The 44,423-nt window shown below is 64.0% G+C and carries 29 protein-coding genes and 1 tRNA gene; 20 read left to right on the top strand and 10 right to left on the bottom strand.

All coding sequences use genetic code 11. The features are described from left to right. The 3 genes from VCB98_RS09910 to rpoH form a co-directional block, all read left to right on the top strand. On the top strand, nucleotides 1-3,705 hold a 3,705-nt coding region (locus tag VCB98_RS09910), incomplete at its 5' end, for a S8 family serine peptidase (protein WP_346052168.1). A 320-nt stretch (nucleotides 3,706-4,025) separates the two neighbouring features. Next, complete coding sequence (locus VCB98_RS09905; protein WP_346052166.1) at nucleotides 4,026-8,192, top strand: S8 family serine peptidase; 4,167 nt, start codon at nucleotides 4,026-4,028, stop codon at nucleotides 8,190-8,192. 170 nt (nucleotides 8,193-8,362) lie between these two features. After that, a complete protein-coding gene (gene rpoH, locus VCB98_RS09900; protein ID WP_346052164.1) occupies nucleotides 8,363-9,244 on the top strand; it encodes an RNA polymerase sigma factor RpoH in 882 nt (293 codons plus the stop codon). 252 nt (nucleotides 9,245-9,496) lie between these two features. Here rpoH and ftsX read toward each other — a convergent pair whose 3' ends face one another. The 4 genes from ftsX to VCB98_RS09880 all read right to left on the bottom strand — a co-directional run bounded on the left by ftsX (nucleotide 9,497) and on the right by VCB98_RS09880 (nucleotide 14,523). Continuing rightward, nucleotides 9,497-10,510: a permease-like cell division protein FtsX gene (ftsX, locus tag VCB98_RS09895; protein WP_346052162.1), complete on the bottom strand. Its 1,014-nt coding sequence runs from the start codon at nucleotides 10,508-10,510 to the stop codon at nucleotides 9,497-9,499. Next, a complete protein-coding gene (gene ftsE, locus VCB98_RS09890; RefSeq protein WP_346052160.1) occupies nucleotides 10,510-11,178 on the bottom strand; it encodes a cell division ATP-binding protein FtsE in 669 nt (222 codons plus the stop codon). Before ftsE ends, ftsX begins: the two co-directional genes overlap by 1 nt. Before the next feature lie 45 nt (nucleotides 11,179-11,223). Further along, nucleotides 11,224-12,162 carry a signal recognition particle-docking protein FtsY gene (gene ftsY, locus VCB98_RS09885; protein ID WP_346052158.1) on the bottom strand — a complete coding sequence of 313 codons (939 nt, stop codon included), beginning with the start codon at nucleotides 12,160-12,162 and terminating at the stop codon, nucleotides 11,224-11,226. 228 nt (nucleotides 12,163-12,390) lie between these two features. After that, on the bottom strand, nucleotides 12,391-14,523 hold the full coding sequence (locus VCB98_RS09880; RefSeq protein ID WP_346052156.1) for a hypothetical protein: 2,133 nt from the start codon (nucleotides 14,521-14,523) through the stop codon (nucleotides 12,391-12,393). Nucleotides 14,524-14,777: 254 nt separating this feature from the next. Between VCB98_RS09880 and rsmD the strand changes: the two genes are divergently transcribed. Continuing rightward, the gene (rsmD, locus tag VCB98_RS09875; RefSeq protein WP_346052154.1) at nucleotides 14,778-15,374 is read left to right on the top strand and encodes a 16S rRNA (guanine(966)-N(2))-methyltransferase RsmD; all 597 of its coding nucleotides are present in this window, start codon (nucleotides 14,778-14,780) and stop codon (nucleotides 15,372-15,374) included. A gap of 46 nt (nucleotides 15,375-15,420) precedes the next feature. Here rsmD and coaD read toward each other — a convergent pair whose 3' ends face one another. Continuing rightward, nucleotides 15,421-15,906, bottom strand: coding sequence for a pantetheine-phosphate adenylyltransferase (gene coaD / locus VCB98_RS09870; protein WP_346052152.1), 486 nt, complete (start codon nucleotides 15,904-15,906; stop codon nucleotides 15,421-15,423). A gap of 208 nt (nucleotides 15,907-16,114) precedes the next feature. Here coaD and ggt point away from each other — a divergent pair, with 208 nt between their 5' ends. Both ggt and VCB98_RS09860 read left to right on the top strand, forming a co-directional pair. Then, the gene (gene ggt, locus VCB98_RS09865) at nucleotides 16,115-17,815 is read left to right on the top strand and encodes a gamma-glutamyltransferase (protein WP_346052150.1); all 1,701 of its coding nucleotides are present in this window, start codon (nucleotides 16,115-16,117) and stop codon (nucleotides 17,813-17,815) included. A gap of 88 nt (nucleotides 17,816-17,903) precedes the next feature. After that, nucleotides 17,904-20,981, top strand: a complete 3,078-nt coding sequence (locus VCB98_RS09860) for a S8 family serine peptidase (RefSeq protein WP_346052148.1) — start codon at nucleotides 17,904-17,906, stop codon at nucleotides 20,979-20,981. A 95-nt stretch (nucleotides 20,982-21,076) separates the two neighbouring features. On the opposite strand, the gene trmB is transcribed toward VCB98_RS09860, so the two are convergent. The 3 genes from trmB to thiS form a co-directional block, all read right to left on the bottom strand. Then, nucleotides 21,077-21,784: a tRNA (guanosine(46)-N7)-methyltransferase TrmB gene (gene trmB, locus VCB98_RS09855; RefSeq protein ID WP_346052146.1), complete on the bottom strand. Its 708-nt coding sequence runs from the start codon at nucleotides 21,782-21,784 to the stop codon at nucleotides 21,077-21,079. A gap of 111 nt (nucleotides 21,785-21,895) precedes the next feature. Next, entirely contained in the window at nucleotides 21,896-22,699 is an 804-nt protein-coding gene (locus VCB98_RS09850) for a thiazole synthase (protein ID WP_346052144.1), read from the bottom strand. A 154-nt stretch (nucleotides 22,700-22,853) separates the two neighbouring features. After that, nucleotides 22,854-23,054: a sulfur carrier protein ThiS gene (gene thiS, locus VCB98_RS09845; protein ID WP_346052170.1), complete on the bottom strand. Its 201-nt coding sequence runs from the start codon at nucleotides 23,052-23,054 to the stop codon at nucleotides 22,854-22,856. 116 nt (nucleotides 23,055-23,170) lie between these two features. On the opposite strand from thiS, the gene VCB98_RS09840 reads away from it, so the two are divergent. From VCB98_RS09840 to traF, 5 genes are all read left to right on the top strand, one after another. Next, nucleotides 23,171-23,244: transfer RNA gene (locus tag VCB98_RS09840), tRNA-Gly, on the top strand. Between the two features lie 78 nt (nucleotides 23,245-23,322). After that, a complete protein-coding gene (locus VCB98_RS09835) occupies nucleotides 23,323-25,638 on the top strand; it encodes an AsmA family protein (protein WP_346052142.1) in 2,316 nt (771 codons plus the stop codon). Beyond that, the gene (mutY, locus tag VCB98_RS09830) at nucleotides 25,635-26,705 is read left to right on the top strand and encodes an A/G-specific adenine glycosylase (RefSeq protein ID WP_346052140.1); all 1,071 of its coding nucleotides are present in this window, start codon (nucleotides 25,635-25,637) and stop codon (nucleotides 26,703-26,705) included. Before VCB98_RS09835 ends, mutY begins: the two co-directional genes overlap by 4 nt. 154 nt (nucleotides 26,706-26,859) lie before the next feature. Further along, nucleotides 26,860-27,132, top strand: a complete 273-nt coding sequence (locus tag VCB98_RS09825) for an oxidative damage protection protein (protein WP_346052138.1) — start codon at nucleotides 26,860-26,862, stop codon at nucleotides 27,130-27,132. Nucleotides 27,133-27,313: 181 nt separating this feature from the next. After that, nucleotides 27,314-28,576, top strand: a complete 1,263-nt coding sequence (gene traF, locus VCB98_RS09820; RefSeq protein WP_346052136.1) for a conjugal transfer protein TraF — start codon at nucleotides 27,314-27,316, stop codon at nucleotides 28,574-28,576. Between the two features lie 231 nt (nucleotides 28,577-28,807). On the opposite strand, the gene VCB98_RS09815 is transcribed toward traF, so the two are convergent. Continuing rightward, the gene (locus VCB98_RS09815; RefSeq protein ID WP_346052134.1) at nucleotides 28,808-29,251 is read right to left on the bottom strand and encodes a MarR family winged helix-turn-helix transcriptional regulator; all 444 of its coding nucleotides are present in this window, start codon (nucleotides 29,249-29,251) and stop codon (nucleotides 28,808-28,810) included. A gap of 263 nt (nucleotides 29,252-29,514) precedes the next feature. Between VCB98_RS09815 and VCB98_RS09810 the strand changes: the two genes are divergently transcribed. Together VCB98_RS09810 and VCB98_RS09805 are read left to right on the top strand one after the other, a co-directional pair. Further along, a complete protein-coding gene (locus tag VCB98_RS09810) occupies nucleotides 29,515-30,354 on the top strand; it encodes an ATP-grasp fold amidoligase family protein (protein ID WP_346052132.1) in 840 nt (279 codons plus the stop codon). A 94-nt stretch (nucleotides 30,355-30,448) separates the two neighbouring features. Then, nucleotides 30,449-31,369: an ATP-grasp fold amidoligase family protein gene (locus VCB98_RS09805; RefSeq protein WP_346052130.1), complete on the top strand. Its 921-nt coding sequence runs from the start codon at nucleotides 30,449-30,451 to the stop codon at nucleotides 31,367-31,369. A gap of 15 nt (nucleotides 31,370-31,384) precedes the next feature. On the opposite strand, the gene VCB98_RS09800 is transcribed toward VCB98_RS09805, so the two are convergent. Next, complete coding sequence (locus VCB98_RS09800) at nucleotides 31,385-32,131, bottom strand: YdcF family protein (RefSeq protein WP_346052128.1); 747 nt, start codon at nucleotides 32,129-32,131, stop codon at nucleotides 31,385-31,387. Nucleotides 32,132-32,411: 280 nt separating this feature from the next. Between VCB98_RS09800 and miaB the strand changes: the two genes are divergently transcribed. From miaB to VCB98_RS09765, 7 genes are all read left to right on the top strand, one after another. After that, complete coding sequence (gene miaB / locus VCB98_RS09795) at nucleotides 32,412-33,758, top strand: tRNA (N6-isopentenyl adenosine(37)-C2)-methylthiotransferase MiaB (protein WP_346052126.1); 1,347 nt, start codon at nucleotides 32,412-32,414, stop codon at nucleotides 33,756-33,758. A 108-nt stretch (nucleotides 33,759-33,866) separates the two neighbouring features. Beyond that, nucleotides 33,867-35,606, top strand: a complete 1,740-nt coding sequence (locus tag VCB98_RS09790; protein ID WP_346052124.1) for an O-antigen ligase family protein — start codon at nucleotides 33,867-33,869, stop codon at nucleotides 35,604-35,606. A gap of 354 nt (nucleotides 35,607-35,960) precedes the next feature. After that, a complete protein-coding gene (locus tag VCB98_RS09785; RefSeq protein WP_346052122.1) occupies nucleotides 35,961-37,169 on the top strand; it encodes an MFS transporter in 1,209 nt (402 codons plus the stop codon). Between the two features lie 676 nt (nucleotides 37,170-37,845). Beyond that, nucleotides 37,846-39,183, top strand: coding sequence for a UDP-glucose dehydrogenase family protein (locus tag VCB98_RS09780; RefSeq protein WP_346052120.1), 1,338 nt, complete (start codon nucleotides 37,846-37,848; stop codon nucleotides 39,181-39,183). 843 nt (nucleotides 39,184-40,026) lie between these two features. Next, a complete protein-coding gene (gene ssb / locus VCB98_RS09775; protein ID WP_346052117.1) occupies nucleotides 40,027-40,488 on the top strand; it encodes a single-stranded DNA-binding protein in 462 nt (153 codons plus the stop codon). Nucleotides 40,489-40,994: 506 nt separating this feature from the next. After that, nucleotides 40,995-42,947, top strand: coding sequence for a polysaccharide biosynthesis protein (locus VCB98_RS09770; RefSeq protein ID WP_346052115.1), 1,953 nt, complete (start codon nucleotides 40,995-40,997; stop codon nucleotides 42,945-42,947). A gap of 216 nt (nucleotides 42,948-43,163) precedes the next feature. Then, complete coding sequence (locus VCB98_RS09765; RefSeq protein WP_346052113.1) at nucleotides 43,164-44,225, top strand: GSU2403 family nucleotidyltransferase fold protein; 1,062 nt, start codon at nucleotides 43,164-43,166, stop codon at nucleotides 44,223-44,225. Nucleotides 44,226-44,423: the final 198 nt, after the last annotated feature.

The raw sequence follows: 44,423 nt of genomic DNA, 5'->3' as shown, positions 1-44,423 counted from the left end.
GAGACCGATCCCACGGCGGTCATTGGTGCGGATACCATCGTTGCCTCCTTCGATGGCGACGTTCTCGCCAATTCCAGCTCCCGTGGACCGGGTGAGGGCGCCTACTCCACTTTCCATGGCCCGGACGTCTCTGCCCCCGGTGACGGCGTTTTGGCCGCCTGGATTGGCGGTGAGTCCGAGTACAACACCATCGGCGGCACCTCCATGGCCTCGCCCCACGCGGCGGGCGCCATCCTTCTGATGCGGGATCTCTATCCTGACTGGACGCCCCAGGAGATCCTGTCTGCCCTGATGATCTCGGCCGATTTCCACACAGTCAGCGACACCGGAGGGCAGGACCCCGCTACACCCCATGGAACCGGCAATGGCCGTGTCGATCTGGATGCCGCGGCCCGGGCCGGCCTGGTTCTGGACGAGACGCGCCAGAATTTCGAGGATGCCGACCCCAATGGCGGCAGCCTTGAACTCCACGAACTGAACATTGCTTTCCTGAGCCAGGCCGATTGCAGCGAGCAGTGCACCTGGACCCGGACATTCACGGCCGTCCGTGACGGCAGTTGGGACGCCGCTCTCAGCGGTGATATCGATGGCAGTGTCAGTCCGTCGAGCTTCAGCCTCAGCAGCGGCGAGGAAATCGAGCTTGAGATTACCGTGACGGGCCCGCGCCAGCAGAGTGACTGGGCATTCGGTGCCTTGAAGTTGACGACAACCAGCGGTGACAGCAGTGACGCCCGTCTTCCCATCTCGGTGCGAGATATCCAGGGACCGGTCGAGCTGGATGCCGTGCTCAGCAGCGATACTGGCCTCACTGAACCGGTTGGTATTGCCCAGGCCCGGGAAGCCGGTGAGGGTATCTGGATTGCCGCCGGCAGCAGCCTGCACGAGTTCGATGACAGCCTCACTGCGACCGGCGAAACCATTGCCGCTGACTGGCTTGGCGGCGATGATCCGGGCGGTCTGGTCTTTACCCATGCCTTTGACAGCTACTGGCAGTTGGACCTGGGTGGCGACAACTGCCTCCATGAATGGCGGCCCGGCGTTGGTGACCTGTCCAATAGCCTCTGCCCCGACTGGGATGCCGCTGTTCAGACTGTTGCCTACAATCGTGCCGACTCTACCCTGTGGGCCGCGGGTGCCGATGGCATCCTCCATCAGGTGGATGCCGCTGGTGACGTGATCGATACACATGATCTGGAGGTTGCGGTTACCGGCCTGGCGGTTGCCGAAGGCAGTGGCCTGCTCTATGTCCTGCGCGACACGGCTGACGCTACTCAGCTTCAGGCCCTTGATCTTGAAACACTGGAGGCGGCGGTCGCCTACAGCCTTTCCGATGCCGACGGCAACCCGGCCCTTGGCCAGGGTGACCGGGGCGATCTCAGCCTGGATTGCGATGGACGCCTTTGGGCGACCGAGCCGGGTACAGGCTATGTGCACGCCTTCGAGGTGCCTGCCGCGGGCGTCTGTCCCTCCCGCGAACTCCCACTGGAGGGGTTGAATGTCCCCGGTGGTGTGGAGCTTCTGGCCGAATATGAATTCCAGGTGCCCGCTGGGCAGGTGGAGGACCTGAGCTGGGACCTCACTTACCAAACCGACGGTGGTGCCTGGACCGACGAATTCCGCATGGAAATCGAAAGCCCCGATGGCAGCACTGTCCTCGTCGGCGGTGACGAAGATGCCTTCGGTGCGCCGGATGACGAGTCCCTCGACTACGCGCTGGGATGGCCCAGTGATCCGGGGATCCAGTCCGACAGCCGCAGCATTGATGATTTTGCCGGTCTGGAAGGTGGTGGCACCTGGGTTGTTCGCCTGTGGGGTACCTGGGACGGTCAGGATCCCGCCGGGAGCCTCCAGAGCGGCAGCCTGATCGAGATCGAAAGCTCTGCCATGGAGCTGGCGTTCACCCCGGACGGTGGCAGCTTCATCGCCGGCGAGCCGGTGGACGTGACCATCAGCAGCGACGACTCGGATGCCACCATTTACTACACCCTCGACGGCAGCGACCCGGACAGCGGCTCCGATTCCATTGACAGTGGCGAAACGGTCACCGTCAGTGGTGGTGTCGATGATGTCGTGCTCCTGCAGGCCTTCGCCGAGACCAATGAGGGCGATACCCCGGTTCAGGGCCGTGAGTACGCCTTCTTCAGCGAAGTCGGCATCGTCGACGGAGATGGCCAGGCCATTACCGATCAGCGAGTGGATGCAGGCCAGGGCGTGGCCTTCAGCCCGGATGGTGGCTCCGGCGACTACGCGGTCAGCGCCGCCGCCAACAGCTTCCCCGACTCCGACGTTGAAGGGGAGCTCAGTGAGGAAAACGGTGAATGGACCTTCACGGTGACACCGGAAGGGGCCTTTGCGGGCAGTTATGAGGTCACCGTCACCGACGCTGAAACCGGTAGCAGCAGCAGTTTCCTGGTGAATGTGGACTTGCTGGTGGAGGCCGACTTCGACCTCCTGCTGGAAGCGGACGAGCCCCGTGAGCTGCGGGTGCTGGGCGCCGTGCCGGATTATGCTCTCAGCCTCTCCGTGCAGGACACTGACGGCAATGACAGCACGGTGGCCGAGCTTGATCCCGCCGATGTCACCAGCGTGGACGACGCCGAGGCCGGCAACCCGGCCACCACACTGGCCAGTTCCACGGTGAGCAGCAGCGAGGACTTCCAGGTTGAAGTCCACGACAGTGGCGGCAGCTACGAAACCGTCACCGCCGATGGCTTCAGCACCGCCCCGAGCCGGCATTACGCGGGCTGGGTGTCTTCCGAGTTCGGTGATGACCTGGTCGGTGCCCGCGTGAAGACCGCCGACGAGGTCGGTCCCGAGGGACAGGAGCGGCGTTACCGCACTGAGACCGACGACGACGGTGTCTTCCACCTCATCACGCCGGTGCCGGACGACGGTGAGCATGACCTGGCCGTGGTGACCGATGGCTTTGCCATGGCCAATGTGGCCGGTGCCGATTGCGTGGGGAGTGAGCCTCAGTGTGATGTGGTGCTTTCCGCCGCCGGCGAGATTCGCGGCGAGATCAGCGGTCTGCTGGAAGACGAGACCGTTGCGCTCTACCTCGAGGACAGCGCCAGTGGGGACCAGTTTGGACCCATGGAAGTCACCGCCGATGGCAGCGGCAGCGATGCCTTCGCCCTGCCGGCCGACACCACCCGGGCCTACACCATTCTGCTCAGCGGAACCGGTTACGAGCCCCTGGAAGTGGATGACGGTGGCAGCGACTTCGTCTTCAGCGGTGACCAGGAGGTCATCGAGGGCGTGACCCTCGAGCCTCAGCCCACTACCCCGGAGGTTCTGTCCGTGAGTGTGGTGGACAGCGAGCGCGAGGTGCTGGTGGTGGCGGTGGAGCTGTCACCCGCCGACCGTGCCGGCTCGGTCAGTCTCGACTGGGGCGAGGAGGACGAGGCCCTGGAAGAAACCACTGACGCGGTCAGCTATGACGCCGGTGCCGAGCCGGTCACGGTGGAAGTGGAAATCAGCGGCCTGGATTGCAACAGCAGCTACGATTTCCGCGCCACCGCCGTCAACGACCAGGGCATGAGCCACGCAGGCGAGCTCGGTCAGGGCGAAACCGCCGGCTGTCCCTCCTCGGGCTCCTCCGGCTGCAGCCTCGCCTCGAGCGATGACGGCAAGCCGGACCCCCTGCTGCCGCTGATCGGTTTGCTGGCCCTGCTGGGGATGGTGGTCGTCCGCCGCCGGGTCTAAGACCCGCTCACCCAAAAAGCCGGCCCCCTTGGGGGGCCGGCTTTTTGTTGTCTGCGCGCAACGGGCGGAGGTTTCTCCGGGCAAAAACCGGCCAAAACCGTTTGCAATTGTCTCCGATATAGACTTAAATGCTACGTGCGCAAGAAGTTAGACAGCGGATCCTTCCAGCCCGCTGTCGCATCGGCGCATCACTCTTGCCGAGTTGGGGGGCCGGTGTATTGCCTGGAACGCAACGACACAGTCAGGGGGCGGTGTCCCTAAGGGGGCCTCTGCCGAGCCTGGCAGTGTTGGTGATTAGGACACTATCTAGGGAGTGTGTTATGAAGTTCAAAACGACTCGGTCGGCAGCCGCCGGCCTCGGGGTGGTTTTGGGCGCGGCAATGGGTGCCACCATTGCTTCTCCGCCCACGACCATCCCGGTTTCCGACTTTGAAATCCAACAACATACCGTTGGGCCTGATGGGCACCTGATGCCTCAGTTTGGCGAGCGGGATACTGCTCCCAAGCTTGAAGAGCTGAAAAAGGAGCGGCCGCACGAGACCATGCGGTTCATTGTGGCTCTGAATGAGCTGCCTTCCTCACTTTACACGGGCGGCATCGACGGCTTCGAACCCACCAGCCCCATGGTGACCGGCCAGGACCGTCTCCAGACCGGTGTGGACGCGGTTCAGGCTTACGAGTCGTTTCTTCGCAGCCAGCAACAAGGTTTCCTGCAGGAAGCTGCCTCGGTTCTGAATCGAAAGCTGGACCCTGTTCACAACTTCGTGCGCACAATCAATGGTCTGGTCGTTGAGGCCACTCCCAGTGAAGCGGCCCGGCTGAATAACGTCCCCGGTGTTCGTTATGTCACCCCGGACCGTGAACTGACCATTGATACTGATACCGGTCCAGGTCGCATTGGCGCCCCGGACGTCTGGAACAATGACGACCCGATGGTCGCCAACCGTGGTGAAGGTGTGGTCGTTGGTGTCGTTGATACCGGCATCATTGCAGATCATGTCGCCTTCGCTGCCGAAGTGGAAGCCAATGAAGACTTCGGCATCGAAGCCTATACCCACACCAATCCGCTGGGTGAGGGCGTCTATCTGGGTGTCTGTGACCAAGAGCATGACGACTATGACCCTGATTTCCCCTGCAACGCCAAGCTGATTGGTGCTTATGATTACAGCGGAACCAGCGCCGACGACGATAACGGTCACGGCTCCCACGTTGCGGGCACAGCCGCGGGTAACCCGGTGGTAATGAATCTGTTCCCCTGGTACGACCCGGAAGAGATGCTGGTGGCCGCCGAAGATGAAGATGCGCCTTTTGAGGCCTTTGTCAGCGGTGTGGCACAGCGTGCCAACGTTATTTCTTATCGTGTCTGTGCACCGGGCTGCCCGGTTTCCGACTCGGTAGCCGCTTTTGAACAGGCCATTGAGGACGGAGTTGATGTGCTCAACTTCTCGGTCAGTGGCGCCAATGATCCTTACGGCAATGATCCGGTCAGTGAAGCCTGGCTGAGTGCCACCCACGCGGGCATGTTCGTTGCTGCCTCCGCTGGCAATGATGGCCCCGGGGCTGGCACGGTCAGCAAGCTTGCGCCCTGGGTCTCCTCTGTTGGCTCCAATACCCACGGCCGGACTATCCGTGGCGTGGCCGATCTCACTGTAGAAGGTGGTGAGATGGAAATTGGACCCTTCCAGGGTGGTGGTCTGACAGGCAGCTACACTGGAGAAGTTGTTCTGGGCGAGGATTTTGGTACCCAGGATCAGGTAGCCCGCCAGTGTGCGGATACCGATGAAGGCTTCTTTGGTCCGGTGCTGGTCAACCCCTTCGGTCCGGGCGAGTTTGACGGCGAGATTGTCGTCTGCGAACTGGCTGTCGATGACATCTTGGGCATCGTTCTGCTGCCCTTCGCCATTCAGAATGTTGCAGCTTCTGGTGGCGGCGGCGTGATCGTTCATAACGCTGAAGATCTGTTCTTTGTTGATGCAGAGGGCAATGAGACATTCTCTGCAGGTTTCCGCGGTGATGCGCCGGCTGTCAGCGTGACTTACGAAACCGGTGCCGCAATTCGTGAGTGGCTGGCGTCCGGTGAGGATCACATTGCCTCAATTAGCGCCGCTGCGGTGGAGTTCATCCATGACGAAGCTGCCGCTGGTCAGATGTCCAGCTTCAGCTCACGTGGCCCCTCCTCGTTTGCGCCGGAGTACGCCGATCTCCTGAAGCCGGATATTACTGCCCCGGGCCAGAACATCATGGCTCCGTATTGGGCGGATATCGGTGCAGCGAATGCCGAGAACTACCACGCCATCAGCGGTACTTCCATGTCCAGCCCGCATGTGGCTGGTGCGGCCGCCTTGGTGCGCGGTGCCCACTCGAGCTGGACCCCCATGCAGGTCAAGTCGGCGCTGATGCTCACTGCTGAGGCCCTGCCTGGCTTTACCTGGTACGACCAGGGCGCCGGTGAAGCTCGCGTGGCGGCTGCCGTGGAAGCCGGTCTTGTCATGGACGAGTCCATCGGCAACATGATCGGTGCCGATCCCTTCGCCTTCGGCAACCTGCGGACCCTGAACCTGGCCAGCATGGCCAATCGTTCCTGCCTGGCCAGCTGTAGCTGGGAGCGGACGGTGACCGCGACAAGTGGTGGTAGCTTCACCTTTGAAGGGCAGACGATTCAGGGCGACGTGGACGTAAGCGTTTCCCCGTCCAGCGTGACCCTCGAAGCCGGCCAGTCCGCCATCGTCCAAGTGACCATGAGCGGTCCGGGCCTGATACCTGTTGCTGACGGTTCTACTCCCACCGCCTTTGGCCGTGTGTTGATCACCGATGAGAGTGGTGGTCCGGATATGGCCATGCCGATTGCCGCTGAACCGGACGATTCCCTCACTCGTGCGGAAGTCCAGTTTGGCAGCGGTCTGGATGACCTCTACGGTCTGGCTCATACCCTGAGCGAAGGCACAGTCTGGGCTGGTAGCCGTGAACTGGTCGGCGGTGACGACCAACTTCATGAATACACCTTTGCCGGTCAGCCCACGGGCAATGCCCTGAGCACCAAGGACTACGCCGACGCTGACGATGAAGAGTGGGGCGCTGGTGTTGCTTGGAACCGCGACACCGGTACGCTCTGGCAGGTGAACATTGGTGGCGATGGCTGTATCCACGAGGTGGACCCGGAAGAAGGTGCCACCGGTGTGTCCATTTGCCCCGAGGAGATGGCTGCCTCCGGGGACAACGGCGACGATCCTGATCCCGCACCGCGTGCGGTTGCTTACGACGCAGTGAATCAACTGCTGTTCGTCGGCGAGGACCAGGGTAATATCCACGTCGTTGACCTGGATGGCCAAATCCTCCAGACCGTCGCCACCGGCTATGCCATCACCGGTCTTGCCTACAATCCGGCTAACGGCATGCTCTTCGTGGCGGATGTGGCCGATGCTTCGGCAGACATCTTTGTTCACGATGTCAATGCCGGCTTCGCCTTCGTCACCGATTACGCCATCGCTGATGATCAGGGCAACCGGGTATTTGAAGGCGGCTATCTTGCCGATGTGACCTTCGATTGTGACGGTGTCTTCTGGATGGCCCATTCCGGCAACCAGGCCATTTACGGGATCGACTTGCCTGCTGCTGGAAACGCCTGCCCCGGCAGCATGATCGACCTGTCTGGTCAGGAAGCCACTGGCAGTGAAGGTGATACCGCCGATCTGGGCTACTTCATCGTCGATGGTGTCATTGACGGTACGGTGATCGACATTACCTACACCACCACCGGTGCAGACTGGCTGGATGAGTTCGTGATGGATATCACTTCGCCAGCTGGTACCACCGTACGAGTAGCAGGTGGCGACAGTCCATTTGGCGGTCCAGCCGACGACATCGATTATCTCCTGGATTGGCCTGCCAGTTCTGGCACCGAATCGGCCATTCTGGACATCGATGACTTTGATGGTGAAGACGCCGGTGGCCTTTGGGTGGTGAACATGTTCTCCACCTGGGGTGCCAGCGACGTGGCCGGCTTCATGGAGTCCGGCTCTGGTGTTGAATTTGGTGGCGTAGAGGAAGTCGCCGAATTCATTTCCTTCGATCCCGACCTTGGTGTACCGCGGGGGCACTTTGATGCCACGGTCAACACCAAGGGCAGCGCAGGTGAGTTCTTCATGCGCTGGGGTCACAGTGAGGAGATGAATAACGCCACTGCTCCAATGCAGTTGACGGATAGTGTCTATCCGCAGAGCTTGACTGCCGATATCGGTCCCATCCGCTGCAGCGCGACCGTTTACGCCCAAGGCGTGATGGTTGTCGGCGGCGAGGAGATCGAAACCGAGGTCGTTTCAGCGGATACCGCTGATTGCCCCGTCGGCGAGCCTGCTACTGACACATCCTCTGGCACCGACGTGGGCGCCTGCTCCATGGGCGATGGCCGCCAGGCCTTCGATCCCATGCTGCCCATGCTGGCGTTCCTGGCTCTGTTCGGACTGGTGGTGGTTCGCCGCCGGGTCTGATCAGTCAGCCTGAAAGAAACGGTTTCACCGTTTGCCGCCCCCGGGTCTCTGACTCGGGGGCGGTTTTTTTTTGCCCGGCAATCCCGGAACTCCCCCGGCCATTAGCACTCAAACCCCACGAGTGCTAAGATAAAGGCATCGAAAAAGACGACGATAGGGGAGATGGAGACATGGCCGAGACACAGGCATTGACGGTCCGTAACAGCACGGATTTCGCGCTTGCAGGCCCCTCCGGGAGCCTGGACGCCTATCTCAATGCCGTGGGCAGCATCCCCGTGCTCTCCGAGGCGGAAGAGCACCGCCTGGCTGTGCGCTACCACGACGATGGCGATCTGGACGCCGCACGCCAGCTGGTCATCTCCAACCTCCGCTTCGTCGTCCATGTCGCCCGGGGCTACCAGGGTTACGGCCTGCCCTTCGCCGATCTCATTCAGGAAGGCAATGTGGGCCTGATGAAGGCGGTCAAGCGCTTTGATCCCAATGTGGGCGTCCGCCTGATTTCCTTCGCCGTGCACTGGATTCGGGCCGAAATCCACGAATACGTCATTCGCAACTGGCGCATCGTCAAGGTCGCGACCACCAAGGCTCAGCGCAAGCTCTTTTTCAACCTCCGCAAGGCCAAGAAGCGTCTGGGCTGGTTCAGTCAGGAAGAAGTGGACAACGTCGCCCAGGACCTTGGGGTCAGTAGCAAGGAAGTGCTGGAGATGGAGAATCGTCTGGCCAACCACGACATGGCCTTCGATCCCCTGCCGGGGGCCGGTGACGACGAGGAGGGCAGTTACGCCCCCGCCCAGTACCTGCCCGACAGCGACAGTGACCCGGCCAACGTGGTCGAGGCCAGTGACTGGAGCGAGACCGGCAGTCGGCGTCTGGACCAGGCCCTGTCCCGCCTGGATGAGCGCGCCCGGCACATCCTCAGTGCCCGCTGGATGGATGAAGACAACAAGGTCACCCTTCAGGAACTGGCTCAGCAATACGGCGTCTCCGCCGAACGCATCCGCCAGATCGAAAACGGCGCCATCAAGAAACTCCGCGGCTACATGGCCGCCTGACGGCGGTTGCTAGCAAGCAGCAAGAAAGGCACCTCAAACCTACTGTAGGAGCGGCTTTAGCCGCGATAGGGGCTTATCGAAGGCACATTCGCGGCTAAAGCCGCTCCCACAGCAGATGTGTCGCTGTACCCTCCCGCATGCTCCTTGCTCCTTGCTCCTTGCTCCTTGCTCCTTGCTCCTTGCTCCTTGCTCCGTGCTCCGTGCTCCGTGCTCCGTGCTCCGTGCTCCGTGCTCCTGACCGCCGTCCGGCGCCTACCCCGGCTCAATCTCCTTCAAGTGCCGGGCCACCGCCAGCCAGCTGCCGGCCCAGCCCAGCAGCGCGCCCACGGTCATCACCTGCAGGCTCTGCAGCGGCCCCAGACCACTGAGGCTGAAGCCGCTGCCGTAGAGGCCGGCCAGCGAGCGCACCGGCTCGTGCAGCACCCACACGGCCCCCGAGACCAGCAGGATGGCAATCAGGCCACCGATAATGCCGTACCAGAGTCCGGTATAGAGGAAGGGCCGGCGGATGAAGGCATCGGTTGCCCCCACCAGTTTGGTGACCTCGATTTCCTCGCGCCGATTCTGAATCTCCAGGCGGATGGTATTGCCGACCACGATCAGCACCGCAAAGGCCAGCAACAGTGCCACCACCACAATCCCGCGCTCGGCGATCTCCAGCATGGCGTGAAAGCGTTCGATCCATTGGGTGTCCACCTGCACCAGGTCCACGCCGCCGAGCCCCTCCAGCGCCGCCACAAGCTCCCGCAGGGCCGCCGGACTGGCCTCGGCCTCCGTGGGATGAACCACCAGCACCGGCGGCAGGGGGTTGTCCTCAAGAACCGCCAGGGCGTCACCAAAGCCCGAGCGCTCGACGAACTCCTCCATGGCTGCCTCGGCGGTAATATGCTCGACGCGGTCCACACCGTCCCGCGCCTCCAGTTCTTCCCGCAGTCGCGCCGCCTCACTCTCGGGGCTGCCCGGTTCCATGAACACCGAAACCCGGGATACACCTTCCCATTCCCCCGCCAGACCGGCTGTATTGTCCACCAGCACATACATCGCCGCCGGCAGGGCCAGGGCCACACCAATCACCCCTGCCGTCATCAGACTGGCGCCAGGGCGCCTGGACAGCCGTCCCAGGGTAAACACCAGGCTCTGCAGATGGCGCACCGGCCAGCTTCGCAGGCGGGCAAGGAAGCCGGGGGCACCCGGTCTTGCCCCCCGGCGTTCACTCCGAGGGCTGCTGGCAGTGGGCTTTGGTCGGAGTGGTCGTCGGGCAGCCATCAGTCATGCAACTCCGGGGCAATCATTTGGCCCTGTTCCAGGGTCAGCACCCGCCGCCCGGTTTCACGGATCAGGCGATGATCGTGGCTCGCCACCATCACGGTCACGCCCACCTGTTGAAAACGCTCGAACAGACCCAGGATCTCCCGCGACAGGGCCGGGTCCAGGTTACCGGTGGGCTCGTCGGCGACCAGCATGGGCGGGCGGCCCACCACCGCGCGGGCGATGCCCACGCGCTGCTGCTCCCCGCCGGAGAGGGCGATGGGCAGGGCCTTTTCCTTGTGCAGCAGGTCCACCTGATCCAGCGCCGCCTGGACCCGCCGCCGAATCTCCCGATGACCCATGCCGGAGATCACCAGCGGCAGAGCGACATTGTCGAAGACGGTGCGGTCCTGCAGCAGCTTGTGGTCCTGAAAGATCAGGCCCACCTTGCGGCGGTGATAGGGGATGCCCCATTTGCTCACCTTGGCCAGATTTCGGCCCCCGAACAGCACCTGGCCCCGGGTTGGCCGCTCCAGCATGGCGATCAGTTTCAGCAAGGTGCTCTTGCCGGCGCCGGAATGGCCGGTCAGATAAACGAACTCGGCGGGCTCCAGCTCAAAGCTCACCTCGCTCAGGGCCTGATTGCCCCCGGGGTAGCTCTTGCTGACACGATCGAAGCGAATCATGGACTGAACCTCGCCTTTGAGCCCTCAGTACTCGGGACTCAGTACTCAGGACTCGGAACTGATCAGCGCGCGGCTGAAATCTTCGGACCGGAAGACATCCAAGTCCTCGGCGCTTTCACCAATGCCGATGAAGCGAACCGGCACACCCAGTTCCCGGGCCACCGCGAGCAACACCCCGCCCTTGGCCGAGCCGTCCAGCTTGGTCACCGCCAGGCCGGTCAGCGTCACCGCCTGATTGAATTCCCGCGCCTGGGCAATGGCATTCTGCCCGGTACTGCCGTCCAGGACCAGCAACACCTCATGGGGGGCATCCGGCATCACCCGGGTAATTACCCGCTTGACCTTGCGCAGTTCATCCATCAGCCCGGATTGGGTGTGCAGGCGCCCGGCGGTATCAATCAGCAGAACATCCACACCGCGGGAGCTGGCAGACTGCACCGCATCATGGGCCACGGCGGCCGAATCCGCCCCGGTGGCGTGAGCGATTACCGGCACATCATTGCGCTCACCCCAGGTTTGCAGCTGTTCCACCGCCGCCGCGCGGAAGGTATCGCCCGCCGCCAGCATGACCGAGCGCCCTTCGTCACGGTAACGGCGCGCCAGTTTCCCGATGGTCGTGGTCTTGCCGCTGCCGTTGACCCCAACCACCAGAATCACGAAGGGGCCGTCACCCTCATGAACCGGCTCCAGTGGCGCATCCACGGGATCCAGAATCGCCCGAATCTCCGCCTCCAATCCGGCCAGCAATTGCTCCCGGTCGGACAACGCCTTGCGATCCAGCCGCTCGTGCAGGCCATCCATGATCTGCTGGGTCGCCGAGACCCCGACATCGGCCATCAGCAGCCGCGTCTCGATCTCTTCCAGCGTCTCCTCATCCGGCGGCCCGGACCCTGGCAACAGCTCGCTGAGGTCGCGGGTAAGCACTGAATCGCCTTTGTTCAGGCGTTCGCGCAGTCTCTGAAAAAAACCTTTCTTCTCGCTCATTGAGGATGGCCGCTTCTGGGTCCGGACAAAGCCGCTATCGTATCAAAAAGCAGCCACGGGTAAGGGCCACGAAAAATCTTTGCCCACCCGTAGGAGCGGATTCATCCGCGATAAAGCCTCCTGCCAGGCCCTTTGACCAATCGCGGATGAATCCGCTCCTACGGATCATAACTACCAAAAAAAAGGCGACCCGAAGGCCGCCTTTCCCGTCAGCTTGAAACAGCCAACTCACTCAACCACATCAATCCCCGCACAGGCATCCGGTGCCTGGGGATGGCTGCCGTCCACATCAATGGCGGGCAGACCCATGTCCGCGGCAATGATGTAGGAGAAGGTGTGGTACTGAATGGCAAAGAAAGCACAGATGCTTTCAATGTCATCCGCACCCGGCTGCAGCAGCGAGCCGTGGTTGCCGGCGATGTAGCGAACAATGCCGCTGCCGCCACCTTCCACATTATCGGCGTTGCTGCTGACCTGGGTCAGATCCACGGTGTCGGCCAGATACTGGGTGGCGCTGTTGGGCACCACGGAATCACCGTCCACCTCGATCATGAAGACATTGCTGTCCTGGGCGCCGGCGCCGTAATTGGCCGGGTCACCCGCATCGATCACCGACTGGGCCTGGCGGAAGAAGTTCTCGAACAGCGGCTGCCCGGGCTGCAGGTTGGGGTTCTGCTCCCGCAGGCCGGCACGGATCCGTGGGCCAAAGGTGGGCGAATCCTGCAACAGGTCGGTAATCATGCCACCGGGCATGGCCAGCACCGAAGCACCAACACTATCGTCCAGGCTGGTGAAGCTGGTACCGGCGATGCCACCCAGGGAGTGACCGACGAAGAACTTGCGGTCGGCATCCAGCGGCAGGAATTGCGGCCCGTCGCCCTCGTCAGCCAGATTGGCGATGGTGCCCACGGTCTGGGACAGATGCAGCAGATCGGCCACCGACTGGCGCAGATTGTCGCGACTGCTCAGCGTGCTGGCAATGTTGATGTAGTGGTCGCCGGAGTCGTCGAAGGCACCGCCGGCTTCCAGTACATCAGCGGGGTCGGAGGGCTCGCCATCGACCATGTAGAAGTGCCGTTCCCGAACGCCCATTTCATACAGCGGGCTTTCCGGGCCAACGAAGAGCGGGCTGCTCGGGTCGACAATGCCGTGCAGGGGGTGATCAATGGCCACCATGGCATAGCCCTGGCAGCCGAAGGCATCGGCCAGACCCAGGGTCTGACTGCGGTTGCCGGTAATACCATGCTGGAACATCACCACCGGCCAGCCGTCGGCCGGCACATCATCCGCCGGACATTCGGGCGACATCCGCGCCGCCTCACTGGGCACGGTCACGAACAAGGGCACCCGCAGATCGTCCCGCACCTCCGGCATGGGGTTGAAACGGGTCAGGGCAGCACCGTCCTCGGCGGTCCAATAGCCACTCAGGGGGTTATCCGCGTCGTGGTAGTAGGGCACGGTGGTGAAACCCACCCAGATCTCGGCCAGACCCGCCAGATCCGGATTGGCATCGTCGCTGTCCAGTCCGGTGGGCAGGGCCCCCGCTTCCTGCGGGCTGGCACTATCCGCCACCAGTTCCAGGCTGGAAGTGGCCGACTGAGTCTGGAAGGTCCAGATCACGGCAATCTCCTCGCCCTCATAGCCGAGGCCGAAGGGAATCGGCGCGGTGGCGGCCTGCAGGGCCGGCTGCAGCGCCTGACGGACCTGCTCCAGGGTGGGATCGTCCAATTCCTGATCGGCCAGGGCAGCGTCCCGCACCGTCTCGAACTGTCTGGAAGGCGCCAGCGACTGACCGGTGGTGCTCTCAAGGCCGCTGGTCAGCAGGGCCATGTAGCGGGAAGGCACCGGGTTGCCGTCGCCGTCCACCTGATCACTGCCCAGCGGACGCAGGGGGCGGAAGAACATCCGCATCCGCGCATCATGCTGCACATCAGAGACCACAACCTCGTAATCCTCGCCGGGGACCAGGACCTGCGGGTCCTCCGGATTGGTGACATCGACCATCACCACATTGCCCGGATCGGTCGGAGCCCAGTACTGGATGGAGTTACCGTCAATGGCATCGGTGGTCTTCACATAGGCCGAGGCGGTATTGGAAAAGCCATCCAGCATGTTCATGGCGGCCAGGGGATTGCCGAGATCCGTCTCGTCCGAGACCACAATATTCAGAGTCCCGTCCTCGCTCCCCGCCAGATAGAGATCGTTGCCGAAGGGCAGGACCTGGGCGGTGGCCACGAACTCGGCCTTGAAGCCATCGGACGGATTCTGTTCGGGATCGGTACTCTCGGAATCGGAAACGAAGCAGGCACCCAGGCCAAGGGCCGGGACCAGTGCTGCGACAGGCAAGACACGTTTCAACATTTTTTATTCCTCCAGGGCGAAAACGCCAGGCTGGGCATGGGCCCGTATGGAGCGCCGTAACCCAGTCGCATACCATGACCGGAATTCGGTATGACGGGGCTCCTTCTGATCCCATCGGCTGTTGTTGTCATGAGACGACAGCGGATGGGCCCGTCAGAGAACGGCAAACCGGCCTGTTATTTGACAACACACCGGTAACTATAGGTAGGTGTGCGCTTTCAAACAAGCGTACGACCCCAGTTGGGAGCAGGAAAATGAAACGGCGCAGACAATCCGCCCGTGGAGGCGGCCCCCGCAACCGGCTTCGGCTCATTGGCGGGCGCTGGCGCGGCCGGCGATTGAGTTTCCCGGAAAGCGGCGGTGTGCGTCCCAGTCCGGATCGGGTGCGCGAAACCCTGTTCAATTGGCTGGGCCCCGAGTTAGTCGGGGCTCGAGTCGTGGACCTGTTCGCCGGCACCGGCGCGCTGGGCCTGGAGGCCCTGTCGCGGGGCGCGGCCTCGGTGCTGTTCGTGGAGCGGGATCGTCACCTGGCCGCCACCCTGCGCGGCCACCTGGAAGCGCTGGATGCCCGCGAGGGGGCTGTGATCGAGCGTGATGTGCTGGCCTGGCTGGCCGGCGCGCCCGAACAGCAATTTGACCTGGTCATGCTCGACCCGCCCTACGATGCCGGCCTCCATTGGCCGGTCCTGTGCGCCCTGGCCAGCGGCGGCTGGTTGTCTCCGGAGGCGCAACTCTACATTGAGTACCGGGCCCGGGCCGAGGCCCCGGCGCTGCCGGAAGGCTGGCGCTGGCACCGTCAATCCAGGGCGGGCGAAGTCGGTTTCGGCCTCGCCGTCCCCGACCACGACTGATGCCGGGGCCCAGGACGGCCAATCACGGCCAATCCAGGACGGGCAATCAGGATTTGGCCAGCACCTTCTTGAGCTCGGCTTCCACGGTGGGATGGACAAAGTCCGAGACATCGCCCCCCAGGCTGGCAATCTCCCGCACGAGGCTCGAGGAAACGAAGGTGTACTGCTCGCTGGGGGTCAGAAACACCGTCTCCACCCCATTCTCAAGGTGCCGGTTCATGGCCGCCAACTGAAACTCGAACTCGAAATCCGACACCGCCCGTAGCCCGCGGACAATGGCGGAAATCCCGTGTTCCCGGGCAAATTCCACCGTCAGGCCCTCAAAGGGCTTCACCTCCACATTGTCCAGCTCTTCCAGAGCAAGCTCTGCAAAGCGCACCCGCTCATCAAGAGAAAAGCGGGGCTGCTTGCCGGGACTGGCGGCAATCGCCACCACCACACTGTCGAACAGCCGCGCCGCCCGCCGGACCAGGTCTGCATGGCCATTGGTTATGGGATCGAAGGTGCCGGGGTAAAGGGCCTTCACACTCATTGTTCTTCCTTCAGCCAGACGTCGAGATACCCAACCATTCTAGCAGCTCTCCCCAAACACCCCTCGCAGAGGCGGACCCCGCTACCCCCTCGCACTCAGCACTCAGCACTCAGCACTCAGCACTCTCCTAACCCCTAACCCCTAACCCCTAACCTAAGTTACCCTATCCCACCCCCATACAACTCACCCGAAACGAACCGAAACCACCATGCAAAAGCTCTGCCGCTCCCTCATCCTGCTGATCACCCTGGTCACTGTCATCGCCTGTGCCGGGCCGGCGACTGAACCCGCGACGCCGGCCGAGCCGGCGGGCGAGGGCGGGGCTGTCGCTACCGCCCATCCTCTGGCCACCGAGGCCGGGCGTGAGATATTGGCCGCTGGTGGCAATGCCTTTGATGCTGCCGTGGCGGTCAGTGCCGCGCTGGCCGTGGTCGAGCCCTTTGGCTCCGGCGTGGGCGGCGGCGGTTTCTGGCTGCTGCATGAGGCCGATTCGGATCGCAGCATCATGGTGGATGGCCGCGAAACGGCCCCCGCCGAGTCCACCGCCGACATGTATATCGACGAGGACGGGCAGGTGGACACGGATCTGTCCCGCAACGGTCCCCTGGCTGCCGCCATCCCCGGCCAGCCGGCCGCGCTGGTGCATATCAGTGAGAATTACGGCAATCTCAGCCTGGCCGAGAACCTGGCCCCCGCCATTCGCTACGCCCGTGAAGGCTTCGAGGTCGGCGAGCGCTATGTCCGCGGTGTGCGCTTCAAGAAGGAAGTGCTCGAGCGCTGGCCCGCCGGTGTGGAGGTCTTCCTGGATGAGGGCGAGGTCCCGGAGGAGGGCTGGGTCCTCAAGCAGCCGGACCTGGCCGAGACGCTGGAGCGGCTGGCGGACTATGGCCATGACGGCTTTTACCGTGGTGAACTGGCCGAGCGCATGGTCGAGGGCGTGCGCGAGGCGGGTGGCATCTGGCGGTTGCAGGACCTGGCCGATTACCAGGTAGTGGAACGAGAACCCATCGTCAGCGAGTATCGAGGCAGCCGCATCACCGCCGCGTCGCCGCCCAGTGCCGGCGGCGTGGCCCTGGCCACCACGCTCAACATCCTGGAAGGCTTTGATCTGGAAAACCTGGATGCCGCCACCCGCACGCATCTGATCAGCGAGGCCTTGCGCCGTGCCTATCGGGACCGGGGTGCCTGGCTGGGTGACCCGGATTTCGTGGACATGCCGCTGGATAAGCTGACCCACCCCTGGTACGCCGCCGGTCTGCGGGCAGGTATCCGCAGCGACCAGGCCACGCCCAGCGACGCCCTGCCGGGCGTGGTTGATGACGGCGAGGGCCCGGAGACCACCCATTTCTCCATCATCGACCGGGCCGGCAACCGGGTTGGTGGCACTCTCTCGATCAACTTCTGGTTCGGTTCCGGTTTCATGCCGGAGGGCACGGGTGTGATCCTCAACAATGAAATGGATGACTTCTCCGCCCGGCCCGGCAGCCCGGACGGCTTCGAGCTGGTTTCCTCCGCCGCCAATGCCATCGAGCCCGGCAAGCGCATGCTCTCCAGCATGACGCCCACCTTCATCGAGGACGATCGCGGCGTGGCCGTGCTCGGCAGCCCCGGCGGTTCCCGCATCATCACCACGGTGCTGCACGGCATTCTGGCCTGGAAGGAAGGTCTGGAGCCCGAGGAGATTGTCGAGCAGCGCCGATTTCATCACCAATATCGTCCGGACCACATCAGCTATGAGCCCGGCGCCCTGAGCCGCGACACCATCGACGTCCTGGAATCCAAGGGCCACAAGGTGGAGCCCCGCGGCCGGCCCTGGGGCAATCTGCAGCTGGTCATCTGGGATCGCATGACCGGTGAACTGGAGGCTGCCTCCGACCCGCGCGGGGAGGGCAGTCCGGACGTGTACTGAACTCCGATCTGGGGTATCTTGTCGATTCTTTGGGGGCCGGTTCGAAAGACCCGGCCCCCGTTGTCTGTAGCAGGGGAGGAATCACAACATGAGAAGCAAGCAAAGGGGCCTGATGGACCGCATGGCCGTCATTCTCGGGGCGGTTGCCCTGGTCGCGGTATCCGCCGCCAGCCAGGCACTGGCCGGGCCGGTTGAGGTCCGTCATTTCGTCGGTGAAGAAGACCGCGAAGCCATCCGCGCCGGATGGCACACCGACAAGGCCCTGTATCTGGTTCGGCTGGATGACAAACCGCTGGCCCTCTATCGGGGCGGCAACCCGGAACTGGCCGCGACTTCGCCCGCAGTGCGCGGGCAGGCCGGCATCAATTTGCAGAGCGACGCCAGCCAGTCCTATCTGAGCCATCTGGATCAGCAGCGGGACAGCTTCCTTGATCGTCTGAGCGAAGTGCTTGGCCGGGAAATCGAACCGGTCCATGTTTTCCGACTCGCCAACAACGGCTTCACCGCCCGCATGACGCCGGCGGAAGCCGAGCAATTGGCCCGCGTGCCGGGCGTTCGCCTGGTGGAGCGGGATCACCAGGTGGAGCTGCTCACCGACGCCGGCCCTGGCTGGATCGGTGCCCCGGCAATCTGGGATGGCAGTGCCGTCAGCGGCCATGCCGGCAGTCAGGGCGAAGGCATTGTCTTTGCCATCATCGACACCGGAATTGATCCCTGGAACCCCAGCTTCGCCGCCCAGGCCTCGGACGGTTACAGCCACGAGAACCCCCTCGGCAGCGGGAATTTCCTTGGCAATTGCGCCGGTGATGACCCCGCCGAGTCCATGTGCAATGACAAGCTCATCGGCATGTATGGCTACCCTGAAATCATGGGTGGCAGTCCGGTGGACATCGACGGCCACGGCTCCCATGTGGCCGGTACGGCCGCGGGCAACCCCGTGGATGTGGATTTCATTGGCGACGAGCCCACCTCCATCCAGGGCGTGGCACCTCGTGGCAACATCATCAGCTATAACGCCTGCTGTGAAATCTCCACGCTCACTCAGGCCATGGAAGACGTCGTCGAGGACTTCGACGCCATTCTCCAGGTTTCTCCGGATACCCGAATGGTGATGAATTACTCCATCGGCCTGGATGCCCAGATTTCCCCCTGGGCCCGTTTTGACTCCATGGGGATTCTCTCCATGCGCGAGGCCGGTATCTTCCCGGCCGTGGCCGCCGGTAATTCCGGCCCCGGTGACGCCACCATCGGCGTCCCGGCCCTGGCCCCCTGGGCCGTGGCGGTGGCCAATAGCACCCATGACCGCATCATCCAGGATCCCATGCCTTCCGTGTCCGGCCCCGGCGATGTCCCTGACGAGCTGCAGGATCTCGAAGCCGTTCCCGGTGACGGTCCGCTGGTGACCGGCCTGGACGACAAGGAACTGATCTGGGCCGGCGATGTGGACCCGGGCAATGAACGTGGTTGCGAGGCCTTCGCCCAGGGTGACTTCAGTGGTGCCATCGCGGTGATGGAACGGGGCGACTGCGTATTCTCGGACAAGATCAACCATGCCGCCGACGCCGGTGCGGTCTTTGTTCTGATGATCAACAACGAACCCGGCGAGCTCATCGTCATGGGCATGGAAGAACCCGTGTCCATCCCCTCGATGATGATCTCCGATGTGGATGGTGCCGCCGTTGTCGACTGGATCCAGGATCACGCCGACCCCACCATGAGCGTCAGCGAGCCGGGAATCAGCCATGACCCGGACGAGGCCGATCGCCTCAACCCCAGCAGTTCCCGGGGTCCCGTTGAAGTGGTGCCCGGCCGTCTCGGCCCTGATCTGGCCGCTCCCGGTACCTTCATTCTCGCCCCGGTCGCCGGTGACGAGAACCAGTCGGTTTTCGGCGCCCTGACCGGCACCTCCATGGCCAGTCCTCACGTGGCCGGTGCCGCCGGCCTGCTCATGGCCGTGCGCCCGGACTGGACGGCCGGCGAGGTGAAATCGGCTCTCATGCTCAGCGCTCAGCCCGAGCTGTTGGAATTTGACGGGACCGAGGCTACTCCATTTGGTCGCGGCGCCGGTCGGGTGGATCTGAACCGAGCCGCCAACGTGGGCTTTGTTCTGGACGAGACCGCTGCCAACTTCGATGCGGCCAACCCGGCCCTGGGTGGCAATCCGGGACAGCTCAACCTGGCCAGCTTCTCCACCGCCGGCTGCGATGCCAGTTGCACCCTGACCCGGACCCTGCGCGGGACTGCCGAGGGTGGCAGCTTCGAGGTGATCGTGGAAGAGCCGGACGGCGTCACCATTGATGTGGAGCCGTCCAGCTTCAGCATTGCCGAAGGCGAGACGGTCGAACTCACCGTCACCTTCTCCGACCTTGACCAAGCCGAGTCCACCGAGGGCCGGATTCACTTTGTCAGTGACAACGACGGCCTGGATCTGCAGATGCCGGTGGTGCTCGGTGGATTCCTCGCCCAGGTCTCCGGCTCCGTGCAGGACATCCCCAGTGACCGCCCCACCACCGTGGTCATCTTCCGCGAAGATGCAGACGGTGATCTGGAAGAGGCCGGTGTCCAGCAGTTCATTGGCCCCGGCACCGCCCAGTTCAGCTTCAGCCTCAGCCCGGAACCCTTCTATCCGGCCGTGGCTGCCTTCGCCGATGGCTATGACATCGCCATCAACGACAACAACGGCCAGGGTTTTGATCTCGAGCCAGGCGAAGAGGTCAGCGATGTCAGCCTGTCGCTGGTGCCCATGCCCTTCGAGATCGAAGCGGAGCTGGAGTCCACCACTGCCGGTGGCGGTGTGATCAACTACGAGATCACCACCAATGGTTGGGCGTTCACCTACGAACTCCACGCGGTCGACCACGACAGCGGTGATCGTAGTCTGGTAACCAGTGGCTCGGTCACGGACGTGGCAGCCACGGAGTTGCTGGAGCTGGAAGCCACCGGCCTGCTTTGCAGCCGTGACTACACCCTGGAGCTGACGGTCAGCAACAGCGAGGTGGATGCAGCGCCTGATCAGAACGAGATCAGCCTGACTACCGAGCGTTGTGTGCCCGGTAGCGGTGGCGGTGGCTGCAGCATGAGCGGCGCTGATCGCAGCGATCCCCTGCTGCCCGCCCTGCTGCTCCTGGCCCTGATCGGCCTCGCCGGCCGCCGCCGTTTCGGCTGAGTTCGGCGGCAGCCTGAAGGCAGAAAGCCCCGCCATTGGCGGGGCTTTTTTGTTGCCTCGCGCAGAGATCGCCAAGGGCGCGGAGAGTTGGAGGGCTAGGCGCGGCGGGTATAGACCAGGTCCCAGACCCCGTGCCCCTTGCGCTGGCCACGGCGTTCGAAATGGGTCACCGGGCGGTCATCGGGGCGCGGTACCGTACCGCCGGGGCCGGCGGTGTTTTCCAGAAGAGGGCAGGCATCCAGCACTTCCAGTATGTGGTTCTTATAGTCCTCCCAGTCGGTGGCCAGATGCAATCGTCCACCGGGTGCCAGTCGCCGGGCCGCCATCTCGGCAAAACCTGGCTGGACCAGGCGACGCTTGTGATGGCGTTTCTTGGGCCAGGGGTCGGGGAAGAAAATCAGCAGCCGGTCCAGACTCGCCTCGGCAATCTGCTCGCGCAGCACTTCCACCGCGTCATGGGTCGAGACCCGTACATTGTCGAGACCCTCTTCCTCCAACTGATTCAGCAAGCGGCCCACGCCGGGACGATGCACTTCAATGCCGAGGAAATTTCTGTCCGGGTGCTGGGCGGCCAGGGTGGCCAGCAACTCGCCGTTGCCGAAACCAATCTCCATGGTCACCGGCGCCTGGCGCCGGAACAGTGCGGCCCAATCCACCGGCCGCGGCTCGAAGGCCAGGCCATAGCGCGGAAACAACTCCTCCATCGCCCGCGCCTGCGCCGGCGTCAACCGCCCCTCCCGCCGAACGAAGCTGCGGATGGGGCGGTGGTGGGGCTTGGCAGTTTGGGTGGGGTCTTTTGGCATTGCGGTTTCTCAAATTATTGGCGGGAGATGCAAACCGTAGGAGCGGATTCATCCGCGATCAGGGGCTGAATTTTCCCCCATCGCGAATAAATTCGCTCCTACGGTGGGAGGCTACTGAATCACCCCTTCAATCGGCGAGGACGCCGAGGCAAAGCGCTTCTTCGGAATCCGTCCGGCGAGGAAGGCCTCGCGGCCGGCTTCCACGGCCTTTTTCATGGCCGAGGCCATCAACACCGGATGCCTGGCGCCGGCGATGGCGGTGTTCATAAGCACCCCGTCACAACCCAGCTCCATGGCCACGGCGGCATCCGAGGCGGTGCCCACGCCGGCATCCACCAGGATGGGCACATTGGCATTTTCGACAATGGTGATGATGTTGTAGGGGTTCTGGATGCCCAGGCCGGAACCGATGGGGGCGGCCAGGGGCATCACCGCCACGCAGCCGATCTCCTCCAGGCGCTTGGCGATGATGGGATCGTCATTGGTATAGACCATGACCTCAAACCCCTCATCCACCAGGGTCTTGGCCGCTTCCAGTGTGGCGGGGATGTCCGGGTAGAGGGTGCGCTCGTCGCCCAGCACCTCCAGTTTCACCAGGCGATGGTCGCCCAAAAGCTCCCGCGCCAAACGGCAGACCCGCACCGCGTCCTCGGCGGTATAGCAGCCGGCGGTGTTGGGCAGGATGGTGTACTGGTCCGGCGGCACCGCATCCAGCAGATTGGGCTCGTCCGCCTTCTGGCCGATATTGGAGCGGCGCAGGGCCACGGTCACGATCTCCGCGCCGCTGGCCTCAATGGCCGCGCGGGTCTCGGCGAAATCCTTGTACTTGCCGGTCCCCACCAGCAGCCGTGATTGATATTCCCGCCCGGCAATCACCAGCGGCTCCAGCGTCGGCGTGGTTTCGTTCTCAGTCATCTCGACTCCGAAATAGTTTCTAGAAGGCAGCGTAGGAGCGAATTTATTCGCGATTGGGGGCTGACTCTGACGCATGTTCGCGGATGAATCCGCTCCTACGGCAGGTTTGCACCCTTATCCTCACAGCACTCAGCACTCAGCACTAAGCACTAAATCATCCCCCACCCACCGCCTGCACGATCTCCACCCGATCGCCATCCTCGACTCGAGTCTCGTCATGCTCACTGCGGGGCACGATCATGCCGTTGCGTTCCACGGCAATGCGGCGGCCTGTGAACTCCAGGGCCTGCAACAGTTCGGAAACCGTCATCTCCCGATCGAACTCCTGGGCCTCGCCGTTGATCTCAACACGCATCATGCTTGTCCTGCGGGGTGAATTGGAGGCGATATTCTAACACCGGGCGGGAATTTCCCGGAGTGGTTGCCTTGAATGGATTGGCCGGGCGACCTGGGTTAGAATCTGGCGACGATGCGGGTGTAGTTCAATGGTAGAACATCAGCTTCCCAAGCTGAGAACGTGGGTTCGATTCCCATCACCCGCTCCATCTTCCCCTCGCCTTCCGTTTGCGCCACCATGTAAGCCCTCAGGAACATGAGGTTCCTCAACACGGGAGGTTTGTCGCATGAAGAAGTGGCTTATCTGGCTGGGTGCGGCCGTGGGCGGTCTGCTGGTGCTGCTGGTAGTGGCCGCGGTCATCGCCACCATGGTCATCGACCCCAACGATTACCGCGACGATATTCAGGATGCCGTTCGGGATGCCACCGGACGCGAGCTCCATATCGACGACGAGCTTTCCCTGTCCTTCTTCCCCTGGCTGGGCATCGAAACCGGCCATATCGCCCTTGGCAATGCCGAGGGTTTCGAGGGCGATTTCTTCAGCCTGGATGCCGCCGATATTCGCCTGCGGCTGCTGCCGCTGATATTCCGGCGGCAGCTCGAAGTGGCCGAGATCCGCGTCGAAGGCCTGCGCCTCAACCTGGCGGTCAATGAGGAGGGGGTCAGCAACTGGGATGACCTGGTCGCCGATGTGGACCCCGAGGCGGTGGAGGAAGAAGCCCCGGAGGCGGCGGAATTCGATCTCGCCGATTTGGAGCGGGTCCGCATCGGTGGCCTGCGCCTGATCGATGCTGCCCTGAGCTGGAATGATCAAAGTACCGGCATGCAGGCCGGCATCAGCAACTGGTCCCTCAGCCTGGGCGAGATCCGCCTGGGTGAGCCACTGGCCTTCAGCACCGCCCTGGATTTTGACCTCAATGAACCGGCCCTGAGCGGGCATTTCGAGGGCCAGGCCCGATTGATCGCCGATCTTGCCGGTGACGGCGCCATTCGCATCGAGGCCATGCAAATGGCCCTGGACGCCGAAGGCGAGCCCCTGCCGGTCTCGCCCCTGGCCCTGCGTCTGGACTGGCGCAGCCTGAGCCTGGACCCCGAGGCCCAGCGGCTGGTGATGGAAGACATGAGCGGGCGCATTGCCGACATGCCTTTCGCCGGGGGCCTGCAGATCGAGCAGCTCGACAGCGATCCGCTGATCCGTTTCGAACTCTTTTCCGGGGACTTCCCCGGCAGCGCCCTGATGCCCTTCATTCAGGATGGCCCCGAAGGTCTGGATCTTTCCGGGGTGGAGACCGTCAACTGGCGCTTGGCCGGCGGCCTGGATACCGCCGCCGACCGGCTCACCCTGGATGGTTTCGAATTGCGCCTGGATGAACTGACCGTCGAGGCCGATGGCAGTGTCGATGCCCTGCAGAGCGAAACGCCGGAGGCCGCCCTGAGTCTGAGCGTGTCCGAGTTTTCCCCACGTGCCTTGCTGACTCGCATCGGGCTGGCGGACATGCTGCCCCAGACCCGCGATCCGGATGTGCTGGAGCATTTCGCCCTGCGCGCCGGCATTGAGCATGGCCGCGAGGGCCTGCGTCTGGCCGACCTCAACATCCAGTTGGACGAGACCCTGATCGAAGGTGAACTGGTTCTGCCGGTGCTGGACCCGCCGGCCCTGCGTTTCGCCTTCCAGATCGATGCCATCGACCTGGACCGCTACACCGAGCCGGATGCCGATGAGCCGCCGCCGGAGGAGGGCGAGCCCCTGGACCTGGATGCCATCGAGATTCCCGCCGATGCCATCCGTGGTCATGACATCGAAGGCAGTATTCGGATCGGCGAGCTCGGCATGGCCGGCATCACCATGACTTCCGTGCGCGCCGGCGTCAGCATTCGCGACGATGTGCTGCGCCTGTCGCCTATCAGCGCCGATCTCTATGGCGGTACCCAGACCGGTGAGCTGGTGGTGGACGCCAGCGGCGAAGTGCCGTCCATCCGCTTCAGCGAAGAGTTGGCCGGAGTGCGCATCGGCGATCTGCTCAAGGACATGTTCGAGATGGAGCAGATCACCGGTCTTGCCAATATCACCATGGAGGTTGCCGGCCAGGGCCATACCGTGGGCGAGCTGCGCCCGACCCTGAACGGCAACATGCGACTCCGTTTCGAGGAGGGCGCCCTGGAAGGTGTGGATGTCGCCTACCAGGTCTCCCAGGCCACCGTCCGTTTCCGCGAAGCGGCCAAGGTGCGGGAAGACCGTGGGCGGACGCCGTTCTCCGCCCTGGGGATCAGTGGCACGGTTGAAGATGGTGAACTCATCAGTGACGACTTCGGCATGCTGGTGGAGAATTTCGCCATTCGTGGCAGCGGTTCACTCAGCCTGGTGGACCTCAGTCTCGACTACAATCTGCGCGCCCGCATTCTGGAAGACCCACCCAGCGAGCTGCGTGCCGATGACTTTGATGTCCGCGGGCGGGAACTGCACTTCCGCGTTACCGGCACCGTGCTGGCACCGAGGTTGCGTTTCGACATAGAAAGCCTGCTTCGGGATCAGGCCGGCGAGGAAGTCAGGGAACGTGCCCGTGATCTGGAAGACCGCCTGCGCGACCGCTTCCAGCGATGAGCGATTCGGTCGCCAGCCCGGCCATTGTCGAGAAGGTTATTGCCCAGAAGGTCATCGAATGGCACCGGCATCACGGCCGACATGATCTGCCCTGGCAGCAGACACCCACGCCCTACCGGGTGTGGGTGTCCGAGATCATGCTCCAGCAGACCCAGGTCACCACCGTCATTCCCTATTTCCAGCGCTTCATGGAGCGTTTCCCGGATCTGGTCACCCTGGCCGACGCCCCGGTGGACGACGTCCTGCATCTGTGGTCCGGGCTTGGCTATTACGCCCGTGCCCGCAATCTTCACAGTGCCGCGGTGGTGATCCGCGACGAACATGGCGGGCGCTTCCCGGAAGCGATCGATGCCGTCGAGGCCCTGCCCGGCATCGGCCGCTCCACCGCCGGCGCCATTCTCTCCCTCGCCCTGGGTCAGTCCCATCCCATTCTCGACGGCAACGTCAAACGGGTGCTGGCCCGCTACCATCGGGTTGACGGCTGGCCAGGCCGCACCGCCGTGGCCCGTCGCCTCTGGGAACTGGCCGAAGCCCACCTGCCCGAGCGCGATGCCCGTGCCTGGACCCAGGGGATGATGGACCTGGGTGCCACCGTCTGTACCCGAAGCCGTCCCGACTGTGAGCACTGCCCCCTGGCCGATGGCTGTGGAGGCCACGCCAGCGGCGAGCCCGAGCGCTGGCCCGGCAAGAAACCCAAAAAGGCCCGCCCCCTGCGCAAGACCCGCATGCTCATGCCCGTTGCCGAGGGCCGGGTCCTGCTCCAGCGCCGACCACCGGCCGGCATCTGGGGCGGTCTCTGGGCCTTTCCCGAAGTGGAAGACAGCCCCGCCGCCTGGAGCCGCACCCGCTTCGGCCTGGAGCCCGAGGCAACCGAAACCTGGGCCAGCCTTCGCCACGGCTTCAGCCACTTCGAACTGGAAATCCAGCCCATCCGCCTCGACCTCCCGTCCCGGCCAGAGATCGTGGCCGACACCAACAGCGAATGGTTCCCCCTGGACCATCCCCCCGAAGTCGGCCTCGCCGCCCCCGTGTCGAAACTCCTGGACCAGTTGCGACGGCGGCATTAACAATCCGTAAGAGCGAATTCATTCGCGATTCAGCGGTTGTATCGGCCCCAATCGCGAATGAATTCGCTCCTACGGACGGTGGCGTCTCTCGTAGACCCCCATCCCAAACTGATAAAATCTCCCCCAACCACAAACCCCAACCCCGGAAACCCCCATGACCCGAAAAGTAAACTGCGTCCTCCTCGGAACCGAAGCCGAAGGCCTCGACCGTCCGCCATACCCCGGGGACCTGGGCAAGCGCATCTATGAAAACGTCTCCAAGGCCGCCTGGCAGCAATGGCTCAACCACCAGACAATGCTGATCAACGAATACCGCCTTTCCCCCATCGAGCCCTCGGCCCGCAAGTTCCTGGAAGAGCAAATGGAAAAGTTCTTCTTCAGCAATGACAAGGTCACTAAACCGGAAGGCTACGTGCCCCCGGAATAACGTCCCTACACCTCCCCACCGTAGGAGCGGATTTATCCGCGATCAGGCTCTGTCGGAGTCTCAATCGCGAATGAATTCGCTCCTACGGCGGGATACCACCCGCTCCTTGCTCCTTGCTCCCCATTCTCCTAATAATGGCCCGATGCCAAAACGCCACCCCCCAATCCGCCTCGGCATCCTCTTGGCCACAATCCTGGCCCTAAGCTCCACCCAGGCCCTGGCCAATGCCTTCACCAGCCTCGACCCGCGCTCCATGTCACTGGGTGGCGCCTGGGTGGCCGCAACCCGGCCCTACAATGCCCCCGCCTTCAACCCGGCGCGCCTGGCGGGCAACCCCCAGATCGAAGGGCGGCGGGATGATCGCGCATTCAGCCGGGCCTTTGGTGGCATTCGCCTGATTGACCGGGACGGCTTTCTCGACTCCCTGGACCGCTTCCAGGAAAACGACAACCAGTCCCGTCTGAAACAATCCCTGGATCAACTGGAAGCTCGAATCAGTGATCAAAGCGTCACCCGCCAGGACCTGCGTGCCGTATTCCGCACCGCCGATGAGCTCCTGGATGACTACCAGAGTCTGTCCGACAAACCCCTGCGCCTGGCCGCCAGCGCCGGCTTCAATCTGGGGGCCCCTGGTGAACGCTTCGGCTTCGGCGCCAGCATTCGTCAGAACGCCGTTGTCGGCATGGAACTGCGCATCAGCCAGGAAGATATTTCCCAGGTAAGACAGGTCATCGACTTCATCGAAGTGCTCATGGATATCATCGACGAGGAAGTCATACCGCCCGACCTCGAGCTGCCAGATGTGGGGGACGATCTGACTTCCGATTTTGCCCTGCGCGGGGCCATGGTCAGAGAAGTCGGGCTCAGCGTGGGGGCTCGAATTCCCCAGCAACCCCGGACCTACCTGGGGGTCAACCTGAAGTCCCTGCAGATTGATACATTGGATTGGGAAACGGATGTGGAAAGGGCGCGCACCGAGAACTTCGAGCTTGATGACCAGCGCCTCATTCACGCCGATGTCAACGTGGACCTGGGCGTGATTCACGAGCTCGACGACGGCTGGACCGCCGGCATGATGGTGCGCAATCTGATTCCCCGCGACTACCGCACCGTGCTGGGCAATCAGGTGCCCCTGAGGCCCACCTTTCGCGGCGGCCTGGCCTGGCAGAATCCGCGCTGGACGGTGGCCGTGGACATGGACCTCAATGAGACCGTGGCCATTGGCTTTGACCCGGCCAAGCAATACCTTGCCATGGGGGTTGAGCATCGTCCCCTGCGCTGGCTCAGCTTGCGGGGCGGGTATCGTTATGAGCGGGTGCTGGAAGAGGGCAACATCTCCCTGGGGATCGGCCTGTCCAGCCGCCGCAGCCATTTCGACCTCGCCCTCAGCGGCGACGCCGGCGACTCCTTCGGCGCCGCCATGCAGTTCGGCGTCAGGTTTTGAGAGCAGCGAGCGGCGAGCTTCGAGCAAAACAAGGCCCTGCCAATCCGTCGCCGGAGCGAATTCATTCCCGATCGGGAGCTTGATCCCCCTCTGTCTCCCCCTTCCGAGCGGAGCTCGCAAGGGGGAGGACCTTGTAAGTGGATTGGGGATGGATTCAGGCGACTGCCTCATCGAAGGGCCCTCCCCCTTGCCGCCGGCGGCGGGAAGGGGGAGACGGAGGGGGATCAGACTCTAGCCATCAAGATAAGACCGAACTTCCCGAAGCGCCTTCACCAGCCTGTTCCGCTCGCGCACTGGAATCTGCCCCATCCGCTCCTTCAGATGCACAATATGCGCCGGAAACACCTCCCGAAAGGTCGCCTCACCCTTCTCGGTCAGCCGGGCATAGGTCCGTCGCCGATCCTCCTCGCAGGGAACCCGCTGCACCAGGCCCTTGCGCTGGAGGCGATCCACCACACTGGTCAACGTGGTCTTGAACAGCAAGGTACTCTCGCCCAGCTCAGTCAGGGTCATCCCGGGAGTATTGCCCAGCGTCATGAGCACATCGAACTCCGCCGGATTGAAGCCGTGGCGGCGGATATCGGGAATGGCATAGGACTCAAAGGCCTGATAGGTCCGGACCAATTCCCGGATCAGGGTCATGAAGGGTTCTCGGGCAGCTTCTTCGGGCGTCATTGTTATCGTCCAGCGGCCAGTTTCTCGACATCGAACACAGACTGTAGCAGGCCCGGCCTCACTGTCCCTGCAGGAGGCTTGGTTCACGGAGCCAGTGGATTACCCTTTTCCCCGGACTGCAAAGCGTCGATACTCTCTGATTCTCGAGCCATTCTACCTGCAAGGAAAGATCGGGAGAATCGGACCAGAGAAAGATAATTCTACCGACACAAGCAGGGGCAGGTATGTCTTTCAGCCAAAGGGGTCAGCACTGGATAGCGGGGTTGGACCGTGCATTGGGTTTTCCGCGTGAGCGCCGCCGCTTCCGTCGCCGGCATGGCTACCCGCCAAACCTCCGCCAGCCCCGAAGCTTCAACGAGAAGATTGTCTGGCGCAAACTCTTTGACCGCAATCCGGATTTCGTCCGTGTTGCCGACAAGGTTGAGGTCCGCGACTACCTCTGCGAGGTTCTCGGTCGCGACCAGGCCGAGCCCCACCTCGTACCCCTCCAGCAGGTATGCGAGCGGGCGGAGGAACTGCAACTGGATCAGCTCACTCGCCCCTGCGTCATCAAGCCCAGCCACTCGTCGGGCCGGGTGATGTTCCTGCGGGGTGACGACCATGAGCCCGGCAGCAAGGCTGTTCAAGCCCAATGCAATCAGTGGTTGAGGGAATACGATTACGGCATTCGCCGCCACGAGTGGGTCTACACCTGTCTCCAGCCCCGCATCATGGTGGAAGAACTGCTGGATGACGGCAGTGGCCAGGCGCCCCCTGATTACAAGTTCTTCGTCTTTCACGGCCGGTTGGAGATGGTGCATGTGGACCTGGACCGCTTCCAGGGTCACCGCCGGTCCGTCTTCGACCGGGACTGGCGGCATCTCGACCTGGAGTACGAATTTCCCCGCGGCCCGGATCTGCCCCGTCCGTCGGGGTTCGACACGATGCGCGATCTGGCCGAGCGCGCCGCCGCCGGTTTCGATTTCATGCGCGTGGATCTTTACAACATCGACGGCCACATCTACTTCGGTGAACTCACCTGCTATCCGGCCTCTGGCCGCGGCCATTTCTCTCCCACCGACTTCGATTTCCAGCTTGGCAGCAAATGGCGCATCCCCGCTTAGAACCATCCGGCCTTTGAAAAATTGGTCCAACAGGTGCAAACTCAACCCGCTGCCGGGGGGAAGATTCAGAAGAAAGGATTCGAGGGAGAGGGGAATGCTGCTTAAATCGCTTGGCTACCGGCTGGAAGCCGCTCTGGACCGTTTATTGGCCTATCCGCTGGAACGAAGACGCTTCAAGCGCGACGTGGGTTACTGGCCCCGCCTGCGCCGACCGCGCAGTTACAACGAGAAAATCGTCTGGCGCAAGCTGTTTGATCGCAATCCCCAGCTCGCCCGCGTGACCGACAAGTGGTTGCTGAGAGGCTACGCCATTGAGCAGTTGGGACGCGAGCGCGCCGAGGAGCACCTGGTTCCCCTCTACGGCCTCTACAACAAGCCCGAGGCCATGACGGAGGCCGACCTTGCCCGTCCCTGCGTGATCAAGCCGACCCATTCCTCCGGCCGCGTGATGCTGTTTCCCGAGGGCCTGGACCGTGACATCGGCGAGGTCCGCGAGCGCGTCGCCCACTGGCTGGCCGAGCCCGCCCACCGCATTCGCCACCATGAATGGGCCTACTCTCAGCTCAAGCCAAGGGTCATGGTCGAGGCCTGGCTGGAAGGCGAGAACGGTCAGCCCCCGCCGGACTACAAATTCCTGGTCTTCGGCGGGCGCACGCGCCTGATTCAGGTCCATCAGGACCGCTTCGGCAATCATTGCCGCTCGGAATTCGACCGCGACTGGCGCTTTCTGGAAGTCGACGGCGACGGGCGCGGCAGCGACCCCCTGCCGTGCCCCGAGCGCTATCCGGAGATGCTGGCCCTGGCCGAGCGTCTGGCCCAGCCCTTTGATTTCATGCGGGTGGATCTCTATCTGGTCGGGGGGCGGATCTACCTTGGCGAGCTCACCGCTTACCCAGGCTCCGGGCGGCGTTGTTTCGATCCCAGCCAATTTGATTTCGAGCTCGGGCGCCACTGGCGTCTTCCCGGGCCGGGGGTCCGACTCGGCCTCGGCAGGCAACCGGAACTGGCCCGCTAGTCAGCCGGCGGCGGTTCAGATTTCGCCGCGCAGCCAGGCCCAGCCCAGGCCGAGATATTCGTGGATGGCCCGCTCGGTCATGGCCAGGGCATTGGCGGTCGGCAGTAGCAGTCGCGTCGGCCTGCCCCCCCGGGTCCGCCAGACCGTGGGTGCCGGTATCGGCTCCAGGCCCTGCTTGCGGGCGAGAGCCATGGCCCGGGGCATATGCGAGGCCGAGGTCACCAGCACAAAGGACTCACCTCCCAGCCTCTCGGCCAGTGCCCGAGCCTCCTCGCGGGTATTGCCGGGCCCCGGCTGGGTCTCCATCCGCGCCGGATCCACCCCCAGGGAAAGCGCGGCCCGGCTCATCACCGTGGCGCTGGGCGCACCCGCAAAGGCAGTCCCGCCCGAGAGCAGCAAACGGCTGTCCTCAATGGCCTGATGCACCCGCATCCCCTCCATCAGACGCAGCGCCGCAACCCCGGAAAGACGCGTGGTGGCAGGCCGCTCCGAGGCATCCGAGGCATAGGAACCCAGCACCACCACCCAACCCACATCGGCCAGCGCCTCCGGACTCTCCAGCGGCTCGTACTGACGCTCCAGCGGCAGCAGCAGGGCCCGCGCAAAGGGCTCATTGGAAGCCAGCCCCAGAATCAAAACCCCACAGGCCCCCAACACCAAACCCCAGCTCCGCCAGCCCGTCACGACCAGCCCGCCGCCCACGAGCAGCAGGACCAGCACAATGGCGAGAGGGGAGAGCAGAAAGGAGAGACCGTTAGCCATTCCAGATAGGGGTTCCGTGTTGGTGACTGCAGGCGAATTTTAACCCATGAAGAGACAGATCGCCGCGCCCGGCCAAGGTTTTGTTTTTGGGTTAGGGGCACGTATCAAGCCGTAGGAGCGGATTCATCCGCGAACCGGCGTCAGAGTCAGCCCCCCAATCGCGAATAAATTCGCTCCTACGGCCAAGGGCCATCCCACCCCCTAACCCCTAACTCCTCACCCCTAACCCCTGATATAATCCCCAGTCTTCCAAACCCAGCAACACCCCCGGTGAACGCCCATGCCCGGCAAGCTCTTCGTCCAAACCCACGGCTGCCAGATGAACGAATACGACTCCGCCAAAATGGTGGATGTCCTCGTCGACGCCCATGGCATGAGCGTGACCCAGGACCCCCGCGAGGCGGACGTCATCCTGCTCAACACCTGCTCGGTGCGGGAAAAGGCCCAGGAAAAGGTCTTCTCCCAGCTCGGCCGCTGGAAGGACCTCAAACAGGCCAATGAAAACCTCGTGATCGGCGTGGGCGGCTGTGTCGCCAGCCAGGAAGGGGAGGCCATCGTCCAGCGGGCCGATTTCGTGGACATGGTCTTCGGCCCGCAGACCGTGCACCGCCTGCCGGCCATGGTCGAAGAAGCGCGGGCCAAGAAACAGCCGGTGGTGGATGTCTCCTTCCCCGAGATCGAGAAATTCGACAAGCTGCCAGAGCCCCGGGCGGAAGGCCCCACCGCCTTCGTCTCGGTCATGGAAGGCTGCTCCAAGTACTGCACTTTCTGCGTGGTCCCCTACACCCGTGGCGAGGAAATCTCCCGCCCCTTTGACGATGTCATCGCCGAGACCGTGCAGCTCGCCGAGCAGGGTGTGCGCGAGATCACCTTCCTCGGCCAGAACGTCAACGCCTACCAGGGCCCCATGGCCGACGGCGGCACCGCCTCATTAGGCCTGCTGATCCGCTACGCCGCCAAGATCGACGGCATCGAGCGGATTCGCTTCACCACCTCCCACCCGGTGGAATTCACCGACGATCTCATTGAGGCCTATCGCGACGTGCCCGAGCTCGCCGGCTATCTCCACCTGCCGGTGCAAAGCGGCTCCGACCGCATCCTCGCCGCCATGAAGCGCGGCCACATGGCCCTCGAATACAAGCAGAAGATCCGCAAGCTGCGCGAGGCCCGCCCCGGCATCAGCATTTCCTCGGATTTCATCATCGGCTTCCCCGGCGAGACCGAGAAAGACTTCAACGACACCATGCAGCTGATCGCCGATGTCGGCTTCGACCAGAGCTTTTCCTTCATCTACAGCCGCCGCCCCGGCACCCCGGCGGCGAGCTTCGAAGACGACGTCAGCCTGGAAGAGAAAAAGCGCCGCCTGGCCCTGCTCCAGGACCGGGTCAACAAGCAGGCCCGGGCGATCAGCGAAGCCATGGTGGGCACCACCCAGCGGGTGCTGGTGGAAAAGCACTCCAAGAAGGACGAGCGCCAGCTCGCCGGGCGCACCGAGAACATGCGCTGGGTCAACTTCGATGCCCCCGAGGCGCTGATCGGGCAGTTCGTGGACGTGGTCATCACCGAAGCCATGCCCAACAGCCTGCGCGGGCGCCTCAGCGACGAGGCCATCAAGCAGGCCGGCTGAGCCGGCTTCGGCCTGCCCCGGGCAGGCCCCACGCCAGCATGATGGATAGAGTCGGGCTAGCCTGATAATCTCCCCCGAATCCAAGACTTCTGGAAAGGGGAGAGCGTGATGCTCCGGGAAACCAGGGAGTGGTGGTCTGGCCTTGGCAACGTCCACCGCTTTTTCATCGTCTGTCTGCTGATCTCGCCCATGCTGCTGTTGCTGTGGCGGGATGGGCGCAACCTCACCCTGCTGCTGGCCGGCCTGCCCGGGCTCTGGTTCGGCGTGCGCATGGGCTTTCTCCGCTTCACCAACATCGACGGCCACCGCTGGCTGTGGGCGGTATTCGCCTTTCTCGGCGTGGGCATCTTCACCTGGGCGGCCAATGCCTTCGTGGAAGGCGGCATCGACCGCATGGCCCGCCATTACCGCCTGCTGTTCTTCCTCCCCTTCCTCATCACCCTCATCTGGGCCCGCCCGCCCAAGCGCCTGATCTGGGCGAGCCTGGGCCTGGCCGGCATCGCCATCGGCATTGCCGCCCTGGTCGAGCTCTGGCAGGTGGGCGAGGGCCTCAATCACCGGGTTGCCGGTGATGCCCACATCATGAGCTACGGCATCATCAGCGCCATGATTGCGACGGCCGTGGCCGGCGCCGCCTGGCAATATCGCCAGGAAAAGGCCCTGGCCCTGTTCCTCGCCCTCGGCGCGGCGCTCGCCCTGGTGGGCGTGATCGGCTCCGGTGTGCGCGCGGGGCTTTTGGCGGTGGCCGGCGGTATCTTCGTGCTCGCCATTCTTTTCGCTCGCAATGGTGACCGCCGCGCCGCTGCCGTCTTCCTCGGCGGGCCCGCGATCCTGCTGGCGGCCGTCGTCCTGGTGGCCCAGAACGGTATCACCCAGCGGATCTTCGAAGGCTTCAACGAAATCGAGCGCTACGCCGAAACCGAGGCCACGATGCCGCCCCGGGAGGCAGTCGCCGAGCCCGGCTGCATGGACAACGCCACCCTGCTGGAAGCGACGCTTGCCAGCACCGGTTTCCGCGCCACCGCGCTCGAGCAGCCCCGCGTCATCGAGGAGGAGGGCCCCTGCGGCGCTGGCGTCCGTTACCGTTTCCAACCGGTCACCGCCGAAGCCGTCCATGAAGCCACCGCGCGCCTCTACCGCAGCGTCCACGACCAGGCCGAACCCACCCCCGCCCGGGTTCACGCACGTGGCGAAGGTGCCCGAATCCGCGTCGCCGGCGGCGACTGGCAGACCGTGCCCCGCGAGCTGAGCGCCATCGACCTGCGTCCGGGCCTGTCGGCCGGACAGTACATCGACATCCGCATCGACGCCGGCGGCTGGCTGGAATGGACCCCCGAGGCCCTGTTCCCCGGCGAATACCGCTACCCCCATGTGATCGGTTCCATGCCCAAGCGCCTGGAAATGTGGCGCTTCGCCATGATTGGTTTTGGCGAGAAGCCGCTCTTCGGCCACGGCACCGGCGCCTTCCGCGCCGTCACCGGCCCCTGGATCGAGCAGGGAATGGCCGCGCCCATCATCGAACCCTACTCCCACGCCCACAGCGAGTACCTGGATTCACTCGCCACCCGGGGCCTGGGCGGCATCGCCGCACTCATGCTGCTGCTGTTCGTGCTGATCTACCTCTCCCTGCGCCGCCGGGAAGGCCAGCCGAGAAGCCCCGACTACCCCGGCATCCCCATGGCCGCCGCCTGGGTCGCCCTGGCCTGCGCCTTCATCACCGAAGCCGGCCTGTCCATGAACCTGCACGTCATCACCATCGCCCTGTTCATGGCCCTGACCCTCTACCTGACCGACAAGACCCGCCAGCCCCAGGACTGGTGCCAAAACCGCTTGGTTTTTTGGAAATAGAACCGGGGCCTAATCGCAGCCCCCTGTAGGCGCGGATTCATCCGCGCAATGGTTCTAAATCCACCCCCAAGCCACTTACAAGGTCCTCCCCCTTGCGAGCTCCGCTCGGAAGGGGGAGACAGAGGGGGATCGGGAAGCGGGCACTGCCAAGGCCCTTCAATCCCCCTCCATCTCCCCCTTCCCGCCTCCGGCGGCAAGGGGGAGGGCCCTTCGAATGTGCAGTCGCCAAAACCCACCCCCAAGCCACTTACAAGGTCCTCCCCCTTGCGAGCTCCGCTCGGAAGGGGGAGACAGAGGGGGATCCCACAGCTCGCCGCTCGAAGCTCGCCGCTCCCATGCTAAAATCCCCGCCCCGTGAACACCCCAACCCCCAAAACCGAAGCCACCCCACAGGACCAACCCAACTGGCGCGCCGTCGGCGCCCTCTCCGGGGTCTTTGCCCTGCGCATGCTGGGCATCTTCATGGTCTTCCCGGTGCTGGCCGTCTGGGCCGCCGACCTCCCCGATGCCACCCCGGCCCTGATCGGCCTCGCCCTCGGCGTCTATGGCATCACCCAGGCCCTGTTCCAGATCCCCATGGGCGCACTCTCGGATCGCTTCGGCCGCCGGCGCATTATCGTCGCCGGGCTGTTGATCTTCGCCGCCGGCGGGCTGGTGGCGGCCTCGGCGGAAACCATCTGGGGCGTAATTGCCGGCCGTGCCCTGCAGGGCGCCGGCGCCATCGCCGCCGCCATCACCGCGCTGGTGGCCGACATCACCCCGGCGCGTTTCCGCACCCGCGCCATGGCCGTCATCGGTGCCAGCATCGGCGGCGCCTTTGGCCTGTCCATGGTTCTCGGCCCCCTGCTGGAAGGGCTCATCGGCGTCCCCGGCATCTTCCTGCTCACCGCCGTGCTCGGCATCGCCGCCGCCGGCTGGCTGCTGCTCACCGTCCCCCGGGGCGCACCCAACGGCGCCCCGGCCGCGACAGGGCAGGGCGGCCGCCTCGGCCTGGATCTCTTCCGCCAGCCCGGCTTCACCGGCCTGACCATGGGCATCTTCATGCTGCACATGGTCCTCACCGCCGGCTTCGTCATCCTCCCGGGCCTGCTCCGCGACAGCACCGGCCTGGCCGTCTCCGGCCACTGGCAGATCTATCTCCCGGTCCTGATCGCCGCCGTGCTCTGCATGGTGCCCATGGTCCTCAAAGCCGAGCGCGGCACCCGCGCCCACGGCATGGTCCTGCTTGCCCTCGCCCAGGTCGCCGCCGGGCTCGCCGTCATGGCCTTCGCCAACAGCAGCGCCTGGCCGGTGATTGCCGGGCTGTGGCTATTCTTCATCGGCTTCACCTTCATGGAAGCCCACCTCCCGGCCCGGGTCAGCCAGGTCGTCCCCGAAGACCGCCGCGGCGCGGCCCTCGGCCTTTACTCCACCGCCCAATTCCTCGGCGCCTTCGTCGGCGGCGCCGGCGGCGGCCTCTTCCTAGGCTTCACCAACATCCCCACCACCCTCGGCCTCGCCGCCGCCCTAATGACCCTCTGGCTCCTCCTGATGGCCACCGCCTGCCGGCCCAGGAACAGCTAAGAAGCGCCCGGGTCTTTGAATCCCCCTCCGACTCCCCCTTCCCGCCGCCGGCGGCAAGGGGGAGGGCCCTTCGAAGGCACAGTTGCCGGAATCCACCCCAAAGCCTCTTACCAGGTCCTCCCCCTTGCGAGCTCCGCTCGGAAGGGGGAGACAGAGGGGGATCAGGTCCGAGCGCAGTGCCCGGTTCATTGAATCCCCCTCCGACTCCCCCTTCCCGCCCCCGGCGGCAAGGGGGAGGGCCCTTCGAAGGCACAGTTGCCGGAATCCACCCCAAAGCCCCTTACAAGGTCCTCCCCCTTGCGAGCTCTGCTCGGAAGGGGGAGACAGAGGGGGATCAGGTCCGAGCGCAGTGCCCGGTTCATTGAATCCCCCTCCGACTCCCCCTTCCCGCCTCCGGCGGCAAGGGGGAGGGCCCTTCGAAGGCACAGTCACCGGAATCCACCCCAAAGCTCCTTACAAGGTCCTCCCCCTTGCGAGCTCTGCTCGGAAGGGGGAGACAGAGGGGGATCCCCCAGCACTCAGCACTCAGCACTCAGCACTCAGAACTCAGAACTCAGAACTCAGAACTCAGAACTCAGAACTCCCCCACCCCTAACCCCTAACCCCTCACTCCTAACATCCGCTACAATGCGCGCCTTTCGCCACTAGAAAGCACTCAGCCCCAAGGGAGCACGGAATGAACATCGCAGTCGTCGGCACCGGATACGTAGGCCTGGTCACCGGAGCCTGCTTCGCCGAGATGGGCAACACCGTCATCTGCGTGGACACGGACGCCGAAAAAGTCGAACGCATGAAACAGGGCGAATGCCCCATCTATGAACTCGGCCTGCCGGACATGCTGCCCCGCAACATTGAGGAAGGCCGCCTGCGCTTCACCACCCAGTTGGCCGAAGCCGCCGAGACCGCCGACATCTTCTTCATCGCCGTGGGCACCAACCCCGCCGCCGACGGCTCCGCCGACCTGTCCGCCGTCATGGCCGTGGCCCGCCAGCTGGGCGAAACCATCCAGCGCCCGGCCATCATCGTGGACAAGTGCACCGTCCCCGTCGGCACCGGCGAGAAGGTCGAGGCCACCGTGCGCGAGGCCCTGGAAAAGCGCGGGGCGAATATTGCATTCGAGGTCATCTCCAACCCGGAATTCCTCAAGGAAGGTGCCGCCGTCGCCGACTTCATGCGCCCCGACCGGGTCATCATCGGCACCGACAGCGAATGGGCGCGGGAAGTCATGGGCAAGCTCTACGCCCCCTTCACCTCCAAAAATGACCGCATCCTCTACATGGGCCGGCGCGACGCGGAAATGACCAAGTACGCCGCCAACGCCATGCTGGCCACCAAGATTTCCTTCATGAACGAAATGGCCAGTCTCGCCGAAGCCCTGGACGTGGACATCGAACAGGTCCGCCACGGCATCGGCTCCGACCCGCGCATCGGCTACAGCTTCATCTACCCCGGCTGCGGTTACGGCGGCTCCTGCTTTCCCAAGGACGTCAAGGCCCTGATCCAGACCGCGAAAGAGCAGGGCTTCGACCCGGCCATCCTGGATGCGGTGGAACGTCGCAATGCCGAGCAGAAGAAAAGCCTCAACCGCAAGATCAGCGCCCGCTTCGGCGACGACCTCTCCGGGCTCACCTTCGGCCTCTGGGGTCTGGCCTTCAAGCCCGGCACCGACGACATGCGCGAGGCCCCGGCCAAGGAAGTCCTCGCCCACGTCATCGAACGCGGCGCCACCGTGCTCGCCTACGACCCCGAAGCCATGGACACCGCCCGCGCGGAACTCCCCGCCGAGTGGTTCGAGTCCGGCAAGCTCAAGCTGGTGGATCACCAATACGAGGCCACCAACGGCATCGACGCCCTGGTCCTGGTCACCGAATGGAAGCCCTTCCGCCAGCCGGACTTCGACACCCTGGCCCAAAAGATGAAACAAAAAATCATCTTCGACGGCCGCAACCAGTACGAGCCGTCCCAGATGAAAGTCCTCGGCTTCGAATACACCGGCATCGGCCGCAAGGCCTGAGGGCGGCGACGCGGCTGAGAAACCCCAGGGTCTTTCAATCCCCCTCCGTCTCCCCCTTCCCGCCTCCGGCGGCAAGGGGGAGGGCCCTTCGACGAAGCCGCGGCGGTTGAATCCACCCCCAGGCCACCTACAAGGTCCTCCCCCTTGCGAGCTTTGCTCGGAAGGGGGAGACAGAGGGGGATCAGGAAGTGGGCAGTGCCGTGGCCAATGAATCCCCCTCCGTCTCCCCCTTCCCGCCTCCGGCGGCAAGGGGGAGGGCCCTTCGACGAAGCCGCGGCGGTTGAATCCACCCCAAGCCATCCACAAGGTCCTCCCCCTTGCGAGCTTTGCTCGGAAGGGGGAGACAGAGGGGGATCAGGAAGTGGGCAGTGCCGTGGTCTTTCAATCCCCCTCCGACTCCCCCTTCCCGCCATTCGGCGGCAAGGGGGAGGGCCCTCCGGCGAAGCCGCGGCGGTTGAATCCACCCCCAGGCCATCCACAAGGTCCTCCCCCTTGCGAGCTTTGCTCGGAAGGGGGAGACAGAGGGGGATCAGGAAGTGGGCAGTGCCATGGTCTTTCAATCCCCCTCCGACTCCCCCTTCCCGCCATTCGGCGGCAAGGGGGAGGGCCCTCCGGCGAAGCCGCGGCGGCTGAATCCACCCCGAGCCATCCACAAGGTCCTCCCCCTTGCGAGCTCCGCTCGGAAGGGGGAGACAGAGGGGGATCCCCCAGAACTCAGCACTCAGAACTCACACTCTGTAATCCCACCCCCACACCCCCCATCAAAATTCCCCTAATGATTCACCCCCCCGAATCCCGTAGAATCCTCCACAGTCGCAACAACCACATTCAGGGGAACAAGCAATGGCCAGCAGAGGCGTCAACAAAGCCATCATCGTCGGTAACCTGGGTGCCGACCCGGAAACCAAATACACCCCCTCCGGCGCGGCGGTCACCAACATCCGCGTGGCCACCTCCGAACAATGGCGGGACAAGCAGACCGGCGAACAGCAGGAACGCACCGAATGGCACCGGGTGGTCTTTTTCGGCAAGCTTGCCGAAATCGCCGGCGAATATCTGCGCAAGGGCTCCAAGGTCTATCTCGAAGGCCGCATTCAGACCCGCAAATGGCAGGGCCAGGACGGTGTTGACCGCTACACCACCGAAATCGTCGCCAACGAGATGCAGATGCTCGACTCGCGCAGCGGTGGCGGCGAATTCAGCCAACGCCCCCCGGCCCAGAACCAGGGCCAGCAACAACCCGCCGCCCAAAGCAGCGCCGGCGGCATGAGTGACACCGACTTCGACGACGATATTCCGTTCTAGGGAAATCCCCCTCCGACTCCCCCTTCCCGCCACCGGCGGCAAGGGGGAGGGCCCTTCGGCGGGGCCGTGGCGGTTGAATCGACCCCGGAGCCATTTACAAGGTCCTCCCCCTTGCGAGCTCCGCTCGGAAGGGGGAGACAGAGGGGGATCAGGGACAAAGGCACTGCCGTGGTCCTTCAATCCCCCTCCATCTCCCCCTTCCCGCCATTCGGCGGCAAGGGGGAGGGCCCTTCGGCGGGGCCGTGGCGGTTGAATCGACCCCGGAGCCACTTACAAGGTCCTCCCCCTTGCGAGCTCCGCTCGGAAGGGGGAGACAGAGGGGGATCCCCTCAGCACTCAGCACTCAGCACTCAGCACTTCACTAAACCCCTTCCCCAAGCTATCCTTACCACTCTCGGTGTGGCGCTCTGGGGGGGGGAGTGCCCCTGTCACCGCCGACAGGGTCACGCCGGTTCCATTTTTATCCGCCTGACACGGACGATAGGCGCTGGGGAGGTTGAAGCCCAATGAAGGGTGCTCAGAAACCGCAACACAACAGCAACCATCAGCCACGGCGGATTCGCCGTGCCCTGATCATTGCCCATGATGCCCTCTGGGTCCCCCTGGCCATTGCCGCCGCCTTCTGGGTCCGCTTCAACCTCGGCCCCATCCCGGCGGACTTCTGGCTCCCCATGCTCATCCTGGCCGCGGTCGCCATCCCGGCCCACATGCTCACCTTCTGGGCCTTCGGCGCCTACCGCGGCGTCTGGCGCTTCGCCTCCATGCCCGACCTGGTGCGCCTGTCCAAGGCCGTCGCCGTGGGTGCGCTCATCACCCTCGCCGCCCTGTTCATCTACGACCGCCTTGCCGGCGTGCCGCGCTCGGTGATCTTCCTCTATCCGCTCTTCCTGCTCGGCGGCACCGGCGGCGCGCGGGCCTTCTACCGGGCGCTCAAGGAATACCACATCCACCGGCGCGAGGAACGCGGCGTCCAGAACGTGATCGTGGTCGGCGCCGGCAAGAACGGCGAGCACGTCCTGCGCGGCCTGCGCGTCTATACCAGCCTGCGCCCGGTCGGCCTGGTGGATGATGACCCCAACAAATGGGGCACCGAAATCTACGGCGTGCGCGTGCTCGGCCCCACCAGCCAGCTCGCCGAACTCTGCCGGCGCAAGCGGGCCGACCAGGTCATCGTCGCCATTCCCAAGCCGGGCCGTAAGACCTACTCCCGAATCCTTGCCCAGGCCAACGAGGCCGGTGTCCATTGCCAGGTCAGCGCGAGCATGACCGAGGACGAGGAGGGCAACGGCTTCGGAGGCCTGCGCCCGGTCACCACCGAGGATGTGCTCGGCCGCGACCCGGTCAACCTCGACGACGGCGCCATCGCCGCCACCGTTCGCAACAAGACGGTGCTGGTCACCGGCGGGGGCGGCTCCATCGGCCTGGAGCTGTGCAAGCGCGTGCTGGGCCACGAACCGGCCCGCCTGGTGGTCTTCGACCAGTCCGAATACAACCTCTACGAGGCCGAGCACGCCCTGTCCATGGCCCGCAGTCAGGCGCCCATCGACTTCGTCCTCGGCGATGTCTGCGATCAGGCCCGGGTCCAGGCCCTGTTCCGGCAGAAAAAGCCGGATATCGTCCTGCACGCGGCCGCCTACAAGCACGTCCCCATGCTCGAGAGCAATGTGGTCGAGGGTGTGCGCAACAACACCTTGGGCACCCGCATCATCGCCGAGGCCGCCGGCCACTTTGGTGTGCGCAAGTTCGTGCTGGTCTCCACCGACAAGACCGTCCACCCCACCAACGTCATGGGCGCCTCCAAGCGCGCTGCAGAACTCTTGTGCCTGTCGCTGCAAAAGCGCCACCCGGACACCTGCTATCTCATCACCCGCTTCGGCAATGTGCTCGGCTCAGCCGGCTCGGTGATTCCGTTGTTCGAGCGCCAGATCCGCGAGGGCGGGCCGGTCACCGTTACCCACCCCGAGGTCAAGCGCTTTTTCATGACCATCGAGGAAGCCACCGGCCTGATCATCCAGGCCACGGCCCTGAGCCGCGGCGGGGAAGTCTTCGTGCTGGAAATGGGCCAGCCCATCCTGATCCGGGAACTGGCCGAGAACATGATCCGCCTCTCCGGGCTCACCCCCGGCGAGGACATCAAGATCGTCTACACCGGCCTGCGCCCCGGCGAAAAGCTGGAAGAACAACTCTTCTACGACACCGAAACCCTGCACGGCACCGGCCACAGCAAACTGCTCCTGGCCGACAACAACGACATCGCCGCCGGCATCGAGGAAAACGTCGAGGCCCTGACCAGCGCGGCGCTCGCCCGCAGCGAAACCGGCGTCCTCGACGCCCTCGGCCGTCTCGTCCCCGAATTCAACCGCCGCCGCGACGAGGCCGAACCGCGCCACGACCAAACCCTGTCCGACAGCCCCCAGGACCAGGCCAAACTCCCCACCAGCCTGCGCGTCATAAAATAACCCGGCCCCCCACCCCACCGTAGGAGCGGATTCATCCGCGATCAAGCCTTAAGGAACCTCTGATTAATTCATTCGCGCCCACGGCGGGAGGCCGCCCGCGTCCTCCCGCTTGTCCCTTGTCCCCCGAAACAGGCTACACGGGCTCCATACCGGCGGCGACTGGAGTTATACGCAATAAAATTCTATTATGCGTATAACTCCAGTGGAGATTGGCTGATGCATTACACGCCTTTGTCCCTCACCGCCCGGACGCTGTATGCCGAACTGAGCGAACTGGCCCTCGGCATGGGATTGGCCAGCGACATGGGCAAACGCCCCGGTTCCCTCGTCCGCAAGACGGTGAAAGGGCGCGATTATCTCTATTACCAGTATCTCGACCTGGCGGGCCAGCGCCGACAGGCCTATCTTGGCGCCAGCGAATCGCGGGCGGCCCGGGTCATTGAACAGGCGCTGTCGCTGTCCAGTGAGGAGCGTGAGGACCGCACCCAGCTTCAGAAGCTGCGGGCCGCCTTCATCGGCGCGGGCGGTACGCCCATCGACACCGCGCCCGCCAGGGTCCTGGTGGCCTTCGCCGAAGCCGGCATCTTCCGCCCATCCTCCGAATACGGCGTTCTGGTTGGAACCCTGGCCTTCCATGTCTATGGCAACCTGCTCGGTGTGCGTTGGGCCAGCCCAACCCGCACCCAGGACATCGACATCGCCGGGCAATCCGACATCGGCCTGGCCATCCCGCAACCCGACGAGCCCTTGCCGGATGTCCTGGCCCGGCTTGAGATGGGCTTCGTCCCTGTCCCGCCGCTCAATCCCAAAGCACCTTCAACCAGCTTTCGTGTGCGTGGCCGTGAGCTGCGCGTGGACCTGCTGACGCCGGAAATCGGCAAGGCCAAGGGCGTTCGCCGTGTACCGGCTCTCAAGAGCAGGGCCACCGCGCTACGCTTTCTCGATTACCTGATCGAAGACACCATGCCGGCCGTTGCCATCGGCCGCAAGCAGCTTGCACTGGTGAATGTGCCCCACCCGGAACGCTTCGCACTGCACAAGCTGCTGGTCTCCGAAAACCGGCCACCGGCCTTTGCCGCCAAATCCGAAAAGGATCGGGTCCAGGCCCTGCAGCTACTCGCGGTTCTCCGGGAAGAAGCGCCTGATGGCCTGGCCGAGGCCGTATCAGCCATTGAACAGCGCGGCACCGGCTGGCGATCCCGCCTGGTCAAGGCCCTCGACAAATGCGCCGAACGCCACCCGGCGGAGACTGACTTCGTCCGCCAGCACCTCAGCTGATCCCCCACTGTGGAAGAGGCTTCAGCCTCGACTTCCCAGAGCAGCCAGCCATCCCCCCGGCCGTAGGAGCGGATTCATCCGCGATCAAGCCTTAAGGAACCTCTGATGAATTCATTCGCGCCCGCAGCCAACGGGATTTTTCCTCTCGCGAGGCGCGACGAGCGTAGTGTAGCCCCTGTGCTACATGAGCGAGGAGTA

This window comes from Natronospira elongata (assembly GCF_034931365.1).
Classification (GTDB): Bacteria; Pseudomonadota; Gammaproteobacteria; order Natronospirales; family Natronospiraceae; genus Natronospira; species Natronospira elongata.
The sequence above is the reverse complement of the archived record's forward strand: the minus strand, read 5'-3'. Positions and strand labels throughout refer to the sequence as shown.

Coding starts and splice junctions, on each gene's coding strand:
- ftsE (WP_346052160.1), bottom strand. CDS start 11,178: ATGATTCGCTTCGATCGTGTCAGCAAGAGCTACCCCGGGGGCAATCAG.
- VCB98_RS09805 (WP_346052130.1), top strand. CDS start 30,449: ATGCTGCTTAAATCGCTTGGCTACCGGCTGGAAGCCGCTCTGGACCGT.
- VCB98_RS09825 (WP_346052138.1), top strand. CDS start 26,860: ATGACCCGAAAAGTAAACTGCGTCCTCCTCGGAACCGAAGCCGAAGGC.
- VCB98_RS09800 (WP_346052128.1), bottom strand. CDS start 32,131: ATGGCTAACGGTCTCTCCTTTCTGCTCTCCCCTCTCGCCATTGTGCTG.
- ftsY (WP_346052158.1), bottom strand. CDS start 12,162: ATGAGCGAGAAGAAAGGTTTTTTTCAGAGACTGCGCGAACGCCTGAAC.
- VCB98_RS09835 (WP_346052142.1), top strand. CDS start 23,323: ATGAAGAAGTGGCTTATCTGGCTGGGTGCGGCCGTGGGCGGTCTGCTG.
- VCB98_RS09905 (WP_346052166.1), top strand. CDS start 4,026: ATGAAGTTCAAAACGACTCGGTCGGCAGCCGCCGGCCTCGGGGTGGTT.
- ftsX (WP_346052162.1), bottom strand. CDS start 10,510: ATGGCTGCCCGACGACCACTCCGACCAAAGCCCACTGCCAGCAGCCCT.
- VCB98_RS09790 (WP_346052124.1), top strand. CDS start 33,867: ATGCTCCGGGAAACCAGGGAGTGGTGGTCTGGCCTTGGCAACGTCCAC.
- ssb (WP_346052117.1), top strand. CDS start 40,027: ATGGCCAGCAGAGGCGTCAACAAAGCCATCATCGTCGGTAACCTGGGT.
- VCB98_RS09780 (WP_346052120.1), top strand. CDS start 37,846: ATGAACATCGCAGTCGTCGGCACCGGATACGTAGGCCTGGTCACCGGA.
- mutY (WP_346052140.1), top strand. CDS start 25,635: ATGAGCGATTCGGTCGCCAGCCCGGCCATTGTCGAGAAGGTTATTGCC.
- VCB98_RS09815 (WP_346052134.1), bottom strand. CDS start 29,251: ATGACGCCCGAAGAAGCTGCCCGAGAACCCTTCATGACCCTGATCCGG.
- VCB98_RS09880 (WP_346052156.1), bottom strand. CDS start 14,523: ATGTTGAAACGTGTCTTGCCTGTCGCAGCACTGGTCCCGGCCCTTGGC.
- thiS (WP_346052170.1), bottom strand. CDS start 23,054: ATGCGTGTTGAGATCAACGGCGAGGCCCAGGAGTTCGATCGGGAGATG.
- VCB98_RS09770 (WP_346052115.1), top strand. CDS start 40,995: ATGAAGGGTGCTCAGAAACCGCAACACAACAGCAACCATCAGCCACGG.
- rsmD (WP_346052154.1), top strand. CDS start 14,778: ATGAAACGGCGCAGACAATCCGCCCGTGGAGGCGGCCCCCGCAACCGG.
- VCB98_RS09765 (WP_346052113.1), top strand. CDS start 43,164: ATGCATTACACGCCTTTGTCCCTCACCGCCCGGACGCTGTATGCCGAA.
- rpoH (WP_346052164.1), top strand. CDS start 8,363: ATGGCCGAGACACAGGCATTGACGGTCCGTAACAGCACGGATTTCGCG.
- miaB (WP_346052126.1), top strand. CDS start 32,412: ATGCCCGGCAAGCTCTTCGTCCAAACCCACGGCTGCCAGATGAACGAA.
- VCB98_RS09860 (WP_346052148.1), top strand. CDS start 17,904: ATGAGAAGCAAGCAAAGGGGCCTGATGGACCGCATGGCCGTCATTCTC.
- trmB (WP_346052146.1), bottom strand. CDS start 21,784: ATGCCAAAAGACCCCACCCAAACTGCCAAGCCCCACCACCGCCCCATC.
- VCB98_RS09850 (WP_346052144.1), bottom strand. CDS start 22,699: ATGACTGAGAACGAAACCACGCCGACGCTGGAGCCGCTGGTGATTGCC.
- ggt (WP_346052150.1), top strand. CDS start 16,115: ATGCAAAAGCTCTGCCGCTCCCTCATCCTGCTGATCACCCTGGTCACT.
- coaD (WP_346052152.1), bottom strand. CDS start 15,906: ATGAGTGTGAAGGCCCTTTACCCCGGCACCTTCGATCCCATAACCAAT.